41 protein-coding genes are annotated in these 46,230 nt (G+C 44.3%); 31 read left to right on the top strand and 10 right to left on the bottom strand.

The genetic code is table 11. The features are described from left to right. The 13 genes from ACED28_RS17070 to ACED28_RS17010 all read left to right on the top strand — a co-directional run. Window positions 1-961 (top strand): chemotaxis protein CheW (locus ACED28_RS17070; protein ID WP_371703119.1); only part of this gene is annotated, 961 nt, incomplete at its 5' end. Window positions 962-1,031: 70 nt separating this feature from the next. Continuing rightward, window positions 1,032-1,526, top strand: a complete 495-nt coding sequence (locus ACED28_RS17065; protein WP_009848530.1) for a chemotaxis protein CheW — start codon at window positions 1,032-1,034, stop codon at window positions 1,524-1,526. After that, on the top strand, window positions 1,526-2,038 hold the full coding sequence (locus ACED28_RS17060; protein WP_009848529.1) for a DUF2802 domain-containing protein: 513 nt from the start codon (window positions 1,526-1,528) through the stop codon (window positions 2,036-2,038). Before ACED28_RS17065 ends, ACED28_RS17060 begins: the two co-directional genes overlap by 1 nt. A 278-nt stretch (window positions 2,039-2,316) precedes the next feature. Beyond that, entirely contained in the window at window positions 2,317-2,934 is a 618-nt protein-coding gene (gene ccmA / locus ACED28_RS17055; RefSeq protein WP_012603450.1) for a cytochrome c biogenesis heme-transporting ATPase CcmA, read from the top strand. Between the two features lies 1 nt (window position 2,935). Beyond that, on the top strand, window positions 2,936-3,604 hold the full coding sequence (ccmB, locus tag ACED28_RS17050) for a heme exporter protein CcmB (RefSeq protein ID WP_009848527.1): 669 nt from the start codon (window positions 2,936-2,938) through the stop codon (window positions 3,602-3,604). Window positions 3,605-3,778: 174 nt separating this feature from the next. Continuing rightward, window positions 3,779-4,519, top strand: coding sequence for a heme ABC transporter permease (locus tag ACED28_RS17045; RefSeq protein ID WP_009848526.1), 741 nt, complete (start codon window positions 3,779-3,781; stop codon window positions 4,517-4,519). Between the two features lie 14 nt (window positions 4,520-4,533). After that, window positions 4,534-4,740: a heme exporter protein CcmD gene (gene ccmD / locus ACED28_RS17040; RefSeq protein WP_009848525.1), complete on the top strand. Its 207-nt coding sequence runs from the start codon at window positions 4,534-4,536 to the stop codon at window positions 4,738-4,740. Beyond that, the gene (gene ccmE / locus ACED28_RS17035; protein ID WP_009848524.1) at window positions 4,737-5,219 is read left to right on the top strand and encodes a cytochrome c maturation protein CcmE; all 483 of its coding nucleotides are present in this window, start codon (window positions 4,737-4,739) and stop codon (window positions 5,217-5,219) included. Before ccmD ends, ccmE begins: the two co-directional genes overlap by 4 nt. Continuing rightward, the gene (locus tag ACED28_RS17030) at window positions 5,216-7,186 is read left to right on the top strand and encodes a heme lyase CcmF/NrfE family subunit (protein WP_371710326.1); all 1,971 of its coding nucleotides are present in this window, start codon (window positions 5,216-5,218) and stop codon (window positions 7,184-7,186) included. Before ccmE ends, ACED28_RS17030 begins: the two co-directional genes overlap by 4 nt. A gap of 5 nt (window positions 7,187-7,191) precedes the next feature. After that, the gene (locus ACED28_RS17025; protein WP_009848522.1) at window positions 7,192-7,743 is read left to right on the top strand and encodes a DsbE family thiol:disulfide interchange protein; all 552 of its coding nucleotides are present in this window, start codon (window positions 7,192-7,194) and stop codon (window positions 7,741-7,743) included. Continuing rightward, window positions 7,740-8,228: a cytochrome c-type biogenesis protein gene (locus ACED28_RS17020; protein WP_009848521.1), complete on the top strand. Its 489-nt coding sequence runs from the start codon at window positions 7,740-7,742 to the stop codon at window positions 8,226-8,228. The genes ACED28_RS17025 and ACED28_RS17020 overlap by 4 nt, the downstream gene beginning before the upstream one ends. Beyond that, window positions 8,228-9,448, top strand: a complete 1,221-nt coding sequence (ccmI, locus tag ACED28_RS17015) for a c-type cytochrome biogenesis protein CcmI (RefSeq protein ID WP_102249260.1) — start codon at window positions 8,228-8,230, stop codon at window positions 9,446-9,448. The genes ACED28_RS17020 and ccmI overlap by 1 nt, the downstream gene beginning before the upstream one ends. Window positions 9,449-9,566: 118 nt before the next feature. Further along, on the top strand, window positions 9,567-10,352 hold the full coding sequence (locus ACED28_RS17010) for a VacJ family lipoprotein (RefSeq protein ID WP_009848519.1): 786 nt from the start codon (window positions 9,567-9,569) through the stop codon (window positions 10,350-10,352). Window positions 10,353-10,466: 114 nt separating this feature from the next. Here the strand turns inward: ACED28_RS17010 and ACED28_RS17005 are convergent, their stop codons facing one another. The 4 genes from ACED28_RS17005 to ACED28_RS16990 form a co-directional block, all read right to left on the bottom strand. After that, a complete protein-coding gene (locus tag ACED28_RS17005; protein WP_102249261.1) occupies window positions 10,467-11,741 on the bottom strand; it encodes an outer membrane protein transport protein in 1,275 nt (424 codons plus the stop codon). Between the two features lie 296 nt (window positions 11,742-12,037). Beyond that, window positions 12,038-13,276, bottom strand: a complete 1,239-nt coding sequence (locus ACED28_RS17000) for an outer membrane protein transport protein (RefSeq protein ID WP_102249262.1) — start codon at window positions 13,274-13,276, stop codon at window positions 12,038-12,040. Window positions 13,277-13,573: 297 nt separating this feature from the next. Continuing rightward, a complete protein-coding gene (locus tag ACED28_RS16995) occupies window positions 13,574-14,302 on the bottom strand; it encodes a DUF3379 domain-containing protein (RefSeq protein ID WP_017104011.1) in 729 nt (242 codons plus the stop codon). Further along, the gene (locus ACED28_RS16990; RefSeq protein ID WP_371710328.1) at window positions 14,295-14,843 is read right to left on the bottom strand and encodes a sigma-70 family RNA polymerase sigma factor; all 549 of its coding nucleotides are present in this window, start codon (window positions 14,841-14,843) and stop codon (window positions 14,295-14,297) included. Before ACED28_RS16990 ends, ACED28_RS16995 begins: the two co-directional genes overlap by 8 nt. Before the next feature lie 559 nt (window positions 14,844-15,402). Between ACED28_RS16990 and fadI the strand changes: the two genes are divergently transcribed. Both fadI and fadJ read left to right on the top strand, forming a co-directional pair. Beyond that, the gene (gene fadI / locus ACED28_RS16985; RefSeq protein WP_371710325.1) at window positions 15,403-16,710 is read left to right on the top strand and encodes an acetyl-CoA C-acyltransferase FadI; all 1,308 of its coding nucleotides are present in this window, start codon (window positions 15,403-15,405) and stop codon (window positions 16,708-16,710) included. Further along, on the top strand, window positions 16,710-18,956 hold the full coding sequence (gene fadJ, locus ACED28_RS16980) for a fatty acid oxidation complex subunit alpha FadJ (protein ID WP_371710324.1): 2,247 nt from the start codon (window positions 16,710-16,712) through the stop codon (window positions 18,954-18,956). Before fadI ends, fadJ begins: the two co-directional genes overlap by 1 nt. 316 nt (window positions 18,957-19,272) lie before the next feature. Here fadJ and ACED28_RS16975 read toward each other — a convergent pair whose 3' ends face one another. Then, entirely contained in the window at window positions 19,273-22,050 is a 2,778-nt protein-coding gene (locus ACED28_RS16975; protein ID WP_371710323.1) for an insulinase family protein, read from the bottom strand. Between the two features lie 304 nt (window positions 22,051-22,354). Here ACED28_RS16975 and sixA point away from each other — a divergent pair, with 304 nt between their 5' ends. After that, a complete protein-coding gene (gene sixA / locus ACED28_RS16970) occupies window positions 22,355-22,819 on the top strand; it encodes a phosphohistidine phosphatase SixA (protein WP_012603460.1) in 465 nt (154 codons plus the stop codon). Between the two features lie 135 nt (window positions 22,820-22,954). Here sixA and smrB read toward each other — a convergent pair whose 3' ends face one another. After that, a complete protein-coding gene (gene smrB / locus ACED28_RS16965; protein WP_009848510.1) occupies window positions 22,955-23,485 on the bottom strand; it encodes an endonuclease SmrB in 531 nt (176 codons plus the stop codon). A 62-nt stretch (window positions 23,486-23,547) separates the two neighbouring features. Here smrB and prmB point away from each other — a divergent pair, with 62 nt between their 5' ends. The 10 genes from prmB to hflX all read left to right on the top strand — a co-directional run bounded on the left by prmB (window position 23,548) and on the right by hflX (window position 35,878). Further along, complete coding sequence (gene prmB, locus ACED28_RS16960) at window positions 23,548-24,480, top strand: 50S ribosomal protein L3 N(5)-glutamine methyltransferase (protein ID WP_009848509.1); 933 nt, start codon at window positions 23,548-23,550, stop codon at window positions 24,478-24,480. Between the two features lie 274 nt (window positions 24,481-24,754). After that, a complete protein-coding gene (locus ACED28_RS16955; RefSeq protein ID WP_371710322.1) occupies window positions 24,755-25,396 on the top strand; it encodes a LysE family translocator in 642 nt (213 codons plus the stop codon). Window positions 25,397-25,911: 515 nt separating this feature from the next. Further along, window positions 25,912-27,369 (top strand): protein adenylyltransferase SelO, encoded by a 1,458-nt coding sequence (locus ACED28_RS16950; RefSeq protein WP_371710321.1) that lies wholly within the window; start codon window positions 25,912-25,914, stop codon window positions 27,367-27,369. A gap of 157 nt (window positions 27,370-27,526) precedes the next feature. Then, a complete protein-coding gene (locus tag ACED28_RS16945) occupies window positions 27,527-28,255 on the top strand; it encodes a response regulator (RefSeq protein WP_371710320.1) in 729 nt (242 codons plus the stop codon). 72 nt (window positions 28,256-28,327) lie between these two features. Continuing rightward, window positions 28,328-29,773, top strand: coding sequence for an ATP-binding protein (locus tag ACED28_RS16940; protein ID WP_371710319.1), 1,446 nt, complete (start codon window positions 28,328-28,330; stop codon window positions 29,771-29,773). A gap of 110 nt (window positions 29,774-29,883) precedes the next feature. Continuing rightward, window positions 29,884-31,131, top strand: a complete 1,248-nt coding sequence (locus ACED28_RS16935; protein WP_371710318.1) for an ABC transporter substrate-binding protein — start codon at window positions 29,884-29,886, stop codon at window positions 31,129-31,131. Between the two features lie 181 nt (window positions 31,132-31,312). Beyond that, the gene (locus ACED28_RS16930) at window positions 31,313-32,251 is read left to right on the top strand and encodes a carbohydrate ABC transporter permease (RefSeq protein WP_009848503.1); all 939 of its coding nucleotides are present in this window, start codon (window positions 31,313-31,315) and stop codon (window positions 32,249-32,251) included. Further along, window positions 32,248-33,105: a carbohydrate ABC transporter permease gene (locus ACED28_RS16925; protein ID WP_009848502.1), complete on the top strand. Its 858-nt coding sequence runs from the start codon at window positions 32,248-32,250 to the stop codon at window positions 33,103-33,105. Before ACED28_RS16930 ends, ACED28_RS16925 begins: the two co-directional genes overlap by 4 nt. A gap of 6 nt (window positions 33,106-33,111) precedes the next feature. Continuing rightward, window positions 33,112-34,224 (top strand): ABC transporter ATP-binding protein, encoded by a 1,113-nt coding sequence (locus ACED28_RS16920; protein ID WP_017101977.1) that lies wholly within the window; start codon window positions 33,112-33,114, stop codon window positions 34,222-34,224. A gap of 286 nt (window positions 34,225-34,510) precedes the next feature. Continuing rightward, the gene (hflX, locus tag ACED28_RS16915; RefSeq protein ID WP_371710317.1) at window positions 34,511-35,878 is read left to right on the top strand and encodes a GTPase HflX; all 1,368 of its coding nucleotides are present in this window, start codon (window positions 34,511-34,513) and stop codon (window positions 35,876-35,878) included. Window positions 35,879-35,973: 95 nt separating this feature from the next. Here hflX and minE read toward each other — a convergent pair whose 3' ends face one another. Genes minE through minC form a run of 3 tightly spaced genes read right to left on the bottom strand, consistent with a single transcriptional unit; the run spans window position 35,974 to window position 37,741 of the window. Continuing rightward, window positions 35,974-36,237, bottom strand: coding sequence for a cell division topological specificity factor MinE (gene minE, locus ACED28_RS16910; protein WP_009848499.1), 264 nt, complete (start codon window positions 36,235-36,237; stop codon window positions 35,974-35,976). Window positions 36,238-36,243: 6 nt separating this feature from the next. Continuing rightward, window positions 36,244-37,056 (bottom strand): septum site-determining protein MinD, encoded by an 813-nt coding sequence (gene minD / locus ACED28_RS16905; protein WP_009848498.1) that lies wholly within the window; start codon window positions 37,054-37,056, stop codon window positions 36,244-36,246. A 22-nt stretch (window positions 37,057-37,078) separates the two neighbouring features. Further along, window positions 37,079-37,741, bottom strand: coding sequence for a septum site-determining protein MinC (gene minC / locus ACED28_RS16900; RefSeq protein ID WP_371710316.1), 663 nt, complete (start codon window positions 37,739-37,741; stop codon window positions 37,079-37,081). Window positions 37,742-37,960: 219 nt separating this feature from the next. On the opposite strand from minC, the gene ACED28_RS16895 reads away from it, so the two are divergent. The 5 genes from ACED28_RS16895 (at window position 37,961) to ACED28_RS16875 (ending at window position 43,794) form a co-directional block, all read left to right on the top strand. Next, window positions 37,961-38,251 (top strand): YcgL domain-containing protein, encoded by a 291-nt coding sequence (locus ACED28_RS16895; RefSeq protein ID WP_009848496.1) that lies wholly within the window; start codon window positions 37,961-37,963, stop codon window positions 38,249-38,251. A 30-nt stretch (window positions 38,252-38,281) separates the two neighbouring features. After that, window positions 38,282-39,280: a lytic transglycosylase domain-containing protein gene (locus ACED28_RS16890; protein WP_009848495.1), complete on the top strand. Its 999-nt coding sequence runs from the start codon at window positions 38,282-38,284 to the stop codon at window positions 39,278-39,280. A gap of 188 nt (window positions 39,281-39,468) precedes the next feature. Next, on the top strand, window positions 39,469-40,389 hold the full coding sequence (locus ACED28_RS16885) for a LysR family transcriptional regulator (protein WP_371710327.1): 921 nt from the start codon (window positions 39,469-39,471) through the stop codon (window positions 40,387-40,389). Window positions 40,390-40,594: 205 nt separating this feature from the next. Further along, window positions 40,595-41,794 (top strand): NupC/NupG family nucleoside CNT transporter, encoded by a 1,200-nt coding sequence (locus ACED28_RS16880; RefSeq protein ID WP_009848493.1) that lies wholly within the window; start codon window positions 40,595-40,597, stop codon window positions 41,792-41,794. Between the two features lie 185 nt (window positions 41,795-41,979). Further along, window positions 41,980-43,794, top strand: coding sequence for a cation:proton antiporter (locus ACED28_RS16875; protein WP_371710315.1), 1,815 nt, complete (start codon window positions 41,980-41,982; stop codon window positions 43,792-43,794). 171 nt (window positions 43,795-43,965) lie between these two features. On the opposite strand, the gene folD is transcribed toward ACED28_RS16875, so the two are convergent. Next, window positions 43,966-44,823, bottom strand: a complete 858-nt coding sequence (folD, locus tag ACED28_RS16870) for a bifunctional methylenetetrahydrofolate dehydrogenase/methenyltetrahydrofolate cyclohydrolase FolD (RefSeq protein ID WP_012603477.1) — start codon at window positions 44,821-44,823, stop codon at window positions 43,966-43,968. Between the last annotated feature and the right edge of the window lie 1,407 nt (window positions 44,824-46,230).

The following is a 46,230-nucleotide window of genomic DNA, read 5'->3' as shown; positions in this document are numbered from 1 at the left end:
AGAGCCAGAGCCAGAGCCAGAGCCAGAGCCAGAGCCAGAGCCAGAGCCAGAGCCACAATTAACGACTAGTCATTATTCAAGCTACGCCGAAATACGCGCTGCAGAATTTGAAGTGCCGAATCTTGAGGATGTTCAGAAACTTCTGAGTCGTTTAGAAGCGACTAATGTTGTCGATGAGCTGAATCTAGATGAGTTGATGGATCGGAACACACAGCAAATTGCTCAGCAGGCAGACATGCAAATGTTTGACGCTGCAGTAGAGTCTGTTCAAGTGTCTGTAGATCCTGAAATTCAAGATTGGGATCTTCCAGAACCTGATTTATCAATTGCTGTAGATCCACCTGTTGAATCGCAGCAAATTGAAGAGTTACAAGCTGAATCGCTGGAGACAGAGCAAGTAGAAGTTAAGGCTACTGAACCCGATCTTGAATCTCCTCAAATTGAGCCATTTACCGAACTTGAAACTCAAGCTGGTGGAGCCGGTCAGTTTACATCATGGGAAACGACGGCTAGAACTGAAGATTTTCAAGTGCTGTATTTTGATGTGAACGGTGTGACGTTTGCTGTGCCACTTGATGAGCTCGGGGGTATTCATCGCCTTGAAGAGTTAAGTCATATTATTGGTAAGCCAGCTTGGTATTTGGGGTTGCAAACTAATCGAGATAGTAAGCTAGACGTGGTTGATACCGCCAAATGGGTGATGCCTGAAAAGCTATTATGTGATGATTATAAAGAAAATTATCAATATATAGTCATGCTTGGCGAAAGCTTGTGGGGGCTTGCGAGCACAGAGCTTAAAGGTACCGAGCTGCTTAATACAGATAAAGTACGCTGGCGAGAAACGGCAGGGAAACGGCCATGGCTCGCTGGTATGGTAAAAGAAAAAATGTGTGCTTTGATCCATGTTGAAGCATTAACCGCCATGCTAAATGCAGGGCTAGACGTAAAAGCATTGGGCTAGTACTACGATTGGTACAATATAAGCATCAAGTTAACAACAGTGGTCGGTAACGACGGCAAGAGGATTATCTATGTCTCATATGAGTGAAGTTGAAGTAAGAAAAGATCAAACAAATGATGAAGTACTTCAATGGGTGACATTTCAACTAGAAGAAGAAACTTACGGCATCAATGTAATGCAAGTACGTGAAGTATTGCGTTACAGCGAGATTGCTCCAGTACCGGGTGCTCCAGACTACGTTTTAGGTATTATCAACCTGCGTGGTAACGTTGTTACTGTTATTGACACTCGTTCTCGTTTTGGTTTGATGCAAGGTGAAATCACAGATAACACACGCATTATCGTTATTGAGTCTGAGCGTCAAGTTATTGGCATTTTAGTAGATAGTGTTGCTGAAGTTGTTTACCTGCGTTCTTCTGAGATCGACACGACACCAAGTGTTGGTACTGATGAAAGTGCTAAGTTCATCCAAGGTGTTAGTAACCGTGATGGCAAGCTTCTTATCTTAGTTGATCTGAACAAGCTGTTAAGTGAAGACGAATGGGATGAGATGGCTCACCTGTAATGTTTGAAGCGCTTCCTTTAAACCCTATTGCTCTGATAGTCGGAGTTGGGGTTTTTACGTTATTCATCGTGATTTTGATTAGCAAAGTAAAAAGTGCAATTCAAAAGCAGATCGATACGTCACGCCTGCAAGTTCGTAACTTGGACAAAGAGCTTCAAAAATCGAGTAAGCAATTACTTGAAGTTCGCTCTGTTGTGGTAGGCCTTGGTCAGAAAGTGACGGAACAGCAAGATCTGATAAAACACTTGAATGAACGTATTGTTGAGTTGGAACATGCGGACACCGATGGGCGTTTGTATACACGTGCAACTAAAATGGTTCAGCTTGGTGCTGGGATAAACGAACTGATCGAAGAGTGTGAATTACCTAAGGCAGAAGCTGAGCTGATGATGTCTCTGCAGAATAAGCTCGCAGGTAAGGAAAAAATCCCTTCGTTAAGAAGTAACCCTTCATCGTATGATGAACAACCTGCATCCTCTCGTGATCGTAGAGACCCGACTCGACGTCGTTAAATTTAGCGCTTACTGCGTAATGAGCAATTGATGTTCATCACGTACACCTCTTAAAAGAAGCTTCGGCTTCTTTTTTTGTGCCTGTTATACCTATATAGAACGATGTTTATAAGTATTTGTATCTAATGCAATATATTGTTTGTTGATGAAAATGTGTAAATTGTGATGCGGTGGTAACAGTTTCTTACGGAGTTTGTCCTTTCGAAAACGCCTAGTCCTGTTTTGTCACCTTATTGGTGTGCTACTATAGCCCTCTCATTACTCGACTAAATTTACCTATGCTAGAAGTCTCAAATTTAACTGCTATTCGTGACGACAGGGTTCTGTTTGAATCGTTGTCTTTTCAATTGAAACCCGGTGAGCTGGTTCAAGTTGAAGGTCGTAACGGTACTGGGAAAACGACACTCCTTAGGATTATCACCGGCTTAGGTGATCGTGATGAAGGCACTATCTCTTGGGATGGTGAGTCCATTGAAACGAGTCGAGATGTGTATCACCAAAATTTGCTTTTTCTTGGTCACCAAACTGGCGTAAAACGCGAGCTTAGTGCCTATGAAAACCTGAGCTTCTATCAATCGATTCACAGCAGTGGAACGAGTAAGGAAGAACTTTACAATGCATTGGCTCAAGTCGGCCTTGCTGGACGAGAAGATGTGCCTGCAGGTCAACTTTCGGCGGGTCAACAGCGCCGTGTAGCATTGGCTCGTCTGTGGTTAAGTAAGCAAATGTTATGGATTCTAGACGAACCGCTGACTGCAATAGACAAGCAGGGTGTTAAGGTTTTGGAGTCTCTTTTTTCTCAGCATGCAGATAACGGTGGCATTGTGTTATTAACCACACACCAAGATATGTTTGCTGATAGCCCGAAACTAAGAAAAATAAAGTTGGGTGAGTAATATGATCTCTTCAATGACAACGATCATCCGACGTGAGCTATTGATCGCATTTCGTCGCCAAGCCGATATCTTTAACCCTCTGTGGTTTTTTATTATTGTCATCACCCTTTTCCCATTGAGTATCGGCCCTGAGCCAAACCTACTTGCACGTATTGCTGCAGGTATTGTTTGGGTAGCGGCTTTGCTTTCTGCATTGCTCTCTTTAGAGCGTTTGTTTCGTGATGATTTTCAAGATGGCGCGCTTGAGCAGATGATGTTGATGCCCATCCCGTTGCAGTTGGTAGTCTTGTCCAAGGTCATAGCGCACTGGTTATTGACAGGGTTACCATTAATATTGATCAGTCCGTTGTTGGCGGTACTGCTGTCCTTGGATTTCGATACTTGGTTATCGGTAGTCTTAACGTTATCGGTCGGTACGCCTGCATTAAGCTTTATTGGTGCGATTGGTGTGGCTTTAACGGTTGGGTTACAAAAAGGTGGTGTGCTGTTAAGTCTGCTTATTTTGCCGTTGTATATCCCAATTCTTATATTTGCTACATCAGCGATTGATGCCGCAGCGTTAGGCGTTGCGTATAACGGACAATTAGCGGTGTTAGGGGCAATGTTAATGGGCGCGATGACGCTCACCCCATTTGCCATCAGTGCAGCACTGAGAGTGAGTGTTAACTAGTTAATTACCTGGTTAAGATTAACTACGCACTCACTAGCACTTTGCATGTTCAAAGTGAACTATTTAAAGCCTTCAAACTCCTAGAGTCACTGAAAGAAGCTGTAAGCCAAATAAATTATAATAATTATAGCTGTGATAGCTGTAAGCAATATGAAGTAAGAGTGAGATTACAACATGTGGAAATGGCTCCATCCCTACGCCAAAGCAGAAACCTCTTATCAGCTTGCTGGTAAACTTCTGCCATGGTTTTCGATCCTAGCGCTATTGTGTCTATCCGCCGGTACTGTATGGGGGCTTGCATTTGCCCCTTCTGATTACCAGCAAGGCGATAGCTTCCGAATTATCTATATCCATGTTCCGTCTGCAATTTGGTCTATGGGTGTATACATGTCGATGGCAATTGCCGCCTTTATCGGTTTGGTATGGCAGGTAAGGCTGTCAGACATGGCTGCGTTGGCTATGGCGCCTATCGGTGCTGTATTTACCTTTATTGCGTTACTAACTGGCGCTGTTTGGGGTAAACCAATGTGGGGTGCTTGGTGGGTTTGGGATGCACGTTTAACCTCAGAGCTGATTCTTCTATTCCTATATTTAGGTGTTATTGCACTGCACCATGCGTTTGACGACCAAAAAACCGCAGCAAAAGCAGCCGGTATTTTGGCCATCGTTGGTGTCATCAACCTACCTATCATTCACTTTTCAGTAGAGTGGTGGAACACACTCCACCAAGGCGCAACAATTACTAAGTTTGATAAGCCTTCTATTTCAAGTGACATGCTATGGCCGCTTCTTCTTAACATCTTCGGTTTTGCCTTTTTCTTTGGTGCTGTGACTATGGTTCGTTTTAGAAACGAAATCATCAGTAAAGAGAGTCACCGTCCATGGGTTCGCAAGCTAGCGGCTAATAAAGCGTAGTAGGGTAGGTAATTATGTATTTTGAATCTCTGAGTGATTTCTTTGCCATGGGTGGCTACGCCTCATATGTATGGAGTGCATTTGGAATCACATTCCTCGCGATGATCATTTTACTGGTCGTAAGCGTTCGTCGTGGTAAGCAATTATTAAATGAAGTACAAGCTAAGATTGACCGTCAAGCTCGTATTGATGCAGCAAAAAATATGGAGAACACTCTATGAACCCAAGACGCAAAAAGAGGCTAGGCATTATCTTAGCGATCTTTTTTGGTATCAGTGCAACTGTTGGATTGATGGTTTATGCACTTAACCAGAACATGGATCTGTTCTACACGCCAACTGAGCTCGTCAACGGCAAAGATGGTAAAAAACCTGAAGTGGGTCAACGCTTACGTATTGGTGGCATGGTTGTAGTCGGCTCTGTAAGCCGTGACAATGAATCATTGCGTGTAAGCTTCGATTTGGCTGATGTAGGCCCTAAAGTGACGATTCTATATGATGGCATCCTTCCTGATCTTTTCCGTGAAGGCCAAGGTATTGTTGCTCAAGGTGTCCTTAAGGATGCAACGACAATTGAAGCGTTTGAGGTGTTGGCAAAGCACGATGAAGAATATATGCCTTCTGAAGTTGCTGAAGCAATGAAGAAAACTCATGAGCCTTTGCAATACACGACTGAACAAAAAGAAGGAAATGCTCAATGATAGCCGAGATCGGCCATTTTGCGATGATCCTGTCTTTGGGACTTGCACTGCTGCTAAGCGTGCTCCCACTGTATGGAGCCGCTCGAAATAACACATTATTGATGAACAGTGCACGACCGCTGTCGTGGGGTATGTTCGGATTCCTAGTGATTTCGTTCTTTATCTTGTGTTACGCGTTCTACACAAATGATTTTACGATTCAATACGTAGCAAGTAACTCGAATAGCCAACTACCTTGGTACTACCGAATTACCGCGGTTTGGGGGGCTCATGAAGGCTCACTACTGCTTTGGGTTCTAATCCAAGCGGGTTGGACGGTAGCAGTTGCAACGTTTAGTCGTGGTATGCCTCAAGAGTCTGTGGCTCGCGTACTGGCGATTATGGGTTTAATTACTGTCGGCTTCTTGCTGTTCATTATCGTAACGTCTAACCCGTTTTTACGTACATTGCCTTTCTTCCCTGTTGATGGCCGTGACTTGAACCCACTACTGCAAGATCCGGGTTTGATTATTCACCCGCCAATGCTTTACATGGGTTATGTCGGTTTCTCGGTAGCGTTCTCTTTTGCAATCGCTTCTCTAATGAGCGGTCGTTTAGATACGGCATGGGCTCGTTGGTCTCGTCCTTGGACAATCGCTGCTTGGTTATTCCTAACAGTAGGTATCGCACTTGGTTCATGGTGGGCTTACTACGAACTTGGCTGGGGGGGCTGGTGGTTCTGGGATCCAGTAGAAAACGCTTCATTCATGCCTTGGTTAGCTGGTACTGCTCTAATGCACTCACTAGCGGTAACCGAAAAGCGTGGCACATTTAAAGCTTGGACAGTCTTGCTGGCTATCTCTGCATTCTCACTAAGCTTACTAGGTACATTCTTAGTTCGTTCGGGCATCTTGGTATCGGTTCACGCATTCGCGTCGGATCCTGCCCGTGGTATGTTTATTCTAGGTTTCTTAGTGTTCGTTATCGGTGGTTCACTGTTGTTGTTTGCTGTTAAAGGCGCATCGGTTCGTGTACGTGGTAACTTCGATTTGGTTTCTCGTGAAAACGCGCTACTCGGCAACAACATCCTATTGATTGCTGCACTTGTGGTTGTGTTAGTTGGTACCTTGCTGCCATTAGTTCATAAACAGTTAGGCTTGGGCTCGGTATCTATCGGTGCACCATTCTTTGATATGTTGTTCTTCTGGTTAATGATCCCGTTCTCGTTCCTATTAGGTATCGGTCCACTGATCCGTTGGAAACGTGACAACCTATCTAAGCTCGTTAAACCTATGCTGATCTCAGGTGTATTCTCACTGGGCTTAAGTGCGCTAATGGTTACGATTTTGGCTGACCGTTTCAGCGGTACCGCTTTTGCCGGTTGGGTAATGGCATTCTGGATTATCTTCATGCATGGCTTTGAGCTTCATGAACGTGCGACACACCGTCATACATTCCTGAAAGGCCTGACTAAGCTACCTCGTAGCCACTGGGCGATGATGTGTGGTCACATTGGTTTGGCCGTGACAGTGATTGGTATTGCGATGGTGCAAAACTACAGCATCGAACGTGACGTGCGCTTAGCACCAGGTGAAAGCTACCAACTTGAAGAGTACAGCTTCCTGTTTACAGGAGTTCGTGACAAAGATGGCCCTAACTACGATGGTTACATTGCTGACTTTGAAATTACCAAAGAAGGCAAATACATCAACACGCTTCACGCTGAAAAACGTTTCTACACAACCGCTAAGTCGATGATGACAGAAGCGGCGATTGATCGTGGCGTAACACGCGACCTTTACATCGCAATGGGTGAGCGTTTAGACGACAATAAATCTTGGGCTGTGCGTATCTACTACAAACCATTTGTACGTTGGATCTGGGCTGGTTCTCTGATTATGTCGATTGGTGGTGTTATTGCTATCAGTGACCGTCGTTACCGCTTCCGTAAGCCAACGAAAAAGTCTACTAAAGAGCAGGAGGCTTAATTCGAATGAACAAGAAGATTTTATTCATTCCATTGATTGCGTTCATGGTTCTAGCTGGAATCTTTGCGACTCAATTGATGCGTAACCAGTCGGGTGATGACCCGACTAAACTTGAATCGGTATTGATTGGTAAGCCAGTACCTGAGTTCGGTTTAGAAGACTTAGAGCAACCGGGTAAGTTCCATGATCAAGCTATCTTTAAAGGTGAGCCACTGCTTCTAAATGTGTGGGCGACTTGGTGTCCTACTTGTTATGCAGAGCACTCTTACTTGAATAAGTTAGCGGGTCAAGGCGTTAAGATTATTGGCCTTAACTACAAAGATGATCGCAATAAAGCGGTAGGTTGGTTAAAAGAGCTGGGCAATCCATACTTGATCAGCCTGTTCGATGGTAACGGCATGCTAGGTCTTGACCTTGGTGTGTATGGCGCTCCAGAGACTTTCCTCATTGATGCTAACGGCGTAGTTCGTTATCGCCATGTTGGTGACGTGAACCCAACTAACTGGGCATCGACGCTTGAGCCGATGTACCAAGAGTTGTTGGAGGAAGCGAAATGATTAAGAAGACACTGATTGCTCTATTCGCTACATTTGCTATTTCGGCGACTGTTTCTGCTGCGCCTATCGAATTTCATGAATTTGATACCGTTGATCAAGAGCAGCAGTTCAAAGAGCTAAGCAACACGCTGCGTTGCCCTAAATGTCAGAACAACACCATTGGTGATTCGAACGCAGAGCTTGCGGTTGATTTACGCCAAAAAGTGTATGAAATGACAAAAGATGGCAAGTCGAAGCAAGACATCATTGATTACATGATTGCTCGCTACGGTAACTTTGTTACTTACAACCCACCACTCACATTAGCCACATCAATCCTTTGGGTTGGTCCGTTTGCGGTAGTCGTGTTTGGTTTCGGTTTGATCATTTTACGAAGCCGAAAGTCAAAGTCGAAAGCAGTAGAGTCAGATAAAGACTGGGATGCAGACAAAGAAGCTCGTTTAAAAGCGTTACTCGATGAAGAGAACGACGGAGATAAGAAGTAATGACTCTATTTTGGATTTCTACCATTATCCTTTCGCTAGCAGCTATTTTCTTAATTGTTCTGCCCTTCATAAATAAGAAGGCGAACAATGATGAAATGCTTCGCGACGAGTTGAACAAAGCATTCTATAAAGATCGTCTCGTTGAGCTCGAAGTAGAAGCAGAAGAAGGCCTTGTTGATAACCAACAAGAGCTGATCGCTGATTTGAAACAGTCTCTACTTGATGATGTACCTGCGCAGAAAGAGATGAAGAAGACCCAAATCTCAACATTGGGCGTCGTAGTACCATCTATTGTCCTAGTCGTGGTTGTTACATATGGTATGTACTTTCAGTTTGGTGCTCTGGATAAAGTCCAACACTGGCAAGAAGTGAGTTCAAACCTTCCTGAGTTGTCTAAAAAGCTAATGTCATCGGAAGGTGGTGCATTAACGGATGATGAACTAGAAGATTTGACTCTGGCACTTCGTACTCGTCTGCACTATCAACCAAAAGATTCGACAGGTTGGTTACTATTAGGTCGTATTGCATTGGCTAACCGCGACGCGGAAACTGCGAAAGATTCGATGCAAAGAGCTTACAAGCTTGAGCCAAAGAATGAAGATGTTCAGCTAGGTTATGCACAAGCATTGATGCTTTCACCTGATGATGCGGATCAAAACCAAGCTCGTTTAATTTTGAGCCGTTTGATTCAAAACGACTATGTTGATCTTCGTGTGTTCTCGTTGCTAGCGTTTGATGCGTTTGAGCGTCAAGACTACCCAGGTGCTGTTAAGTACTGGAGCATCATGCAACAGATGATTGGTCCACAAGACAGTCGCTATGAAATGTTGTCGCGCAGTATTGAAAGTGCACAGAAGAAAATGGGCAATGCTATGGGCGTTGACCAAGGTAAAACTGTTGCTGTAACGCTTGAGTTATCTGGTGATGTGAATGCTGCCCCTAGTTCAGTGTTAGTTGTATCAGTGCACAGAGCAGACGGCTCACCAATGCCGATTGCTGCGGCTCGTTATCCGCTAGGAACTTTCCCTCGTACTGTCGTTCTTGATGATGGCAACAGCATGTTGGAAGGACAGAAACTGTCCAGCCTTGAAACTCTAATGGTTAGAGCTAGGCTTGATACAGATGGTAACGTTTCAACTCGAGACGGTGATTGGTTCGGTGAAAGTGAAGTGGTTGAACTGGGTGCCCCAGTTACCATTGATATCAATAAGCAATATTAATCATTACTTTGCATAGGCGTTAGCTATTCCGATTTATTAAAAAACGGTATAGACTTACGCAACCAATTGAGGCCAGCGATTGCTGGCCTTTTTTATTATTCCTTATGGAAAAGGTGATATGTCTATCAGTGTTTTAAGACTTTCGAGTTTACTCTTCATCGCAAGCTTAACGGTAGGTTGTTCGAGCGTACCAGATGAAAGCAATGGCGGTGATAACCTCGAAACCTCTGAATATGTCGAAGAGTCCCATCCGAACGACCCTTTTGAAGGTTTCAACCGGGCGATGTGGGATATCAACTACGAGTATCTCGATCCTTATTTGGTTCGACCTGTTTCTCTTGCCTATGTTGACTATACCCCTGTACCAATTCGCTCTGGTATTTCCAATTTTTTAGCCAACTTAGATGAGCCATCAAGTATGCTCAACAATCTCATTATGGGGAATGGTGGGAAAGCGCTCGATCATTTCAATCGTTTTTGGATTAACTCTACCTTTGGTCTTCTTGGTCTGATTGATATTGCTAGCGAAGCGGGGATCACCAAATATGACGAAAAGTCGTTTTCTGATGCGATTGGTCATTATGGGGTAGGGAATGGACCGTATTTTATGCTGCCGGGATATGGCCCTGTGACGACTCGACAAGTTACAGAGCAAGTGGATAGCTTATACGTACCTTTGTCTCTGTTTACCTTCTGGGCAAAGTTAGGGAAGTGGGCCTTTGAAGGTATGGAAACACGTGCTCAGTTGGCCTCGCAAGAAGCCTTATTAGATGACTCTCCAGATCCATATGCTTTGACTCGTGATATTTACATCCAACGTCAAGATTTTAAAGCTGAGATCGAGCCAGAAGAGGTTGATCTTGAGGAAGAAGATTTCATTGATGAGTATCTCGAAGATTACTAAATACAAAGCTTAAATAAGCAGATAAGAGAAAGGCTCGATGTTAATTCAACATCGAGCCTTTTTAATGCTGTCTACTTTTCTACCTTTCGGTAAGTAGATAATTAGGTAACTAGCCTAGAAGCGGTAGTTGGCTTGGATACCGACTAACCAGATGCTGCCTGTCACTTCGCCTTCGAAGCTACCACCAAAGTAATCTGCTTTTGGATCTTTTTCATGCATTTTCGCGTCTTTCGCTAGAATGTAAGTGAAGCCAGCATCCAGAGTTAGCTGATCTGACCATTGGTAGCCCGCACCAATACTTAACCAAGTGCGGTCTGTTTCTGGGATCGTCGCAGTACGGTGCTCTTCGCTTACCGCTGAAGTATCGTAGGCAATACCAGAACGCAGTGCTAGTTTAGGGGTCATTTGGTAAGTCGTACCGATTGCAAAACGGTAGTTGTCTTCCCAGTTCTCTTGCTTGATCTCTACGCTTTTTTCGCCAGGGAAATCAGCAACAAGCTCTTTAAAGCTGCTCCAGTTCGTCCAGTTAATACTTGCGTGAACCGCTACAGTGTCTGTCAGCTGGTGGAAGCTAGCAAGTTCAGCTGTTGCCGGAAGAGCGAGGTCCATTGAACCACTTTTGTGTGCTTCTGGTTTTGTTGGGTTGAAACCAAAGCCTTTTGCATAGCCTTCTAAAGTCAGGTCAACTTCTGATTTGTAGGTAAAGCCAAGGCGGTTGTCTTCATTAATGTCCCAAGCGGTACCAACTTGCCAACCCCATGCCGTGTCATCACCTTCCATGTATTTCAAAGAGGTACCAGACTTCACTGGAATAAGAGAGTTTTTAGTTGATACTGCACCAAAGCTACCTTCAGCCATGATGTAACGTACGCCACCACCAATAGAAACACTCTCTAGTACCTGGTATGCAGCGTTCAAGTTCAGCTCCATAGTAGTCACACTTGCTTCGTTACCATGGTTTGCACCACCAAAGTCTTTACCCAGGTCCGTTGCCATACCGTAGTTTGTGCCTGCAGCAAAACCCAACGCAAATTTGTCATTGTACTTATGAGAAGCATAAAAATTTGGAATAAAAGCACTGTGCGCGAAGTCACTAGAGTTAGATGTTGTTTTTCCGCGAGGAGTTGTAGAAGTCCCTTCAATATCAATATTTGGGTCAACGTAGATACCACCCACAGAAACCTGTGTGCCTTCTAGGTAAGTCAGCATAGCAGGGTTACGCCATTGCGCGTCTGCACCGTCAGCCATTGCTGCTTCACCAGCGTAAGCACGGCCTAAACCTGTTGCTGAGTATTCTGCTAGTTGAAAACCTGCCGCGTTAGTTACGGTAGAAGTCGAAAGTAATCCAACTGCCACTGCAGAAGATAGAAGAGTTTTATTTATTTTCATTATTATGTTCACTGAATCATAAGTATTTAGTGGCGTGATTCTACTTTTAGAGTTATTACTTTAAAAATGAAATTCGAATAAAACAGTGTTTTAGGGATTAAATGAGCAAATGTGTTTAATTATTAGAGAAATCATCTAAATGTTTCGGCTGTGTTGCGAAGTTTGAGCGTACACCTGTAGCTGTATATTTGCTCTGCAGGCTACAGTTGTAAGCTTAAATTTAGGTTGGTCAGTGGTTTAGGAAAACAAAAAAGGGTCGCACAATGCGACCCTTTGGGATTATAGCTAACTTTATATTAGAAGCTGCGGCTGTACTGAAGACCTAATAGGATTGCATCAGCATGTGTCGTCGCTGTTAGTGGTGTCTTTGAAGAGTTTTCTGAAACTCTCACATCGTCACCTAACAAGTATGTAAAGCCGAAGTCTACGTTTGAAGCGGTGTCAATATGGTAAGTGAAACCAGCAGAGAACCACTGACGGTCAGAATCTGGTACAGAAATAGACGTCAGTTCATCTTGTGCACTGGTGTCATACATGTAACCGGTACGTAGTGTCCATGTATCGTTTAGGTAGTAAGTACCACCAATTGCGTAGTGCCAGCCATCTTGCCATTTGTATTCTTTATTGTAAGCGCCTTTGATCGCACCTTGAGATAGGTTCTGGAATTCGATCTGGTCGAAGTCACCCCAGCCGATCCATTGTACAGAGTAGTGAACTGCGAACTTAGTATCTTCAATTTTGTGGAAACCAGAGAATTCAGCGATGTCTGGTAGTGGTAGCGTGATCTCTTGGCCCTTGTCATCTTTAGCGGTGATTTCAGGGCTGTAACGGTAAGATAGACCAAAACGGTTGTTTTCATCTAGCTCATAAACGGTACCAACGTTAAAGCCAACAGCCCAACCATCAGCTTTGTCGACGTTTAATAAAGGAGTACCTAGAGGTACATTACCAGCTTGCATGCCTACACCAGAGGTGCGTTTCATCGTGCCTTGACCATAAATAAGGTCTAAACCTGCACCGAAGCTCCATTGGTCGTCTAGTCGGTAAGAACCTGCAAGACCAAAGTTGACGCTCTTAACATCCGTTAAGCCACCGTATTCAGCTGCCGGATAGTTGTCGTCAAACTCTGTTTTAGTACCGAAGTTTGAGTAGGCATTGATACCCCAAGCAAATTTATCATTTACTGGAACGATTAAGTGGATGTTAGGCGCGATAGATGTATCACCTACATCATCAGTATTATTTACTGGCACTTGACCACCAACGTAGTTAACGTCGTTGACTTCAATCATTGAAGTGATGCTTTCAAAACCAAGAGATAGCTCAGTTTTATCAAATAGTGCCATTGCTGCAGGGTTACGTGCCATTACTGACGCGTTATCTGCGATTACTGCATCACCAGCAAAAGCACGGCCGATGCCGGTTGCTGATTGTGCGTTAAGTTGGAAACCTGCTGCCATCGCTTGCGAAGATGCCAGTGTGATTGTTACTGCTAAAAGAGACTTTTTAAACAGACGCGTGTTGTTGGTAGTCATTCATTTATTCCTTTATATATCCGCCTCTACAGGGCGATTAATTTGAGCAATTGCTCAATGTTGGCTGATCCTATTCGGAAGTATACGATATACAAATCCGACCATTGGAAATTTTGAGGGTAAAATTATGGAAATGACGCCTATCTGGCACGAAAATGGAGAGAAATGCTGTTTTTTAGAGTTTTAACTCTAGAGGTATTGGTGTGGTGAATGGTTTTGCGATTTATTGATAAATAAAGCCCAGCAATATCAGTGATATACTTGCTGGGCCTTTTGTTACGGGGCTTTGAGAGCAAATTAGCTCATTGGTTTGATCATTTTTGTCAGCTTTTCGGCGATTTTAGAGACATCCTCGCCATCTTCCCCTACAAGGATCAAACTGCTGCCATCGATCGGTGTTACCGAGCCTGACATGCCTTTTTCATCAAAGTCGATAGACTTGTCAGTCGGAATGCCAGTTAAAAACAGCGTGACTTTGCCTTTTTCGCCTTGGAAAACCATGTGCATTGCGTTGGATTTGCCAAAACCACAGTGGTTCAGGTAATAGACGTGGTAAGGGAAGGCTTCATCAAACTGAAAAGCAAACGGGTTCATTTTTGCGTTGATTTGTTGAGATGATACATTTTCATCAAGTGCACTAACGAAGCTCTTTTCATCAACAACATGTTTCATTGCAGTATCCGCCAAGCTTGCTTGAGCTGGAGATACCAACGCGTTGCCCCAGTTGACTTGACCAACCAATAAACCTGCAACGAATGCCACAGAAGCAGCCATTGCCATCGCTCGTCGAGCAAACGTAGGCCTTACTACTTTGCTCTCTTCGCTTGAGGTCTGATTGAATAGGATACGATCTGCCAGATCGTCTGGCACATCCACATTCAATGCTGAATGGATTTGCTTATCAAGTGATAGTACATCGTCTAAGAAATTACTATTGGCTTCACTATTCGCTGCTGCATCAATAATGTCTTGTGTACGTTGCTTAGGTTCCGACAATACACGACGACGAAATTCCAAATCATCCATTATGTTGCCCCCTCTCTACCTCTTCTGTATCCAGCATCTCTTTCAACTGATTTCGAGCTCTGAATAAACGTGTCATCACCGTATTTTTGTTAAGATCGAGAATATCGGCGATCTCATCACCACTAAAACCACCAATCACTTGTAAGAAGAGGGGTTCACGGTATTCGATTTCAAGTTTCATGATCTGCGCTTGCAACCATTGGTGTTGATGATGTGGGTCATCACTGATGCTAGCATCGTTACCATGATCGTCGATATCAACCAGATCAAATTGTTTGCGTTCAAAACGTCGAGCATTCTCGCGGCGCAAGATAGTAATCAGCCATGACTTTGCGGCTTTTTCATCTTGTAGGCTATCGAGTGACTTCCATGCACGAAGGCAAGTTTCTTGAACTAAATCTTCGGCAATGCTTTTGTCTTTGCATAGCCAATAGGCATAGCGAAAGAGGTCACGATGATAGGCGCGCACGAGTGCTTCGTATTTTCTTTGTTTGTCCATATCAGAGTTGACCGGACGCTTGGCTGTTTTCTTTCCAAACATTTTTATTATTGACACACGAGCCTCCATAATTGCTCTGCGTATAGCTGTCTTCTATACGTTGTGCTTCGTTATATATGCTGTTTCGTTTTTAGGGCTAACGTCGGCAGGAAGTCGTAAAATCACATTAAAATTGATCTACTTCAAAATTTAAGCCCTCGAAAACGCTATAGTACACCTTGTCGTCTAGTTAGTCATTCGTGGCTAGCATGTTGAGCAAGACGACACTTCCTTTTGAAGGCTGACTTTACTTTCTCCTAATCAGGAAACTGATTATTTCAATTGGCGTTAAGTTAATTGCTTTATATACATTCCGACCACACAGTTTTGTGTGGTTTTTTTTTGCCTCAAGAAAACCATTCCTTACATAGCGATAACAGCTTTGCTTGCAATAGTTTAGTATCTTACGACAACCTTTCCCTCAAAAAGGTTCGCCTGAATGTTCAGTTAGATTTTCAAGCAGTGGGATACTCGTATCACGTTTATTTAAACGCCTGTTTGATTTAATTAACAACTTGTTTACAATGCTTCAGGTCAGACCTCTTAACCTTAAGGAGAAACCATGGGCAAACAGGAAGTCAAAACGCGTTCTGGAGAACGTGTTGCCGTTGTCGCTGGACTACGAACCCCATTCGCTCGTCAGAGCACAGAATTTAGCCAAGTGCCTGCGGTTGACCTAGGCAAAATGGTGGTGAGCGAAATGCTTGCAAGAACTGATGTCGATCCTGCGCTTATCGAACAAGTCGTGTTCGGCCAAGTCGTGCAAATGCCAGAAGCACCGAACATTGCACGTGAAATCGTGCTGGGTACAGGTATGGACATTAATACTGATGCCTACAGTGTGACGCGAGCATGTGCGACTAGCTTCCAAGCTGCAGTCAACGTGACCGAGAGCATTATGGCTGGCACGATTGATGTTGGTATTGCGGGCGGCGCGGATTCTTCTTCTGTATTGCCCATCGGTGTTTCGAAAAAGTTAGCGGCGAACTTATTAGCACTGAGTAAAACGAAAACCATAGGTCAAAAACTGAAGATTCTTAAAACATTTTCAGTCAAAGATTTGATGCCAGTACCACCAGCAGTCGCAGAATACTCGACAGGTTTGTCTATGGGACAAACTGCTGAGCAGATGGCTAAGACACATGGTATTACTCGCGAAGCTCAAGATGCACTTGCTCACCGTTCTCACTCTTTGGCTTCTCAAGCATGGAAAGAAGGCAAGATTAAAGACGAAGTGATGACGGCATTCCCCGCGCCTTATAAAAAGTACCTAGCAGAAGACAACAACATTCGCCACGACTCGACGGTTGAAGGTTACGCTACATTGCGCCCTGCATTCGACAGACAATACGGCAGTGTAACGGCAGCCAATGCCACGCCTCTTACCGATGGCGGTGCCGCAGTGATGTTGATGCGCGAAGGAAAAGCGAAAGAGCTAGGCTTAGAAGTGCTTGGTTACATTCGTGGTTACGCGTTCTCAGCGATTGGTGTTGAAACGGATATGCTGATGGGGCCGACGTACGCGACCTCTCAAGTATTGAAGAACACAGGACTAGAATTATCAGACCTAACACTTATCGAGATGCATGAAGCGTTTGCAGCTCAAGTTCTGGCTAACGTCAAAATGTTCGCAAGCGATGAATTTGCTCAGAAGAATCTTGGCCGTGACAAAGCGATCGGTGAGATTGATATGGAGAAATTCAACGTGTTGGGTAGCTCAATTGCTTACGGACACCCGTTTGCTGCGACTGGTGCACGCATGATGACTCAAACACTGCGTGAACTTAAACGTCGTGGTGGTGGCCTAGCATTGAATACTGCTTGTGCGGCTGGTGGCTTAGGTGCAGCAATGATCTTGGAGGTGGAATAATGTCTACGACTCTTGATGTGAAAAAAGAAAAGAAAGCAGTCAAAAAAACGGATTCAAAGCCAGTGACTGTATCTAAAAGTGACAAGACGGTTTCAAACGATGAAGCCGTAAAACTGGCGACCGCGTTTTCTTTAACTATCGATGACCAAGATATTGCATGGCTTGCGATCGATGTACCAAACGAAAAAATGAACACGCTACAAGCGGCGTTTGCCGAAGAAATGAAAGCAATCTTCGAGCAGTTGAAGGAAAAGCAAAGCCGAGTTAAAGGCTTAATCGTTCATTCATTGAAGCCAGATAATTTTATTGCTGGCGCTGACGTACGAATGCTTGATGCTTGCAAGACAGCAGATGAAGCGCAATCTCTTGCTCGTCAGGGGCAGGAGATGTTCCAAGCACTTTCTGATTTGCCTTATCCTGTTGTTGCAGCGATTCACGGCCCATGTTTAGGTGGTGGCTTAGAGCTGGCACTATCGTGTGATTACCGCGTATGTACTGATTCAGATAAGACTCGCTTAGGTCTGCCAGAAGTCCAACTTGGTCTGTTACCAGGATCTGGTGGTACGCAACGTCTTCCTCGTCTTATCGGTTTACTGCCTTCTCTTGACCTTATTCTTACGGGTAAGCAACTGCGCGCTAAAAAAGCGAAATCGCTAGGTGTCGTGGATGCTTGTGTGCCAGAAACTATCTTGCTGGAAGTTGCTAAGAGCTTTGTTGAAAAGAACTCAGGCGGGAAAAAAGGTAAGCGCTTGGCGTCTAAAAGCCAAGCTTCGGCCAAAGAAAAACTAATTTCACGTACGGGTCTTGGTCGCAAGGTTATTTTTGAACAGGCTTCAAAGAAGACCAATCAGAAAACACGCGGTAATTACCCAGCCGCTGATGCGATTCTTGATGTGATTCGTTATGGCTTAGAGAGCGGCTTTGATAAAGGTCTTCAGTACGAAGCGAAGCGTTTCTCTGAATTGGTGATGACCGCAGAATCCAAAGCCCTTCGTTCGATTTTCTTTGCCACCACTGAAATGAAAAAAGAACATGGCGCAGACGCAGAACCAAAAGCGGTTAAGCGTGTTGGTGTACTGGGCGGCGGTCTTATGGGCGCTGGTATCAGCCACGTCAGTGTTGCTAAAGCGAAAGTACCGGTTCGTATTAAAGATGTGTCTAATGAAGGTGTGCTCAATGCGCTTAACTACAACTACAAGTTGTTCGATAAGCAGCGTAAACGTCGTATTCTGAGCCGAGCTGGCCTTGAAAGTAAGATGCTTCAGCTTTCTGGTGGTATCGACTTTACAAGCTTTAACCATACTGATGTTGTGATTGAAGCGGTATTTGAAGATCTCGACCTTAAGCAATCAATGGTTGCAGACATTGAAGCCAATGCTAAGTCAGAGACTATCTTTGCGACCAACACGTCTTCACTGCCAATCCATAAAATTGCAGAGAAAGCGCAGCGACCAGAAAACGTGGTTGGTCTTCACTACTTCAGCCCGGCAGAAAAAATGCCGCTAGTAGAAGTCATCCCTCATGAAACAACGTCAGAAGAGACGATTTCGACGGTGGTGGCATTAGCGAAGAAGCAAGGTAAAACGCCGATTGTTGTTAAAGATACGGCTGGCTTCTATGTGAACCGTATTCTTGCTCCATACATGAATGAAGCGGCGCATCTGTTATTGGCAAATGAGCCGATTGAAAAGCTCGACAGCACGTTGCTGGACTTTGGTTTCCCGGTTGGCCCTATTACTTTGTTAGACGAAGTCGGTGTTGATATCGGTGCGAAGATCATCCCGATTCTAGTTAATGAATTAGGCGAACGTTTCCAAGGCCCTGATGTGTTCGACATTCTTTTGAATGACAACCGTAAAGGCCGTAAGAGTGGCAAAGGTTTCTACACTTACAAAGGTAAGAAGAAGGAAGTCGATAAGTCAGTTTACAAACTGCTTAAGCTGCAACCTGAACCTAAGCTAAGCGATAACGACATCGCAATGCGTTGTGTGTTACCAATGCTCAACGAAGCAGTTCGTTGTCTAGACGATGGCATTATCCGTAGCCCTAGAGATGGCGATATTGGTGCTATTTTCGGTATCGGTTTCCCGCCATTCCTAGGTGGTCCGTTCCGTTATATGGATCAAGTGGGTATTAAGTCATTGGTAGAGATGATGAACGACTTCGCTAAGAAGTACGGTGATCGTTTCGCGCCATGTGATGGCCTACTGACACGTGCAGGGTTGGATGAGTCTTTCTACAAGTAACTCTTTCTATTAGTAACTTTCTAGCACTTTGATTATAAAGCCCGTATCAAGCAATTGATGCGGGCTTCATTTTTATGGGAGTATGCAAAAGAAGGAGATTCCCGACTCAGTCGTTTCTCCTTTTTTGGAATGACGATTGAGATGTAACAAGTAAGCTATTGTGTTGATTCGGAAGGTGGTCAACACACCTCAATCAAAACTACCGTCATCTCCTAAAGCGACGAAGGAGCGTAATAGGAGATCTGCTCTTGTGCTGCATTCAATAAAAAAGGTTGATGCTTTCACATCAACCTTCTGATCTTTTTAATAAGAACGACTAACCAAGCTCACAGTCTTTAGGACGCAACTGAAACTCATCAATTGAGCCAATCTCAACACCTGCCGACAACTTCTCTTCTTCATTATGAGCATTGCCGTGCGCATGCATAATCAGACGATTCGCTGTACGAGGTTTTAGTTGGCTAACCACAAAGCGCATCATGTCTGAGCGAGTCAGACCTTTGAGCTCTTCTAACACACGATCCCTCTGATTGAATTCCAAATCCTTATTGCCTATCGCAACCCATAAGCGTTGAGCGCGACCACGCAAGGTGGTATCTGGCGTTGAAATTTGATTCCAAAGACCGCGTTTACTGCTGTGCCATTGATAGTCGTTAAGCTCTAGCAATACCATGTAAAAGGCATTGAGGAACTCGTCTATTGAAGCCAACAGATCTGCTGGGGCTGCATTAGGCGATTGCACATACAACACAATACCTGGGTGTCGGTTCAATGGCATATTACCAGTGCCGACCATATAACCTAGCTGCTGCTTAGTACGAATCTCGTGGAAGAAAGTGGCTGACATCAAGTGGTTTGCCAATGAATACAGTGCAATATTTGTAGGTGATATATCTGAACATTGGTAGTAAACCACGATGGCTGAATCATCTTGATTACAAACCACTTCGCGTTGGAAACTACCGTTATCACCCAGCATGATTAAAGGGCGCAGTGACTCTTCGTAAGCCTGATCTTGAACACGCAATGCATCTTTTAGCGTTTCAGCCATCTTGTTCGCATCGGCTTTTTTCCAGTCACCATACACAAACATTTCGACATGCAGTTCGGCCAAAATAGCTTGAACAAAAGAAGAAAGCTCGTCGACTTCTATTGTTTCCAGCGCTTCAATTAAAACGGAATAGGGCGGGTTATTTGGCTGTAAGATTCCCGTCATCGCATTGAATAGCTGCGAGATAGGACGGTCTTGCGATGCGTTATTCCAGTTTCTGAGCAATTGATGCTTAATCGTTTCGAATCGTGTTGAACTAAAGTCGCGTGCTTGGAAGCGTTCAAGGATCATATTGAGTAATTGTGGCTGCTTCTCGCTGAATCCAGATAATGTGAGTGTTACACCACCTTGATGGGTATACATGTTGTAGCCCATACCAGCAATCTCAGCTTGATACGTATCTTTTTCAAGCGAGTCTAAGAACATCTCTACACACAAGCGTGTTTTAACGATGTTTCTCGGGGTGGCAACTGAGTGTGGGCTATCTATAGCGATATACACCACACCTTTTGGAACTCGAAATTGATGGTCTTGGAGGTGCCATAACTTAAAGCCGTCCAGCTCTTCTAACAGTTGTGGGTGCTTAGCGTCACCTTCGAGCTCTGCAGGGTCTAAGTCGTAGCAAATAAACGGGTTTTTGCTTGGGAGCTCAAACTGCCAGCCGGGGTTGATACATGTAAAGCATTGAACTTGCTCAGCGCTAAATGGTGTGAGCGAATAGGGTGTAAAGTACCATTTCGCTTCTCTGTCACATTCGAACCCTTGAGCAACAATAGTGACCCGCATGTTGTCGACGGTTAAGTAAGGAAGCAGAGAACGTTGTAACTCTTCGTCGAAATGCGACATTTTGTAATCGCCATACACCACATCTTGCTCTTGGTAATGCTGCATGTTGATAACGAGATGGCTGACGACATCAAGTGGTCTTGAGGGCTCTTGAAAGCGGAAGGCTGATTCCAAAACAGCCCGTTTTTCGAGGTAACGCCACTCTTCAATACCTTGTTGTTCAATCAACTTAATGTACTGGAACACCGCTTGGATGATGTTATCGGTTTTGGTTAAACCTTCGATGGTTAATGAGCAACTGACTGTGAAATCACGATAGTTACTACCACTTGCGCCGCCACCTGCGGAGAGGGAAGTAATCCAGCCTTTCTCTTTGAGTTGCATCATCAAACTGCCTTCGCCTTCGTAACCGATAAGGTGTGCAAAGAACGATAATGGTTTAATACCGTAGTGTTCATCCATGCTTGGCATTGGGAAGGTTAAGATAAGTTTGCGCACTTCTTTGATCGGTTTAACGTGTACTTGTACCCCCGTGCTTAATTCGCCAACAATCGGTACTTCAACCTTCTTGCCTTGTAGTTGGTGGTTGGTAATCGAGCTAAAACGCTCCTCAACCCAACTTTGCATCTCGTCCAGTGATTGATTGCCAGACAGTGTCAGTGTCATTAAGTCTGAAGAGTACTGCTGCTGGTGGAAAGCTAAGATCTCTTGTCGAATTGTCTCGCCGTTTCGGTCACCCAACGTATCGATATTACCGACAGAAAACTTCGAGAATGGGTGACTGTGATTTACCAATTCTTTGGTCACTTGGTACAAGCGTCGCGAGTCGTCGTTGAGTTTCATTTTATACTCTGAATCAACGGCTTGGCGCTCTTTGTCTAATGCTTCTTCGTTGAACAAGGGGGCGGTAAAAAATTGGCTGAAGCGATCGAGTGCATTTTCAAAGGCATTCAATTCAACATCAAAAAAGAAGCAGGTGTGTTCGGTTCCTGTCCAAGCGTTGTTGCTACCGCCATGCTGGCTGATGAAACTTTGGAACTCTCCGACCTTTGGATACTTTTCAGTTCCCAAAAATAGCATATGCTCTAAGTAGTGAGCTAAACCCTCTCGGTCTGTAGGGTCATCAAAATGCCCGACATTAACGGCGAGTGCGGCTGCAGCTTTTTGAGCGTTCTGATCGTGAACTAACAGTACTCTCAACCCGTTATCTAATGTTACGTAACGGTATTGATGTTCATCATTAGGGCTTAAATGCACAGATGCATCTCCAGAGAAGGTGGTTTTTAAATTATGTACGCGATGATTTCAGGTGCAAACCTCGCGATCATATTTTGGGATATGAAGTGCTTTTTGGCGACTTCTAAATCACTTTTATCGATTTTTATCAGTGATTTATTTTCTTTTAATAAGATTGTTAAGAAAGTCGAACTCTTTAGCAAGTGACTTGATATAATTATTTATATAGACTGCGGTTTCTCTAGTTTGAGAGCCAAACGCTAAGTAGCGTATCGCTGATATGGGATATATCGACTTTCGAAATGTTACGTAGACAGGACTGAACATGAAAATATTCATAATGCGCCACGGTGAAGCAGAACATTTTGCTAACTCGGATGCAGAACGTGCGTTAACGAAGCGCGGTAAAATGGCGTCTCTTGCGGTAGCTCAAGCTGCAAATGAGCAAGGGTTTAGCCAGTTCGATAAAGTGCTTGTGAGCCCATACTTGAGGGCACAAGAAACGTGGTTAGAAATCTCTCAAGCGTTTTCTGGAAAGAAAGTAGAAACCTGTGATGACATTACGCCTTACGGAATGTCTGACGATGTGTTTGATTTGACCATAGCAATGGCTGAAGTAGAAAAGCTAGAGACCATTTTATTTGTTTCTCATTTACCTCTAGTGGGCTATTTAACGGCTGAATTTGCGACGGGCATGGCGCCACCTATGTTCCCAACCTCAGGGCTCGCGTGTATTGAATTCGACCTTGAAAAACAAAAAGGCGAGTTGCTTTGGAACATTAATCCATAGCTGAGACCGTTTTCTCAAGATAAATTTAAGGGCACCTCATGATTATTGAGATGCCCTTTGTTGTTTCTAACGGATTATTTCGACCAAACGACAAGGTGCTGGACGTACTTTTTAGAATAAAGAGCAAGTCGATGGCTATTTATCTGGGATAGCAAGTAAAACCAGTAGCGCCCCATGGCCACCAAACTCTAAAGGTGCTTGGTGAAAAGCCATCACATCTGGGTGCTGTGCTAACCACAAAGGCACTTTCTGTTTAAGGATGTGTTTACCAATGCCGTGCTGTACACAGGCACAAGCTACGCTCTCTTTCACGCAGTGCGCAATCATCGCGCCAAGTTCACGTTTGGCTTCTTGTTGAGTCATACCGTGCATATCAAGATACACATCCGGTACATAGACACCACGACGTAAGCGCTTCACCTCATATTTAGAGACATCATCGCGCGCATAACGTGTCGGCCCCTCTTCGCTAAGATGCGGAATGAACTCATCCGAGAAATAAAACTCGCTGTCACTGGCTTGTCTTGCCGTTCGAGTAATTTCTTTTTGCTTGGCATTTCTTTTTGGCTGCTGGACTATGGTATCCTGTTGCAACTTTTTAACGCCCTTTACTGCATCGTTGAACAGGGCGAAATCGTCATCGAAGTCGGTGTCTTTTTTGCTCATCAGGTTATGAATTCTAATTAGAAACGTAATTAGCAGTATTGTAGCGCTTTTCGGAGACAATTTTGGATAAGATTTTTGTAGAAGAAGCGGTATCAGAACTACACACGCTTCAAGATGTGATTCGTTGGACTGTTAGTCGCTTTAACGCAGCGGGCCTATTTTATGGTCACGGCACTGATAACGCGTGGGATGAGGCGGTACAACTAATTTTACCTACTCTTTATCTACCGATTGATGTTCCTTCGCATGTGATGAACTCTCGTCTAACAAGTAGCGAACGTCTGCGTATTGTTGAGCGCGTAATCAAGCGTATCAATGAGCGTACACCAACGGCTTACTTAACTAATAAAGCTTGGTTCTGTGGCCTTGAGTTCTTCGTTGATGAGCGCGTTCTTGTGCCTCGCTCTCCAATTGGTGAGCTGATCGAAGCTCAATTCCAACCTTGGTTAATTGAAGAGCCAACTCGCATCATGGATATGTGTACGGGTAGTGGTTGTATTGCTATTGCTTGTGCTCATGCATTCCCTGACGCAGAAGTAGATGCGATTGATATCTCTACAGACGCACTGCAAGTTGCAGAGCAGAACGTTCAAGATCACGGCATGGAGCAGCAAGTGTTCCCAATCCGTTCAGATCTTTTCCGTGACTTGCCAAAAGAGAAATACAACCTGATCGTATCTAACCCACCTTACGTGGACGAAGAAGATATGAACAGCCTGCCAGATGAGTTTACTCACGAGCCAGAACTTGGCCTAGCAGCGGGTACAGACGGTCTGAAATTGGTTCGTCGTATCTTAGCTAACGCACCTGACTACCTAACTGACGACGGTATTCTTATCTGTGAAGTGGGCAACTCAATGGTTCACATGATGGATCAGTACCCGGAGATTCCATTCACTTGGATTGAATTCTCTAACGGTGGTCATGGCGTATTCATGATCACTCGTGAGCAGCTTGTTGCTTGCGCGGATGAGTTCTCTATCTACAAAGACTAGGTTACTGTTAGTCGTTAGCTTAGGGATTTGGCTTAGAGATTTAGCTTAGAGATTAGGCTGGAAACTTAAGGTTAGAACCTGATAAGACGTTCTATTTGAAACGTTTGAATTTAAACGCCATGCAGTAATGCATGGCGTTTTTTATTGCCGAAATTTAATGGATAAGTAAGCAACACAGAGTGAACGTGCTCAATATTTAGTTGCTTAATATGAATAGCTATCACATATTGGTGCTCAATATTTAGTCGTTTTAGTGAGTTAAGGAGAATTCGCGATGACCTTTGATACATGGATTTATTATTTGCTAGCGGTGTTGATCTTAACGGCATCACCAGGGCCAAGCTCTTTGTTGTGCATGACTAAGGGTGTGCAATCTGGCTTTAAGTTATCGATATTTACCGCCTTGGGTAGCGTGACTGCCATTACCGGAATCCTTACGTTATCTTTTACCGGTTTAGGGGTGATCATTGCTTCGTCAGAAGTGGTGTTTAATATCATTAAGTGGACGGGGGCTGCTTACCTTATTTATCTCGGTTGGAAGTCGTTACGATCGAGTCAGCAAGATTACGACAAGTTATCGAATCAACAAGCAGGCTCTCAACCAGTTAAAGAAAGCGCTGCACAGCATTATGTCAGTGGCTTTATTGTTGGTGCGAGTAACCCAAAAGCTATCCTGTTTTTTACCGCACTTTTTCCTCAGTTTATTGACCCATCGATAGCGCTATTTCCTCAATTTTTGGTGTTCGCTTTGACCTTCGTTGTGATGGAATTGTCTTGGTTACTGGTTTATGCCTACCTAGGTGCGAAATCATCAAATTGGTTGTTTGCTAAAGGTAGAGCCAAGGTTTTTAATCGTGTGACTGGTGGTGTCTTTATCGGTGCTGGGGCGCTGCTTTCTACTATAAGCAGAGCGTAATTTTCAATTTATTAAAGGCCTGAATAGTTACAGAAAATTATTCAGGCTGTAATAAAAGGTTAATATTAATGTGCTTGCTGATATCGGCATAAAGTCGATATATTGGTGTTACACCATCACATTCTCAGGAGAGATATATGCAGCATCAAGAAATGATTCAACACAGTAATTTTGGCGTAATCAGTCGTACTTGGATTTTCTCTACCCTTTCTCTTCTGGGTATTCTTGCTCTAATGTAGTCAGCTTCATGGCTCTATATTTTCAGTTTTATTATGAATATACTTTTCAAAAAGTCTTCAAAGTTAGAACTCTTACACTCGTAAATGTGGCTTTTCTCATCAGGCTAGCCACTTAACCTTCCTCTCAGTAACCTTCCTCTCAGTAACCTTTTCTCTGAATAATCTCTTTGTCTGATTAACCCCCTTTATCTCAATAGACTCACTGCATAACCTGATCTGAAGTTGTTATCAAACTGTGATAATCTTAAGTTATCTTTTATCTACAGTGTATCTCTCATGTCTGTCTGGGATTCTATTTCATTTAACAATCGATTTACTGCATTACCTCGATTGTTCTATACCCCAATTCAACCTACACCGCTCAGCAATGTTCAATGGCTCGCATGGAACCATAACCTTGCGAATGAACTAGGCTTTCCGTCATTTGAATGCACTTCCGGGGAGTTGCTTGAGACGTTATCAGGCAATGTTGAACCTGAGCAATTTTCGCCAGTAGCAATGAAATACGCAGGCCACCAGTTTGGCTCTTATAACCCTGATTTAGGTGATGGAAGAGGGCTGTTATTGGCTCAAGTTGTCGCGAAAAGTGGTGAAACGTTCGACTTACACCTTAAAGGTGCGGGTAAAACTCCCTATTCTCGTATGGGCGATGGTCGTGCTGTTATTCGATCAACGGTTCGTGAGTATCTATGTAGCGAAGCGATGGCGGGGCTTAATATCCCAACTACTCGCGCATTGGCGATGATGACTAGCGACACACCCGTTTATCGAGAGAAGCAAGAGTGGGGCGCATTGCTGGTGCGTGCTGCTGAGTCACACATCCGTTTCGGTCACTTTGAACATCTGTTTTATACCAATCAGTTGGCAGAACATAAATTATTGGCCGATAAAGTCATCGAATGGCACTTCCCGGAATGCCTCGATGACGACAAACCCTACGCTGCTATGTTTAATCAGATTGTTGATCGCACTGCGGAAATGGTCGCGCTGTGGCAAGCGAATGGTTTTGCTCATGGGGTGATGAACACCGATAACATGTCGATCATAGGGCAAACCTTCGATTATGGCCCGTTCGCCTTCTTAGATGAATATGACCCTCGCTTGATCTGTAATCACTCGGATTACCAAGGTCGTTATGCTTTCAATCAACAGCCTAGAATTGGATTGTGGAACCTATCGGCACTGGCGCACTCACTTTCGCCGCTGGTGGATAAAGCCGATTTAGAGGTCGCGTTAGAACAGTACGAACCACAAATGAACGGTTATTTCAGTCAGCTGATGCGCCGTAAGTTAGGATTGCTTTCGAAACACGAAGGTGACAGTCGCTTGTTTGAATCGTTGTTCGAACTGATGTCACAAAACAAAGTCGACTACCCAAGATTCTTTAGAACGTTGTCGAACCTAGATACATTGTCGCCGCAAGACGTGATTGATTTGGTTATCGACCGCGAGGCCGCAAAGCTATGGGTGAATAACTACTTGCAACGTTGTGAATTGGAAGAGAGTTCAGTGACCGAGCGCTGTGAAAAGATGCGACAAGTAAACCCGAAATACATTCTCAGAAACTACCTAGCCCAGCTTGCGATAGATAAAGCTGAGCGTGGTGATAGCAGCGATATTGATGCACTAATGGTGGTGCTGGCAGACCCTTATGCGGAACATCCTGACTACGAACATCTTGCTGCCTTACCGCCTGAGTGGGGCAAAGCCATGGAAATCAGCTGTTCCTCTTAACCTCCTATGATTCTTTGAGTCGTTAAGTACAGGTAGAGGTCACTAAGATGTGATCTTTATCTGTTTGTTCGTCTAACTTTACAAACATGTCAATAATCAAATAATCGGCCAGCCTATACACTATGTGAATAAGTTGTAAATTTAATAGGTTTGGGCGATGCCAACAAATACTCGAATTCTCGTGGTGGATGATGATCAAGAAATCCGCGAGCTGCTGGAAGAGTACCTCACTAAATCGGGTTTCGATGTCTCTTCTGTAGGAGACGGTGTTGAATTAGAAACCCACCTGCAAAGCCAAGGTTATCCAGACCTTATTCTGCTCGATGTGATGCTGCCCGGTGACGACGGTTTTACCTTGTGTCAGCGCGTCCGAAAGCAATCCAATGTGCCTATCATTATGCTGACAGCGGTATCGGATGAAACCGATCAGATTATCGGCTTAGAAATTGGTGCAGATGATTACATCGCCAAGCCGTTTAGTCCTCGTCAGTTAATGGCTCGAATCAAAGCTCTATTACGCCGTGTACAAGTGGTGGACGACAAGCCAAGTGATGCATTGCCAAAGCAGATTATTTTTGGTGATTGGACGCTCGATACGCTCGCGCATCGAATCTATCACAATGAAAGCTCAGAAGAGATGGACTTATCGGGCAGTGACTTTTCTTTGTTGATGTTGTTTTTAACTCGCCCTAACGAAGTTCTCGACCGTGACACCATCTCTTTCGCTACCAGAGGCCGTGAAGCGCTGCCTTTTGAACGTGGTATTGATGTACAGCTTAGTCGCCTGAGAAGCCGACTGGGTGACAGTGGTAAATACCCTCACTACATCAAAACCATGCGCGGTAATGGCTACATTCTTGCTGTGCCGGTTCAGTATGAACACTAAGTATGACCTACTGTTAATCAAGTAACGCTAATAAAGTATTTCCAATGAAGTATTCTGGATGAAATATCTCGTATGAACTGGATGAGTTGGTTGAAACCAAATTCGTTAGTCGCAAGAACCTTATTGTTGACGCTGTTAGCCGTGGTAATAGCTCAGGGCATCGCAACGTCTATATGGTATAGCGAATCAAAACACAAAGAGCTGGAAGGAATTCGTTCTGCTTCGTCGAGCATGGCGAACATGTTTGCTTCAACGGTGACTTTTTTCCAATCTCTACCCGTTAAATATCGTCATATCGTGCTGGATCAAATACGGAATATGGGCGGTACGCGCTTCTTCGTTTCTTTCAATAAAGAGGCTTTGATTGTCGAACCGATCCCCGATACCCGTTTAAAAACAGCCTCGATTGAAGCGATAGAAAGTGTTTTGAGTAGCAAACTCAATAAGGTGGCGTCAGTGCGGGTAGATTTTTCTCGACCTGAACACCTTCGCTTGCTTAAAAACGACATCTACTTAAGCGATCTCCCGCGATCTTGGGCACATCATACTTTAACGTTAGAACCGCTGAATCCACCCATTCTGGTTGTACAAATCGAATTGACCAGTCACGAATGGGTATACATTGCGGCATTGTTGCCTGCTCCATATGTGAAACTCGACGATACGATTCTTGGCAGAGAGCAGGTGATCTTCTTAGTTTCTTCAACGCTTATTCTGCTGGTTCTAACTTACTTGATGATTCGTCGCCAAGTGCGTCCTCTGAAAAAGTTAGCAAGGGCGGCCAATGAGATGAGTATGGATATTCAGCAGCCTCCGCTAAACGAAGAAGGGGCGACTGAACTGGTCACTGCCACTCGAGCCTTTAATCGCATGCAGCAACGAATTCGGCGCTATGTTGCCGACCGAGAGCACCTTTTCTCTGCGATCTCCCATGACTTAAAGACACCAATCACACGCCTTAGATTGCGTGCTGAGTTGCTGGAGAGTGAAGTAAAGAAAGACAAATTTAATAAAGATCTCGATGAGCTTGAGATGATGGTTAAAGGTGCTTTGCAAGCGGTAAGAGACACCGATCTACACGAGAATAATGCCATTATTGACCTCAACGAAATGGTACTTTCTGTGATTGAATCTCATAACCAGTATCAGACAAAAGTTGAGTTTGAGCCGGTCGTCATTGAGCCACTGGTCGCGAAACCACTGGCGATTAAGCGTGTACTGACCAACTTAATTGACAACGCGGTTAAGTATGGTTCATCAGCTGTCGTGGAAGTTAGTGGTGATGAGCTTTGGGTTGTCGTGACTATTCAAGACCGTGGGAATGGCATTCCTGAAGACAAGTTAGAGATGGTTTTTGAACCCTATTTTAGGCTAGCAACGGATGATCAAGGACACGGACTTGGCCTCGGGATCTGCCGAAATATCCTGCACGGACACGGTGGAGATCTCATTATTCGCAACTCCTCTCAAAGTGGCTTGGAAGTCAAAGTCTATATCCCAACAGGCTTAGAAGTGTAGTGTAACAATCCTGTTACATTGGGCTTACCTTTTGTTTCAATCTTACCAGTCAGAATAAGTAGACTCTTTAATGAACCGGACGTCGAGTCCGCTAAACATGGAAGATAATAATGAAAATCAATAAAACCCTACTTACTCTATCTCTTCTTGCTGCCTCAACATTTTCTCAAGCTGGTGAAGTGGAAGTGCTCCACTGGTGGACTGCCGGTGGCGAAGCGAAATCCGCTGCCGTACTGAAAGAGATGATTGAACAACAAGGCCATACTTGGAAAGACTTCGCAGTTGCGGGTGGCGGCGGTGAAAGTGCGATGACTGTTTTGAAAACGCGAGCAGTATCGGGCAATCCACCTTCTGCAGCGCAGATTAAAGGTCATGATATTCAGGAGTGGGGTGGTTTAGGTTTTCTAACGTCTCTCGATGCGACTGCTAAACAAGAACAATGGGATGAACTACTACCAGAAGTAGTGACTAAAGTGATGAAGTGGGATGGTGAATATGTGGCAGTTCCTGTCAACGTTCACCGTGTTAACTGGCTTTGGGCAAACCCTGTTGTTTTAGAAAAATCGGGTGTGACAGTTCCAACGACATTAGATGAGTTCTTTGTTGCTGCAGACAAGATTAAAGCGGCTGGCTTCATTCCATTAGCTCACGGTGGTCAGCCTTGGCAAGACGCGACCGTATTCGAAGCCGTGGCACTTGATGTACTAGGCAGTGAAGACTATAACAAAGCGTTCGTTGATCTTGATATGGACGTATTATCTGGCAACAAAATGGTGGAAGTGTTCACCAAGTTCAAAAAGATGCGTGATTACATCGACAGCAACTCTCCTGGTCGTGATTGGAATGTAGCAACCTCAATGGTTATCAATGGTGAAGCAGCGATGCAGATCATGGGTGACTGGGCGAAAGGTGAATTTACTGCGGCAGGCAAAGTGCCGGGTAAAGATTACATCTGTGCACCAGCTCCAGGTACTGCCGGCCAATTTACTTTCAATATCGATAGCTTTGCGTTCTTTGAGTTAAGCGACCAAGAGAACCAAAAAGCGCAGCAAGACCTAGCGAAAACCATTCTTACCAAAGATTTCCAAGAAGTCTTCAACCTTAACAAAGGTTCTATCCCTGTACGTCTAGATATGGACATGTCTAAATTCGACCAATGTGCGTTGGATTCAATGGCTACTTTCAAAGCGAGTGCTGAATCGGGCGATCTTGTTCCGAGTATGGCTCACGGCCTAGCGACAACAAGCTATGCTCAAGGCGCTATCTATGACGTAGTGACCAACTTCTTCAACGAGAAAGATGCCGATCCTAAACAAGCGGCAGCTAAGTTAGCAAAAGCAGTGAAAGCGGCTATCTAATCTAACTTGATAAGTGACACACAACGCACGTGAGTGACGGGCTGTGTTGCTTTATCGAACCCCCAGGGTGGGTAGGCTCGTAGGGAGCCTATCTGCTCTTCACTCCCAATTCTGATATGCGTGATGCTGATGTGGTGCCGAAAGGTAAGCCATTGGCTCGATTGTGCAACAAGGATAAGTTATGGAGCATGTTTTGACTGAGTCGACTCCAAAACCCACAAGGAGCCAGCCTGCACCGAAACCGAGTTTTGCTGACAGGTTGCAACATTGGTTACCTAAAATTGTACTGGCGCCGACTGCGTTAGTGACCGTGGTGTGTATCTACGGCTACATATTTTGGACGGCAGCGTTGTCGTTCACCAACTCTCGATTTCTGCCGAGCTTTAATTTCGTTGGTTTAACCCAATATGAAAAGCTGATGGATAACGATCGCTGGATTACCTCAATCACCAACCTCGGTGTGTTTGGTTTTCTATTTATGGCGATTGCCATCTTGCTTGGTGTTGGTTTAGCGGTATTGCTTGACCAGAACATCCGTCAAGAAGGGGCGATTCGTACCATCTATCTCTACCCAATGGCGTTGTCATTCATTGTGACGGGTACGGCGTGGAAATGGATTCTTAATCCGGGTCTTGGCATTGAAAAACTGATGCAAGATTGGGGATTTACTGACTTCAAATTTGACTGGCTAGTCGACTCCGAAATGTCGGTGTATACCTTGGTTATCGCAGCACTTTGGCAGTCTTCAGGGTTTGTGATGGCGATGTTCTTAGCAGGTCTGCGTGGCATCGATTCTTCAATCATCAAAGCGGCGCAAATTGATGGGGCAAGCTTACCTACCATCTATCTCAAAATCATTCTGCCTTGTTTGCGCCCTGTGGTCTTCAGTGCGGTGATCATTACTTCTCACATTGCGATTAAGAGCTTCGACCTTGTGACGGCAATGACAGCGGGTGGCCCCGGTTATTCATCGGATCTTCCTGCGCTATTCATGTACGCACACTCTTTTACTCGCGGACAAATTGGCCTTGGTGCTGCCAGTGCCATGATGATGCTTGCCGGTATCTTAGCGATTCTCGTGCCTTATCTTTACTCTGAACTTAGGGAGAAAAAGTCATGATGAATAACATCAATTTTGCTCGAATCTTTATTTATTCAGCACTGCTTTTCTTCTGTTTAGTGTATCTAATGCCATTGTTCGTGATGGCGCTGACGTCATTCAAAACTCTGCCTGACATCAAAGCGGGTAACTTAATGAGCTTGCCGAAAGAGTGGGTGTTTGATGCTTGGTATAAAGCGTGGGACACCGCTTGTACGGGCGTGAAATGTGAAGGCATCAAAGGTTACTTTTGGAACTCATTCCAAATGGTGATACCTGCGGTTGCGATCTCAACATTGCTCGGTGCATTCAATGGCTACGTGGTAACCAAGTGGCAGTTCAGAGGTTCAAATCTGTTCTTTAGCTTGCTGTTGTTTGGCTGCTTTATTCCGTTCCAAGTTGTGCTGCTGCCAATGGCAACCATGCTTGGCAAGATGGGTTTAGCAAACACAACCATCGGTTTGGTGATTGTGCACGTTATCTACGGCATGGCGTTTACGACTCTATTTTTCCGTAACTTCTACATCTCGATTCCTGATGAATTGATCAAAGCAGCAAAACTGGATGGCGCAGGCTTCTTTACCATTTTCTTTAAGATCTTATTACCGATCTCTACACCTATCATCATGGTGACAGTGATCTGGCAGTTCACCGCAATCTGGAACGATTTCTTATTCGGGGTGGTGTATTCGGGCTCAGAGACACAGCCGATTACCGTGGCATTAAACAACCTAGTCAACACCAGCACAGGCGTTAAAGAATATAACGTCGATATGGCTGCCGCGATCATCGCCGCCTTGCCAACGCTGTTGGTGTACGTCTTCGCAGGAAAATATTTTGTTCGTGGCCTAACGGCAGGATCAGTAAAAGGATAATTACCCATGGCAACATTAGATTTAAAACAGATCCGTAAAACCTATCGCAACGCGGACAACGAAACGTTAAAGGGCATCGACATTAGTATCGATTCGGGGGAATTTTTGATACTTGTCGGCCCTTCGGGGTGTGGGAAATCCACCTTGATGAACACCATCGCTGGGCTAGAGAATATTAGCTCGGGTGAGATTGTAATTGATGGCATAGACGTGGCGCAGGTTGAACCTAAAGATCGCGATATCGCGATGGTATTCCAGTCGTACGCCTTGTATCCAAACATGACGGTGCGTGGCAATATCGCTTTCGGTTTGAAGATTCGCAAGATGCCGCAGCAAGAGATCGATGCAGAAGTCAATCGAGTGGCAGAAATGCTGCAAATTGAACAGTTGCTTGATCGTAAGCCGTCGCAGCTTTCTGGTGGCCAGCGTCAACGTGTCGCGATGGGACGTGCTTTAGCTCGTCGTCCTAAGCTGTATCTGTTTGATGAGCCGCTTTCTAACTTGGATGCCAAGCTGCGTGTTGAAATGCGCCATCAGATTAAACGTCTCCACCAGAAGCTGAATACCACAATTGTTTATGTAACCCATGATCAGATCGAAGCGATGACTCTTGCGGATCGCATCGCAGTAATGAAAGACGGTGAACTGCAGCAGCTAGGTACGCCACAAGAGATCTATACCAAACCCAACAATATGTTCGTAGCGGGCTTTATGGGCTCACCATCAATGAACTTCATTAAAACCATGGTGGACTTGGATGAGGACCAGAATCCGATCATCAAAGTAACTGGCACGGCGGAGCAAGAACACCACATTCGATTGCCTCAGAGTATGCGTGACCAAGATGGCAAGGAGTTGGTCATTGGGTTGCGTCCTGAACACATTACTGAGCAAGAAGGTGATGATGTGTCGGCAACTACAAAGCTAGACCTGCAATTGGAAGTATTAGAACCAACAGGGCCAGATACCATCGCAATGGTTAAAGTGAACGACCAAGAAGTCGCGTGTCGTTTGTCACCAGAGTTTGAAGTGTCGGTTGGGCAAATGGCACCGCTTCATTTTGACTTATCAAAGGCGGTATTCTTTGATGCTCAAACCGAAGCGAGAATCGACTTCTAACTTCTAACTTCTAGTTATTGAGTTAGTTTAACAATCAAAGTTCATGTCTAAATCAAAGGCAGTATCACCAACTACTAATAAGTAAGGTGATGCTGCCTTTTTCGTTGGCTATACTTGCTTTTTATCCCTTATAAAAACAGAGGGATAAACGATATATATGCTTCTACTGCAATAATATCGTGATTTAGTATCCCTTAGCTCTATAAAGCTGACGTAGAAACGCGTAGGATCACACTACTTTAGATCAAATACTAGGTTGCACCTTGGTGCATAAACAGAAGAATACATGAAACTAACAGCAAAACCAGCGGCGAATAACGCTTTACTTATTTCTATTACGACACCGGATTTTAAAGGTGACGAAGCAAAAGAGTCTCTTGCCGAACTTGCTCGCTTAGTGACAACCCTAGGGTTTAAAGTAGTCGGTACGCAATCGCAACACCACAGTTCATCTCAAAGACAGAATGTGCTGGGTGCCGGTAAGCTTGCTGAAATTGCACACCTAACTGGTTATCAAGGCTCTATTGAAGAAGCAGAAGATGAAGACTTTATTGATGAGTCGTTTGATTTTAATGTTGAAATCGATGAGCTAGATTTTGATGATCTTCCAACGGGCAACTTCCAATACGGTGCCGCTGATGTTGTGGTATTTGACTGTGATTTAAGCCCATCTCAAATGCGTACTGTTGAGGCGAGTTTGGGTGTGGAAGTATTTGACCGTACTGGCATCATCATCGAAATCTTCAGCCGTCACGCTCGTACTCGTACTGCTCGTCTGCAAGTTGATATCGCTCGTCTAAACTACTTAGTGCCACGACTTCGTGAAACGGCTGAGGGTGATAAAGAGCGTCAAATGGGTCAGGGCGCCGGTGAAACTTCACTAGAGCTAGACCGTCGTAACGTACGTGACCAAATTGCTGCGCTTAAGCGTGAGCTAGTAAGCGTACAAGATGAAATGAAGACCCGACGCACAAGGCGCGCGGAGCTTTTCACTGTTGCTTTAGTTGGCTACACCAATGCCGGTAAGTCTTCGATGATGCGTGCAATGACCGCAACCGAAGTGGTGGGTGAAGATAAACTGTTCGCAACGCTAGATACGACGGTTCGTGCACTTCAGCCGATTACTCAGCCACGTATCTTGGTTTCAGACACCGTTGGTTTCATCAAGAAACTGCCACACGATCTGGTTGCTTCATTCCACTCAACGCTAGCAGAAGCGCATGATGCTTCACTGCTTTTATATGTGGTTGATGCTTCTGACGTTTCGTTCCGCGCACAACTTGATGTGGTACACGACGTATTAGCACAAGTGGGTGTTGAAGGCAGCGAAAAACTATTAGTGCTGAATAAGTGCGATAGATTGACTGAAGAACAGCAATTAGAGCTGATCGAAGAATTCCCAGATGCGATGCTAACGTCGACTCGTGATCCGCTAGATATTACGAAACTGCACAAGTACATCGTTGGTGTTGCTGAAGAAGGCATGATCGAAGAAGAGATCACTATCCCTTATTCTGGACAAGGCATCATCGGCGAGATTCGCTCAAACATGAGTGTGGTTAAAGAAGAGTACGATTACGAGTGTATTAAGTTGACTGTTCGCTCTAGTGAAATTGACTTAGCTCGACTGAAAAAGCGTATGCAGAATTCTTAATCTTTTATAGCGTTTAGACACAAGTTAAAATACCAAAAAAGAGAGCCTAGGCTCTCTTTTTTATTGAATCGTGATAAGCGCCGCTTGAGCTCTGCTTATCGGTCTTCTTCTGGAAGTTTGACGTTCAGCTCTAATACTGAGATGTCGTCATCTTTGTGTTCGAAAGTCAGATCAACCATTGATGGATCGACGTCAACGTACTTCGCAATACACTTCAAGATGTCTTCTTTTAGTTGCGGCAGATAAGACGGCGCTGGGTCGTCATGGCTGCGTCGCTCGGCAACAATGATCTGCAAACGCTCTTTAGCTAGGTTTGCGGTTGTCTTTTTTTGTGGTCTAAAAAACTCTAGTAATGACATTGCGAATTAGCCCCCGAACAGTCTTTTGAAGATGCCTTTCTTCTGTTCCGTTAAGAAACGGAAGTCCACTTGGCTACCCAGTAGTCGTTCTACAGTATCATTGTAAGCCATACCTGCGTCGGTTGCTTCGTCAAAAATAACTGGAACACCCTTGTTCGACGCGTTCAGTACTGCTTGACTCTCTGGGATGACACCCAGTAGAGAGATGTGAAGAATCTCTTCAACGTCTTCAACACTTAGCATCTCACCTTGAGTTACACGTGCTGGGTTGTAGCGAGTCAGTAAAAGGTGCGTTTTCACTGGTTCTAAGCCATCTTCTGAACGACGAGACTTAGAATCGAGAATACCGAGAATACGGTCTGAATCGCGTACAGAAGAAACTTCTGGGTTAGTTGTAACAATCGCTTCATCAGCAAAGTAAAGCGCCATCAGAGCGCCTTGCTCGATACCTGCAGGAGAATCACAGATGATGAAATCAAAGCCCATTTCATCTAGTTCATCAAATACACGACGAACACCATCTTTTGTTAATGCATCTTTATCACGAGTTTGAGAAGCCGGAAGAATGAATAGATTCTCTGTGCGCTTGTCTTTGATCATCGCTTGGTTCAGTGTCGCTTCGCCATTGATAACGTTAACGAAGTCGTACACAACACGACGCTCACAACCCATGATTAAATCTAGGTTACGCAGACCGATATCAAAGTCGATAACTGCGGTTTTCTTCCCTTTTAAAGCTAAGCCTGAGGCAATAGCTGCACTGGAGGTCGTTTTGCCTACCCCGCCTTTACCTGACGTTACAACGATAATGCGTGCCATTTTGTTTTCCTTTTTATTTCTCTTATATTGCGAGGACATCAACGTGTAATACATCGTTTGCCATACTGAACATGGTTTTCTTCTGCCAGTACTCGCTTTCAATTTGATCGCTGAGCCAGTAATTTCCAGCAATGGAGACCAGCTCGGCTTGTAAATCATTACAAATTATTTTTGCTTCAGTTTGACCACTCGCGCCTGCAATCGCACGACCGCGTAAAGTACCATGGATATGGATGCTGCCATCGGCTATGACTTCTGCGCCAGCACTCACATGGCTGAGGATCAATAGATCGCCATCTTTTGCATACACTTGCTGACCAGAACGAATAGGCGTTCTCGCCACTTTTATCGGAGCCATCTTCGCTGGAGCTTGAGAAGGTGATTTACTGGCTGTCATCACTGCAAAACCAGCTTCTTTCGCTAGGTTCTGCATACGTTTATCCGAACAACCAGCCACACCTACTGGGATCATGCCCGCTTGAGATATACCCTCTTTCAGTTGCACAAAATCGATATCACCCGCGACTTTGCTAATATTGATAACAACAGGCGCAGCAGCGAAAAAATTGGGAGCTTGGTTTACTTTTTCTTGAAGAAAAGACACCGCATTTTCGACTTGATCATCGGATAAGTGCAAAACAGATAGCGTAAAACTGCTACCTTTTAGATCTGGATTACTAGACATCGAAAACTACAGGACCTCAATAGCGGATTGGTACAATTTCTTTATCAATAAAATAAAGGGCGTTGCCTGAAACTTGGTTTATCATGTTATATTCCCAAACCAAGCACAGCAAGTAATCTTGTTGTCAAATGAACGTTTTGTTCCCAATATTTCCCTTAACATAAACTATTGATCTCGTAAGTGAGAGTTTTGTAGTCATAAACAATAAAAAGGTTTGTCATGCTGTGTTCTATATATAAAAGTTCAAAGAAAGAAGGAACATACCTTTATATCCCTAAGAAGGATGATTTCTCACAAGTTCCTGACGCATTGATGCAAATGTTTGGTAAACCTAGTTTTGTAATGGTAATTAAAATGGATGGCCGTAAACTGGCGCAAGTGAACATCGATAAAGTGAGAGAATCACTGAACACCGATGGTTTCTTTTTGCAAGTTCCGCCACCACCGGTTAATGAACTTGAACTTCATAAAGAGCGTAAAGCTCAGCAAAACGTTCAAGACGAAGAGTGATAGCTACCTTAATTCAGGGAGGAGTGATCGTTGAGTAAATTTTCGAAAACCATATTGGCTGTGTCGGCATTACTATTGGGTAATAGCCTGACGATTGGTTCAGTTCAGGCTGAAGAGCTGAGCTTTGAGCAATATGTAGAGAAACTAAAGCAGCAAGGCCGTGCAGAAGGCATCTCTGAAACGATCATTGATCAGGCCTTTGATGGTGTGACGTTTAAGCCAAGAGCGGTGAAAGCCGATAAGAATCAACCTGAGAAAAAACTGACTCTGGATGAATACATTCCACGCGCGGTTCCAGATTGGAAAGTGAAGCAGGCGAGATCGCTTTATAAGAAGCATTATTCAGCGTTGAAGCGCATTGGTGATGAATATGGTGTTCAACCAAGATTCATTGTCGCGCTATGGGGTGTTGAGAGTAACTTTGGTAAGTTCACGGGTAACTACAGTGTTATTGATGCTCTCACAACTATGGCCTATGAAGGACGTAGAGAAGCCTTCTTCCGTAGCGAAGCGATGGCGGCGTTGAAGATTCTTGATCAAGGCCATATTGCACCACAAGAGATGAAAGGCTCTTGGGCTGGTGCGATGGGACAACCTCAGTTTATGCCAAGCTCATTCTTAGCTTATGCCGCTGACGGTAACGGCGATGGCAAGAAAGATATTTGGGGTACTGAAGAAGATGTATTTGCTTCAGCGGCGAATTATCTCAGCCAATCGGGTTGGGATGACAAATATACTTGGGGCCGTCAGGTTCACGTACCGTCGACTGTGTCTATTGAAATGCAAGGCCGAGGCGAAGACAAAGCGAAATACTTAAAAGAGTGGTCTGAACTCGGTATTAAGCGCTTTGACGATCGCCCACTACCAACGCTTGATGAAGATATTAAAGCTTGGCTAATTATGCCAGACGATGAAACTGGCCGTTCTTACCTCATTTACAACAACTACAATGTGTTAATGAAGTGGAATCGTTCTTACTACTTTGCGTTGGCAGTTAGCCACCTAGCAGACAGAATTAAGTTTGATTAATCGACCTAATTTGATTAATGGCCTTAATTTGGTTATTGGAGCTAATTTGGTTAACAGATTTAGGTCGCTTTGAATAGCATTTGGCCTACCATAGGCAGAACGAACTAAAGGACTCTTCGGAGTCCTTTTTCTTTTATATTTCAGAGATTTTTAAAGGTGGCCTTGTGCTAACAGATAGAGCCGCACAGATGGTGATATTCCATGCGTTAATCAAGCATGAAGGCTTTACCAGTGCAGCAAAAAGTTTGAATGTGTCGGTGTCTCACATCAGTAAGCAAGTTGCTTTGCTCGAGGATTCGATAGGTATCAAGCTGGTGCAAAGAACCACACGCAGCCTGACACTAACTGAAGCAGGGGAAGTGTTCTATCAGCATTGTGAGCAGCTGTTCAATACGGTGAAAGCGGCTCAAATGGATATGGATAGCCAGCGTGACGACATTTCTGGAATATTCCGCATAGGCTTGTCTCAGTCATTTGGCACACTGCATATCATTCCAGCGATTGATCAGCTCAGACAGCTCTATCCGCAGCTGAGAATTGAAGTGCATTTGTTCGATTACAAAGTGGATATGATTGAGGAGCGCTTGGATCTTTGGATCACCAATAATGAAGACCTGCCAGAAGGTTATATAGCGCAGCGTTTAGCCGACAGCCAATTTGTGGTAGCCGCATCACCGGATTATCTGATTAAAGCTGGCACTCCTCATGTGCCATCTGATCTGATTGATCATAATTGCCTTATTTATCGCAGCCGTGAGCGTGACTACACGTCATGGGCGTTTGATAACGGGCAAGAAAACCTTAGTGTCAAAGTGGCGGGCGATTACTCGGTGGATTTGGCAGAGGCGGTACGAGACGCAGCTGTATCTGGGTGGGGTGTTGCTTATTTGGCGACTTATTTAGTCAAAGAAGAGTTTAGAACGGGCAAGTTAATCCAAGTATTACCAGAATGGAGAGCCAGTCAGTTGATGCCATTTTATGCCGTCTATCCGAGCCGAAAGAACATGCCAAAGAAGCTTTCAGCAGTGATTGAGTTCATCAAAGAGCATGTTGGTTCGCCGACGTATTGGGACAAAAATCTCAAAACTTGTGTTGAGCTGCATCGTTAATTGTTTCCTAATTCATAAATATAATTTCCATATGGAAAAAGTATGCTTTTTGAACAAGTTAATCCATTAAAATTCAATACGTTAATCTAATCTTGGGCAAGTTACTGATAATCCCAACATTACATTAACAACCGCACCTTGCCGCAAACGATTTCCTCTATACAATGCGTCGCCTTTCCTACCTACAACTTTTAGGTTGACGCATATGGCTTCCCTACTTGGAATTATCACTATTTTAGTAGCCGCTTGGTTACTATCTACGGACAGAAAAAATATCCCGCTAAGAACTGTCTCTTTGGCTTTCTTACTGCAAATCTCATTCGCGCTCTTGGTTCTTTATGTGCCAATGGGTAAAGAAGCGCTGAATGCAGCTACTGGTGCGGTGTCTAGCTTGATCAACTACGGTCAAGAGGGGATTAACTTCCTATTCGGTGGCCTAACGAATAACGGATTTGTTTTCGCTATTAACGTTCTCGGTATCATTATCTTTTTCTCTGCATTGATTTCAGGTTTGTATCACATCGGCTTTATGCCAAAGGTGATCAACATAATCGGCGGTGCTTTACAGAAGTTTCTAGGCACAGGTCGTGCGGAGTCACTGTCTGCGACTGCCAACATCTTTGTCGGCATGATTGAAGCGCCATTAGTGGTTAAGCCTTACCTAAAGCACATGACGGATTCACAACTGTTTGCTGTGATGGTATGCGGTTTGGCTTCTGTAGCTGGTGGTACACTAGTGGGTTATGCATCGCTGGGCGTTGACCTAAACTATCTGATCGCAGCGGCATTCATGTCGGCACCAGCCGGTCTATTGATGGCTAAAATCTTAGTACCTGGCAGCCCAGAGGATGTTCAAGAAAATATTGAATCTGGTGTAGAGATTCCACGAGCAACAAACGTAGTTGAGGCAATGGCAGATGGGGCTATGTCTGGACTTCGTATTGCCGTTGCGGTGGGTGCGACACTTCTAGCCTTTATCAGTGTGATTGCGATGCTGAATGGCTTGTTAGGTATTGTTGGTGGCTGGTTTGGCGTAAACCTAAGCTTCGAACTTATCCTAGGTTATGTGTTCGCACCCGTTGCATGGCTGATCGGTGTACCGTGGTCTGAAGCTGTGGTTGCAGGCTCGCTGATCGGTAACAAAATCGTTGTGAATGAGTTTGTGGCTTTCATCCAGTTAATGGACGTAAAAGATGCACTGAGTGAGCACTCAAAAGCGATCGTTACTTTTGCACTATGTGGTTTTGCTAACATCTCTACCATGGCGATTCTGATTGGCGGTTTGGGTAGCTTAGTTCCAGAGCGTCGCTCTTTCATCTCACAATATGGCTTCAAAGCGATTTGTGCGGGTGTGCTTGCCAACTTAATGAGCGCTGCGATCGCTGGCGTGGTGCTTTCTCTGTAGCTAGATGATAAGTACAGAGTGGATGAGTCAGTCACTTTATTTCCCCTATAGTAAAGTGACTGATTAATCACACTAATATTCGGTTAGCATGAAAAAGAGAGCCTATAGTTTAATGACATAGGCTTTCTTGTTTCAGCAAATAGGTTTGTATCACAAGGTGTGGTGCAAATTTTTTAGGGGCACAAATGGATTTGTCGATTACTTCATCCTTGGCGTTAATTGGACTGCTGTCCTTAACGTGTCAATTGTTAGGCTGGCGCTTACGTCTTCCTGCTATTCTTCCTCTTCTTATTGTCGGCCTACTTTTAGGTCCCGGTCTTAACATCCTTAATCCCGATGCCATTTTTGGTGACGTGCTATTTCCGCTGATTTCATTAGGTGTCGCTATTATTCTGTTTGAAGGTGCATTGACCCTGAATTTCAAGGAAATAAGAGGCCATGGTCGTATGGTGACGCACCTCGTGAGTTTCGGCATGCTGATTACTTGGGCGTGTATTGTTGTTGGTGCTTATTACTTTGTGGACTTCAGTTGGCCATTAGCCGCGCTGTTTGCTGCCTTAGTGGTGGTGACGGGTCCAACCGTTATTGTTCCCATGCTGCGCAGCATTCAGCCCAAATCTTCGTTAGGCAGCATCTTGCGCTGGGAAGGGATAGTGATTGATCCGATTGGCGCTCTGTTTGCCGTTCTCGTTTACGAATACATTGTCTCTTCAGCCGATCCTACAAGCCATGTACTGTCGGCTTTGGGGCTGACTCTAGCCATCGGTTTAGGCTTAGGGATCATCGGTGGCTATTTGATTGCCAAGATGCTGAAAGGGCATTGGGTTCCGCATTATTTGCGTAACGTGGCAGTCCTAACGTTGATGTTGGCGGCGTTCTCTTTTTCTAATGATCTGAGTGAAGAGTCTGGCCTATTAACCGTGACCATCATGGGTATCTGGCTCGCCAACGTGAAAGGCTTGGATCTTGAAGATATTATTGAGTTCAAAGAGACCTTAACCGTGTTACTCATTTCTGCCTTGTTTATCTTACTGGCGAGTCGACTTGATTCTGGGACTTTCCTTTCGATAGGTTGGGGCGGTATTGGCTTATTAGCGGTCGTCATGCTGGTGGCTCGTCCTTTGAGCGTGTGGATCAGCGGGATCGGCACGGATCTTACTTCAGCAGATAAATGGTTTTTGAGCTGGATGGCACCTCGCGGGATCGTTGCTGCCGCAGTTTCTTCTCTGTTTGCTATCAAACTTCAAGAGAAGCAATTAATCGAAGGGGCGGATCTACTGGTGCCCATGGTGTTCTTGGTCATTATTGGTACGGTTGTGATTCAGAGCCTAACCGCGAGTTGGTGGGCGAGAAGGTTGGGTGTGACTCAAGAGAAGGCACAAGGGGTTATCTTCTTTGGTGCGACTCATTTTTCACGCCAGTTTGCCAAAGTGCTGGCGACACACAGCATCAACAGTGTGCTTGCTGATACAAACTGGGAGAGCATTCGCTTAGCGCGTATGGATAATCTGAATGTCTATTTTGGTAACCCAGCCTCAAATCACGCGGAAAATAATCTGGAATTGGATGGGATAGGGCGCGCCATGATCGTCTCGCCTTATCGTCAAACCAACCCATTAGTCAGTATGCATTATCAAGATGAGTTTGGTGAAAACAAGGTGTTTGAGCTTGAATCGACAGAAACTAAACACGAAAGGCATTCAGTGAGTCGAGATGGCAACAGAAGTCTGTTTTCGGAAGGAATTACCTATTCCAAGCTTAACTCCTTGATGGCTCAAGGCTGCCAAATAAAGAGTACAGGTTTGACCGAAGCGTTTGACCTTAATGAGTTTAACGCCCTGTATCCTAAAGCGATTCCACTCGGTGTGATTACTGGCGGTGATTTCCGTTTAGTGACACAAGGTTCTGATTTGGAAAAACTGGTATCAACGGAGTGTGCGATCATTAGTTTATCGCCGCCTTCTGAACAGGCGGAAAAAGTCGAGATATCAGATAAGTAGCAACGAGCACTGCATCAAAAGCTAGTTGCCCTGATTCAAAAACGAATAGCTAAGTATCAAAAAAGCCGCAACGTTTTCACGCTGCGGCTTTCTAATTTTGCTCTAGCTTGTTTTACTCTAGGGCGAGGCAATTGATGCCAACGGTATTACTATCGAAGCTGTCATTGCGGACTATTTCGAGTGAAACTGCTCACAAGCAATCATTGTGTTCTCAATTAGGCTTGCTACAGTCATTGGACCAACACCACCCGGAACTGGTGTGATGAAGCTTGCGCTCTCTTTCGCGACATCGTATTCAACGTCGCCAACGAGTTTGCCAGATTCCAAACGGTTGATGCCTACATCGACCACAACAGCCCCTTTCTTAATCCAAGCACCAGGAATGAAGTTAGGCTTACCAACGGCTACCACAACAACATCTGCTTGACGTACATGACCCTCAAGGTCTTTGGTGAAGCGGTGACATGTTGTCGTCGTACAACCGGCTAGAAGAAGCTCTAACGTCATTGGGCGACCTACGATGTTTGATGCGCCAACCACAACCGCGTGTTTGCCACGTAAGTCGATGTTATAACGGTCAAGCAGCGTAATGATGCCTTTAGGCGTACAAGAGCGAAGCTTAGGCATACGCTGAGCCAAACGACCTACGTTGTATGGGTGGAAGCCATCAACGTCTTTTTCCGGCGTGATGCGCTCAAGAACTTGAGTGCTATCAATACCAGCTGGTAGAGGAAGTTGAACAAGAATACCGTCAATCTCCGGGTCTTCGTTCAGTTGGTCTACCAGTGTTAATAATTCGTCTTCTGTCGCAGTGGCTGGCAAGTCGTAAGATTTAGATACGAAGCCAACTTCTTCACATGCTTTACGTTTACTTCCTACGTAAACCTGAGAAGCAGGGTCTTCACCCACTAAAACAACCGCTAGGCCCGGAGCGCGTAATCCAGCTTGAGTGCGAGCTTTTACACGAGCCGCAACTTCAGAGCGAACCGTTTGAGAAATTAGCTTTCCATCAATATTTTGAGCAGTCATGAATTTCCTTAGTATTGATATTCAAGTTAGTGGCTGATGTTTTTGGCGCATTATTCCAGAAAATCTTTTTGATTACCATTAAGCAAACGTTTGCTTTGTTCTATTTTCCAACACTTATAGTCCTATTGCACTTTTTTTACTCACTTGGATCAGAATGTTACATAAAGCCGTTGCTTTACTGATTCGAATTCGTATAATCCTTCCCTGTAGCGCGCCCTTAGCTCAGCTGGATTGAGCACCTCCCCCTAATAGTTACCATTTTAGGAATGAATAGCTATTATTCAAGGGTTTAGGTAGTAGTAAGGTTACCATAAGATGTTTTTATGGTTACCATTTATTATTGGTCAGTTACCACTTTTACGTAAACAGTTTTTTTCTTAAAAGTGATAGGAAAAAGTAAAAATAATCATCTTCGATGGTTGAAAATCGATAGCTAAATCATTACTATAGCATCGAATTAGAACGTCCCCTTAGCTCAGCTGGATAGAGCACCGACCTTTAAGAGAGGAGCCTGTATTAGGAAACTTATACAGTGTAGAGGGTGAATTCATGGAAACCTCAGCGCGTAGTGGCGGTGGCAATCATGAGCCAAGTCTTACATGCGTGTAAGAAAGGTGCAGAGACTAGGTGGTGCAATGCGAACACATTGCGTAAAACATCATTTAGCGCCCTCCACCCTAGCAAGTTATGTTGTGGGTGATGATATAGTCCAGACTACAAACATCGTGATGATGGCAGCGAAAGCTGTAGTGGTAAGCTAAGTCGGTGGTCGAAGGTTCGAATCCTTCAGGGGACGCCACATTTTAAGAAACGGTATAACATTAATTGTTATACCGTTTTTTTTTGCTTAAGAAAAATTTTTAGAAATGGTTTTTCTGATCCCAAAAATTATTATGAAGCCTTGAACTAGTAGTCAATAGCTAAGTGGTATTGACTATTAATATTGGCTTATGTTAGGTATAGGTTATAGTATTTTCCTATAATTACAGCCCTCAATAGAGCTGCCTTCCAATCATTTTTTCCAAACTCTCTAATCCTTTTAAAGTACTGTTTAATCAATATCCTTTTGACACCTTCACTAGATACCTCTCCTTTATATGTTGATAAATCAGATGCCATCTCTGCTAGTTTTGTTGGAATGTGGTCCTTATAAAGGTTCAATATCTCTAACCTTTCGTAGTGACTTTTTATAACTGGATAATCTCTTAATTTTTCATAATTTAAAGTGAAGTTTGCTTTTAATATCCCATTGTTGTTTTCAATTTTACAATCAAGATAATTGAAGTTAGGTATATCATTATCGTAGAAATTAATAATCCCTCTATGAGTTGGCTCTTTCCAGTATGTTGATTTCCCCCTCTGGCAGGATAGTTGTCACTGTTAAAATTTAACCAGTTTGGGCGATAA

Source organism: Vibrio sp. 1F253, assembly GCF_041439295.1.
Lineage (GTDB): Bacteria > Pseudomonadota > Gammaproteobacteria > Enterobacterales > Vibrionaceae > Vibrio > Vibrio tasmaniensis_A.
This window is presented reverse-complemented; position numbering and strand designations above follow the sequence as displayed.

Coding starts and splice junctions, on each gene's coding strand:
- ACED28_RS16990 (WP_371710328.1), bottom strand. CDS start 14,843: ATGTTTGGAAAGAAAACAGCCAAGCGTCCGGTCAACTCTGATATGGAC.
- ACED28_RS16925 (WP_009848502.1), top strand. CDS start 32,248: ATGATGAATAACATCAATTTTGCTCGAATCTTTATTTATTCAGCACTG.
- sixA (WP_012603460.1), top strand. CDS start 22,355: ATGAAAATATTCATAATGCGCCACGGTGAAGCAGAACATTTTGCTAAC.
- fadI (WP_371710325.1), top strand. CDS start 15,403: ATGGGCAAACAGGAAGTCAAAACGCGTTCTGGAGAACGTGTTGCCGTT.
- hflX (WP_371710317.1), top strand. CDS start 34,511: ATGAAACTAACAGCAAAACCAGCGGCGAATAACGCTTTACTTATTTCT.
- ccmD (WP_009848525.1), top strand. CDS start 4,534: ATGTATTTTGAATCTCTGAGTGATTTCTTTGCCATGGGTGGCTACGCC.
- folD (WP_012603477.1), bottom strand. CDS start 44,823: ATGACTGCTCAAAATATTGATGGAAAGCTAATTTCTCAAACGGTTCGC.
- ACED28_RS16935 (WP_371710318.1), top strand. CDS start 29,884: ATGAAAATCAATAAAACCCTACTTACTCTATCTCTTCTTGCTGCCTCA.
- ACED28_RS17030 (WP_371710326.1), top strand. CDS start 5,216: ATGATAGCCGAGATCGGCCATTTTGCGATGATCCTGTCTTTGGGACTT.
- ccmA (WP_012603450.1), top strand. CDS start 2,317: ATGCTAGAAGTCTCAAATTTAACTGCTATTCGTGACGACAGGGTTCTG.
- ACED28_RS17025 (WP_009848522.1), top strand. CDS start 7,192: ATGAACAAGAAGATTTTATTCATTCCATTGATTGCGTTCATGGTTCTA.
- ACED28_RS17045 (WP_009848526.1), top strand. CDS start 3,779: ATGTGGAAATGGCTCCATCCCTACGCCAAAGCAGAAACCTCTTATCAG.
- ACED28_RS16940 (WP_371710319.1), top strand. CDS start 28,328: ATGAACTGGATGAGTTGGTTGAAACCAAATTCGTTAGTCGCAAGAACC.
- smrB (WP_009848510.1), bottom strand. CDS start 23,485: ATGAGCAAAAAAGACACCGACTTCGATGACGATTTCGCCCTGTTCAAC.
- fadJ (WP_371710324.1), top strand. CDS start 16,710: ATGTCTACGACTCTTGATGTGAAAAAAGAAAAGAAAGCAGTCAAAAAA.
- ACED28_RS16885 (WP_371710327.1), top strand. CDS start 39,469: ATGGTGATATTCCATGCGTTAATCAAGCATGAAGGCTTTACCAGTGCA.
- ACED28_RS17005 (WP_102249261.1), bottom strand. CDS start 11,741: ATGAAAATAAATAAAACTCTTCTATCTTCTGCAGTGGCAGTTGGATTA.
- ACED28_RS17065 (WP_009848530.1), top strand. CDS start 1,032: ATGTCTCATATGAGTGAAGTTGAAGTAAGAAAAGATCAAACAAATGAT.
- minE (WP_009848499.1), bottom strand. CDS start 36,237: ATGTCATTACTAGAGTTTTTTAGACCACAAAAAAAGACAACCGCAAAC.
- ACED28_RS16895 (WP_009848496.1), top strand. CDS start 37,961: ATGCTGTGTTCTATATATAAAAGTTCAAAGAAAGAAGGAACATACCTT.
- minC (WP_371710316.1), bottom strand. CDS start 37,741: ATGTCTAGTAATCCAGATCTAAAAGGTAGCAGTTTTACGCTATCTGTT.
- ACED28_RS17060 (WP_009848529.1), top strand. CDS start 1,526: ATGTTTGAAGCGCTTCCTTTAAACCCTATTGCTCTGATAGTCGGAGTT.
- ACED28_RS16955 (WP_371710322.1), top strand. CDS start 24,755: ATGACCTTTGATACATGGATTTATTATTTGCTAGCGGTGTTGATCTTA.
- ACED28_RS17020 (WP_009848521.1), top strand. CDS start 7,740: ATGATTAAGAAGACACTGATTGCTCTATTCGCTACATTTGCTATTTCG.
- ACED28_RS16875 (WP_371710315.1), top strand. CDS start 41,980: ATGGATTTGTCGATTACTTCATCCTTGGCGTTAATTGGACTGCTGTCC.
- ACED28_RS16930 (WP_009848503.1), top strand. CDS start 31,313: ATGGAGCATGTTTTGACTGAGTCGACTCCAAAACCCACAAGGAGCCAG.
- minD (WP_009848498.1), bottom strand. CDS start 37,056: ATGGCACGCATTATCGTTGTAACGTCAGGTAAAGGCGGGGTAGGCAAA.
- ACED28_RS16920 (WP_017101977.1), top strand. CDS start 33,112: ATGGCAACATTAGATTTAAAACAGATCCGTAAAACCTATCGCAACGCG.
- ACED28_RS16880 (WP_009848493.1), top strand. CDS start 40,595: ATGGCTTCCCTACTTGGAATTATCACTATTTTAGTAGCCGCTTGGTTA.
- ACED28_RS16950 (WP_371710321.1), top strand. CDS start 25,912: ATGTCTGTCTGGGATTCTATTTCATTTAACAATCGATTTACTGCATTA.
- ACED28_RS16995 (WP_017104011.1), bottom strand. CDS start 14,302: ATGGATGATTTGGAATTTCGTCGTCGTGTATTGTCGGAACCTAAGCAA.
- ACED28_RS16945 (WP_371710320.1), top strand. CDS start 27,527: ATGCCAACAAATACTCGAATTCTCGTGGTGGATGATGATCAAGAAATC.
- ccmB (WP_009848527.1), top strand. CDS start 2,936: ATGATCTCTTCAATGACAACGATCATCCGACGTGAGCTATTGATCGCA.
- ACED28_RS17000 (WP_102249262.1), bottom strand. CDS start 13,276: ATGACTACCAACAACACGCGTCTGTTTAAAAAGTCTCTTTTAGCAGTA.
- ccmE (WP_009848524.1), top strand. CDS start 4,737: ATGAACCCAAGACGCAAAAAGAGGCTAGGCATTATCTTAGCGATCTTT.
- ccmI (WP_102249260.1), top strand. CDS start 8,228: ATGACTCTATTTTGGATTTCTACCATTATCCTTTCGCTAGCAGCTATT.
- ACED28_RS17010 (WP_009848519.1), top strand. CDS start 9,567: ATGTCTATCAGTGTTTTAAGACTTTCGAGTTTACTCTTCATCGCAAGC.